We start from the raw sequence: 56,746 nt of genomic DNA on the forward strand, positions 1-56,746 counted from the left end.
GGTCAGCGGTCCGGGAGCCGCCGCAGCCAGACGCGCTGCCAGGGGGTCTCCACGGCCTTCGGGTGGTAGCGGTCGCGGACCCAGCCCACCGCCTGCCGGGCCGGCAGCCCGTCGAGGATCGCCAGGGCGGCGAGGGCGGTGCCGGTCCGGCCGATCCCGCCCCGGCAGGCCACCTCCACCCGACCACCGTCGTGCGCGCGGCGCAGTGCCTCGCGGAGCGCGTCCAGGGCGTCCGCGCGGTCGAGGGGCAGCCAGAAGTCGGGCCACCGGATCTGCCGGTAGGGCCAGGCCGGGGCCGGGCCGGGTGCCAGGATCAGGGCGAAGTCGGCGGGCGACACCACGTCGGCCACCCGTCGCCCGCGCACGGTCGCACCGCTGGGCAGGGTGACCACGCCGGTCGAACTGGACCAGTCCACACCCTGAATTCTGCCCCGTACGGACACAGCGCGCCGCCCCCGACCCTGGTGGGTCGGGGGCGGCGCGTGTCGATGTGCGGGTCGCCTCTCGGCGCGTGGCGCGACGCGGCTCCAGCCGAACGGAACTCCGCGACGGCATTTCAGGTGAGGCCCGGGGACACCGAACACACCGACACCCTGCACAACGCGGGGCCCCTCGCGCTCCTTCCCCGCCCTGCAGTGACCCCCGTCACTCTCCTCTGTCCGCCTGGCCCGCCGGCATCGGGTTGGCCGAGACAGCCGCCCGCGCCGGCTACGACCACGGGGCTGTGGATGAGGATCACCGAGGCGACGCGGGCCTGTGTGGAGAGTTGTGGTGCCGGGGGCAGGCCGGGGGCAGCAACAACTCTCCACGATCCCTTGCCGCTCCCGCCGGCCTGCCGGTCAGCCGGCGCGGCGACCTGCCGATCTGCCGGCGGTCGGTGCACATACCGTTGGCCGGCACCCCGGGCGGGGTGCCGGCCAACGGCGTCATGTGCGGGTGCGGGTGGGTCAGCTGTTCCAGTGCTGGCCGACGAGGTCGGCGGCCTGCTGCTCCCACTGGGCGTAGTGGTCGGGGTAGGCCGAGACCTGGACGGTCTGGGCGGCCTTGGTCAGCGGCATGTCCTGCCAGCCGTCGACCTGCTTGAGGCCCTTGAGGAACGCGGTGGTGGCGTACTCGGGGTCGGTGATCTGCTCGACCGTGCCCCAGCCGGACGACGGGCGCTGCTGGAACAGGCCCTGCGAGTCGTGGTCGTTGCGGTCGCCCAGGTGGCCCAGGTTCTCCAGCTTGGACTCCTGGAGGGCGGTGGCGATGGAGATGACCGCGGCCCGCTCGTCCAGGCCCGACTTCTTGGTCGCGGCGATGATCGCCCTGACGTTGGCGGTCTGCTCGTCGTCCAGGTCGATGCGGGACTGGTCGCCCTGCACACCGTGCGGGATCAGCCTGCCCTTGTCCACCGCCGGCTTGTCGGCCTGGACGGTCACGGCGACCGGGCGGGTGTCGGTGGTGGCGTGGGCGTGGGTGGCGGGGCCGGCGAGGATGCCGCCGGTGAAGGCGAGGCCGGCGATACCGAGAGCGGTCTTGCGCAGGATGGTGGTGTTCATGGGGGTAGCTCCTTCGGAGGGTTGACGCCCTGGCCGACCAGGGGGTCGGGTGCCCGTCGGGGGACGGCTCGCAGGGCGTGGGCACCACGTCGGGCGCTCATGCGGGGAAAGAAACTCAGGGGTCTCCGGCGGGGCTTGCCGCTGGCGGGACTCGCCGCTGGGCGGGGGTGCCACTCGGGCCGGGGTCAGGTGTAACGACCGGCGTCCCGGGGCCATTCCCCGGAGGTGCAGACCGCGTCCCGGGCGCGCGAGCGGGGGCTCGCGGCACCGGACGCCGGGGCACCGGACCAGGTGTAACGACTGACGGGGGCAGAACGGACGCGGCGGACGATCGACGCGCGCCCACCGACACCGCACCCACCCATCGGGTGCCGAAGGCGTCACGGGGTGATCCGGGACTCGACCTTCGCCGCGCAGGCGGTCACCACCGACCGGGCGTCCAGGCCCAGACTCTCGATGGCGACCAAGGCGGTGAAGACCACGTCGGCCAGCTCGGCCGCCACCTCTTCGTGACTGTGCGTCACGCCCTTGCGGGGGTTCTGGCCCAGCACACCGATCCACGCACCGGCCGCCTCGCCGGCCTCCTCGGTGAGCTTCAGGATTCGGCAGGTAAGCTCGCCCTGGTCGGTGCCGTTGGCGGCGTCCAGCCAGGCGCGGGCGGACCGGGCAGCGCTCCAGATCAACTCGTCCACTCCTCCAGTGAACCGGACAGGGGTGACGATCCGTATCCGGGGGCGGTCGGTGGCGCACACCGACGACGGTGTGGTGCCGAGGCCGCACCGCGACGGGAAGGGACGTGACCGCAATGGCGGAGGCCGCCGAGTCGGTGTTCACCCGCGTGGTCGGTCGGAACCCGGGTGAGCCGGAGTTCCACCAGGCGGTACGGGAGGTGCTGGAGAGCATCGGCCCGGCCCTCGCCCGCCACCCCGAGTACGGGCACGCCCACATCCTCGAACGGATCTGCGAGCCGGAACGGCAGATCATCTTCCGGGTGCCCTGGGAGGACGACCACGGGCGGGTCCGGGTCAACCGGGGTTTCCGGGTGGAGTTCAACAGCGCGCTCGGCCCGTTCAAGGGCGGCCTGCGCTTCCACCCGTCGGTCTATCTGGGGATCGTCAAGTTCCTCGGTTTCGAGCAGATCTTCAAGAACGCGCTGACCGGGCTGCCGATCGGCGGTGGCAAGGGTGGCGCGGACTTCGACCCGAAGGGCCGCTCGGACCGCGAGGTGATGCGGTTCTGCCAGAGTTTCATGACCGAGTTGTACCGGCACATCGGCGAACAGACCGACGTGCCGGCCGGCGACATCGGCGTCGGCAGCCGGGAGATCGGCTACCTGTTCGGCCAGTACAAACGAATCACCAACCGGTACGAGTCGGGCGTGCTGACCGGCAAGGGCCTGTCGTACGGGGGTGCACAGGCGCGCACCGAGGCGACCGGGTACGGGGCGGTGTTCTTCGCCGAGGAGATGCTGAAGCAGGCCGGGGCCACCCTGGACGGCAAGCGGGTGGTGGTCTCCGGTTCCGGCAACGTGGCGACGTACGCGATCGAGAAGGTGCACCAGCTCGGTGGCACGGTGGTGGCCTGCTCCGACTCCGCCGGGTACGTGCTCGACGAGAAGGGCATCAACCTGGAGCTGCTTCGGGAGCTGAAGGAGACCCGCCGGGCCCGCCTCGACGACTACGTGCGGCACGTGCCGCACGCGGTGGCGGTCAGCGACCGTACCGTCTGGGAGGTGCCCTGTGACCTGGCCCTGCCGTGTGCGACGCAGAACGAGATCGGCGGCGCGGAGGCCGCGGCGCTGGTCGCCGGCGGCTGTGTCGCGGTGGTCGAGGGGGCGAACATGCCGACCACCCCGGAGGCGGTCCGCATCCTCGGCAGGGCCGGGGTGAAGTTCGCGCCGGGCAAGGCGGCCAACGCCGGTGGGGTGGCGGTGAGCGCGTTGGAGATGCAGCAGAACGCCAGCCGGGACTCGTGGACGTTCGCCCATTCGGAGCAGCGGCTGCGGGAGACGATGCGGGACATCCACGCCCGCTGCTGGTCCACCGCCGAGGAGTACGGCCTACCGGGCGACTACGTGGCGGGGGCGAACATCAACGGCTTCCGCCGGGTGGCCGAGGCGATGCTGGCGCACGGGTTGGTGTGACCGACCGGACCACTGCGGCCCGCCGACGGCGGGCACCCACCGGCCTGGGCGCACGGCAGGTGCCCGCCGGACCGATGGTCCGACGGGCACCTGTGCGTACCGGTGTGATCCGGATCAGCGGGTCATGCCGAACCGGTGGCGACGCCGCCAGCCGAAGGCGGTGAGCATCAGCACCACACCGGCGCCGACCAGCCCGCCGCCGACCTTCAGCGGCGTGCCCAGGTTGTCACCGGTCACCGGCAGGTGCGGGTGCGGCTTCTTCTTCGGCAGCACTGTGATCGTCGTGCTGGCCGTACGGCCCGAGGTGCGCCCGGTCGCGGTGAAGGTGAGCCGCCCGATGTCGCTCGGCCGGTAGCTCACGGTGAAGTTACCGTTCGCGTCGGTCTGCGCCGTGAAGTGCCGCGGCGCGGGCTGCGGCTGCGAATAGTCGACCTTCACCATGGCGACGGTGGTGCCGTCGCTGCGCCGGGCCGGCGCCTGCCCCGGAACGGCCGCGGCGAGGGGCGCCACGGTGACGTCGATGTCGACGATCTCGTTCGGTCCGAAGCCGGTGCCGGTGAGGACCACCGTCTCGCCGATGACGATCGTCGTCGGGTTGGCCGTCAGCGACGGCGTGGTGGGTGGATAGTCCGGTGGCGGCTGCGGGGTGCTGGTGGTGGCGGGTGGCTGCGGCTGAGCAGCCCCCGCGGCGGTCGGCACGGCCACGATGGCCAGACCGACCGTCAGCGCCGTGAGAATGCGGGATAGCCGCATGATGGTCTCCTCCTACTGTTTGCAGCTAGGTGCGGGAACTACTTGGGTGGTCCATGGGGTGGCGGTCGGTGTGTGCCAGAGTTCGGGGGTGCCGGTGGTGTTCCTGCCGGTCAGCAGGTCCACGTCGAGGGTTCGGGTGGCACCGGGGGCGACGTCGACGGTGGCGATGACGACCTGCCGACGACGCTCGATCCCGCTGCCCAGCGGGGTCGGTTTCCCGTCCAGCCGGGCACCGAGCACCGTCCCGCCGGCCGGGCTGTAGATGGAGATCAGGGTCCGGGCGGTGTACGGATCGCCCGCCTTGCCGAGGCCGAGCACCGACTTGGTGAGACCCGAGTCGGGGGCCGAGGAGTGCAGGGTGAACCGCAGCCGGAGCTGCCGCCGCCCCTCGTCGGCGCAGTCGCCGACGGTGAGGGCCGCCGTCGGCCGCAGGTAGTAGCCGAGCTTGGCGCCGCTGCCGTCGTTGAGGAAGACCCCGACGGTCGGTGCGGACTCCTGTTCAGGGAGCGCACCGGCGAGCCGGGTGTCGGCGAACGTCCGCTGTTCCGTGGATCGGGCACTCCAGAACAGTATCCGCCTTTCCGTGATGGAGCGGTCTAAAGCCGACAAAAGCACTCTTGGGTTGACCTTCTTCGTGAGGAAGGCGTCGAAGACGGCGGACGCGGACGCGGCGAAGAAGGCGTCCTGCCCGTTGTCGTCCCGCCCCTGGTAGGCGTCGCTGAGCAGGGTGCGCACCACCTGGCTGCTGACCAGGGTGGCGTCGCCCGGCACCGGCACCGGCCCGGTGGCCTGGAGCAGATAGGACAGCATCACCGGGTCGACCGTCAGGACCCCGTCGACGGTCACGCCGCTGTGCCGTCGGTACATCTCCCGGTAGAGCTTCGCCGCGGTCGGGAAGTTCGGCGTGAGGTTGACGTCGGCCGGATAGATGCCCGGCAGGTCGGTGTAGATCCGGCGCACCTCGTCGTCCACCCGCAGCGCCGGGGTGAAGCGGCCGAACTGGGCGCTGGTGCCCTGCTCGCGCATCCGGATCCGCCCGTCGTCGGCGTGGATCACCGCGTACGCGCCGAACATGCCACCGGTGGCGCGCAGTTCGGCGAGGTTCTGCGACAGCAGCAGGTAACTGCGCGGCCCGTCCGCCCCGAGCAGGGCGGGCAGCACCCGGGCGCCCCGGTCGGCCGCCCCGGTCAGTCCGGCCAGCCGGTCGATCTCCGTACGCAGCTCCGCCAACGCCGTGCCGAGCTGACTGACCAGGTCGTCGGCGGGCACCGCGTCGAGGCCGGCCCGGGACCTGCGGACGGCGGCGTCCGCCGCGGTCAGGTCCGCCGAGGCGGCCCGCAACCGGGCCAGGTCCAGCCGCCCCTCGGTCGGCACCAGCGTGGTCAGGTCGGTGCGCAGCAACGCCGGGAACGCCTGTCGGGCCAGGTCGTCGATGGCCACCGCGATGGTGCGTACGGCCGCCACGTCGTCGCCGGCGTACGGGGCGTGGCGGGCGAGCCCCCAACCGGGATCACTGGTGGCGGTCCGGGCCGCACCGGCCTGTTCCTGCAACGCCGCCAGCGTGCGCTGGGCACGGTCGAGGTCACCGCCGAGCACCTGGGTGCTCAGCTCCCGGGCGAGCCCGGCCGCGTTGACCAGGTGGGCATGCGCCTGCCAACCGCGGAACCCCACCCAGCCGACCGCGCCGAACAGCACCGCACCGACGACCAACCCGATCAACAGGGCCCGCCGGATTCGCCGCCGGGTCCGCCGCCGCAGTCTTCGTCGGCCGCTGCGCGATCCACCGCTCTCCGCCACGCCGTACTCCGCTCTCGCCTCGGGCGATATGACCATTAGTGGGTTTTGTAGCATGATTGACGGCACTCTGATCTCATTATGGCCTTTTAAGGAGTCAGTGCGCGGGCACCCACTCGTCAGCGGCCAGCCGCGATCTCCCCCAGCAGCGCCTCGATCCGGTCCACCCCGGCCCGCAGCGACATCTCCCGCAGGTACGTCTCCCGTCCTCGCCGACCCATCTCGGCCCGTGCCGGCGGCGGGATCGTGGTGGCCAGCCAGAACCGGTCGGCCAGCGCGGCCCAGTCCTCGGGCGGACAGGAGAGCCCGGCCCGGGCCCGCTCCACCAGGGCCGCGGTGTCGCCGCCGGCGGAGGCCACCATCGGGGCGGCGCAGGCCAGCGCGGACTGCACCTTGCTCGGCACCGTCCCGTGCAGCTCGGGAAGGTCGCGCAGGGTCACCAGCTGGTAGTCGGCGGCGGCGTACAGCTCGGGCATGTCCAGCGGCGACCGCCGCGCGAGGAAGCGGACGTTGTCGGCACCCAGCTCGGTGGCGAGCCCCCGGACCCGCCGTTCCTGCGCCCCGGAGCCGACCAGCACCAGATCCATCCGGTCGTCGAGCGCCGCCGCCGCCCGTACCGCGGTCTCCAGGCCCTGGCGTACGCCGATCGTGCCGGCGTGCATGACCACGCAGCGGGCGTCCCGGCGCACCAGCGCCCAGGCTTCCCGGCCAGGGCGCACCGGTTGGAAGATCCGCTCGTCGGTCCAGTTGAGCACCGTGCGCACCCGCGCCTCGGCCACCCCGCCGGCGACCACCAGGTCCCGCATGGACGGGGCGGTCACCGCCACCGCGTCGGCCTCGCGCAGCACCCGTCGCATGGTGCTGGCGATCCGGCCGGGCCGGTCCGGCGCGGCCTCCCCCGGAGCGACCTCCCCGGTCCAGAGATCCTGCACGTGCAGGACGGTGGGCACCCGGCCGAGCAGCCGCAGCAACCCGGCGGTGGCGAAGGTGGTCGCGGGGAACTGGAAGACGTACAGCACGTCGACGTCGGCCAGGTAGCGCCGGCCCGCCAGCGCGGCACTGCCGGCGAAGGAGAGATAGCCGGCCATCCGGGCGGCGGGCGAGGCGTCCCCGCCGGCATAGCGGGGCACCCGGCGCACCGTCAACCGCTCGCTGTGGGTCAGGTGCCGCCAACGCTGCCGCCAGCCCGGATAGACCTGGCCACCGGGATAGTCCGGAAAGCCGGTCAGCACCCGCACCTCGTGTCCGCGCCGGGCCAGCTCCTCGGCGAGGCTGCCGGGGATGAACGCCGGTTCCGGCGGGAAGTGGTACGACAGGATCCCGACCTTCATCGTCGCGCTCCCCCGCCCGACGTCGTCCCCACCAATGCCGGGCGGGAACCGCGCCGCATCCTGCGCGTACCGCCGACGCCGGGTCGTCCGCCGGCCGGCCCGCGCACGCGATCGTCGGCCCGCGCCGGGGGGCGGCGGCGAACCGCCGCCCCCGACGCGGAGGATCCGCGTGCTGCCGTCGCCGGCCCGCCCGAGGGCGGCACGGCCGGACCCGGAGCTGCGCTCATAGTGGCAGCCGGGTGAGTTCCTGCGTACGGTCGCCGACGGGGGGCAGCCCCTGGTCGCCGCGCTGGGCGGCGGTGGCGCGGTCGGCCGGGACCGACGGCCCCGCAGTGGTGGCGATCCGGTACGCCTCGTACTGGTAGGCGTCCGCGCGGGCCACCTTGGCCATGTTGAGCACGCAACCGAGCAGCCGCACCGACACGGAGTGCAGCGAGCGGGCCGCCGCGGCGGCCTGGGCGCGTGAGGTGCGCCCCTGCTGGGTGACCAGCAACGCGCCGTCGGCCTGCACGGCGACCACCACGCCGTCGGTGACGGCCAGCAGTGGCGCGGTGTCGATCACCACGATGTCGGCGGACTCGCGGAGTGCGAGCAGCAGGTCCGCCATCGCCTTCGAGCCCAGCAGTTCGCTGGGGTTCGGCGGGGTCGACCCGCTGGGCAGCACCAGCAGCGACTTGTCGCCCCAGCGCTGCACCACGTCGCCGACCTGGACGTCGCCGACGAGCACGTCGGTGAGGCCCACGCCGCCGTCGACCCCGAGGTAGTCGGCGATCTTCGGGCGACGCAGGTCGGCGTCGACCAGCAACACCCGCCAACCCGCCTCGGCCAGCGCGATCGCCAGGTTGCAGGACAGGGTCGTCTTCCCCTCCCCCTGCAACGCGCTGGTCACCGCGATCACCCGGGCGGGCTCGTGCACGTCCACGAAACGCAGGTTGGTCCGCAACTTCCGGACCGCCTCCGCGCGGGCAGAGGTCGCCGCCTCTCCGACGATCAACGGCGCCGCCTTGGCACCCGGATCGAAGGGGATGTCGCCGAGCAGCGGGCTACCGGTGGCCCGTTGCAGGCCGGCGGCGTCGCGCAGCCGCACGTCGACCATGCCCCGCAGCACGGCGAGCGCCACGCCGAGCAGGAGTCCGACCAGGACCCCGAGGGCGAGATTGCGATTGGGCTGCGGGGAGACCGGGCTGGCACTGACCCGGGGGCCACCGACCACCTCGATCCGGGTGGGCCCGGCCTTGCCGTCCGAGGTGGTCTCGATCTTCTTGACCAGCTCGACGAACTTCGCCGACAGGGCCTCGGTGACCTTCATGGCCCGGGCCTGGTCGGTGTCGGTGACGGTGGCGCGGAGCAGCACGGTGCCCGGTTCGGTCGAGGTGGCGACCAGCCGCTGGACGTCGTCGGCGGTCAGGCCGAGGGAGGTCTCAGCGACCATGGCCTGCGCCAGGCGGTCACTGCGCAGCAGGTCGGCGTAGGACTTCACGCGCTGCTGGAGGAAGAGTTCGCCTTGGTAGGCGTTGCTGACGCCCTGGTTGGGGGCGGTGACGAAGAAGGTCACCGAGGCCACGTAGCGGGGTGCCGTACGGACCGTGACCAACGCCGCCGAGCCGACCGTGAGCATCAGCGTGACCAGGACGATCCACCAGTGTCGGCGGACCAGGCGCAGGCAGGTGCGGACGTCCATCACACCCTCCGTTCCGGCGGAACGACCAGCTGGTGAAAAAGCACGAAGTCTCCCTAGGTTCCTATAAGCGCATGAGAGTATCTAAACCCACCAAGTAGCCCGTTAGGCAGTAAAAACAACGTATACGATGCAAACCTCTCCACAGTGCCGAATCCTCGCAATAACGAAACAAAACGCAGAGGACGCCAATGAACCACGTAGACCCCCTGCCCGACGACGACCCCATCCAGCGGCGCGATTGGGTCACCCGACGCGCGAAGGCCCTCTCCTTGCTAACGCTCGACACCGCTTCCTGGTGCGCGGGCTTCCTGATCGCCTCCTGGGCCCGCTACGAGTTCGGCATCACGCCCCGGCAGTGCGCGCTCACCCTCGGGGCTGCCGGCGTGTGCGCGGTCATCCACGCGGCGTTCGAACAGGTACGGTTCACCGCCCGTGGCCGGCATCCGGTCGGCAGCGTCGGCGAGGCCCGCGACCTGGGTGGGACGGTGGTGCTGGCCGCCGCCGTGGCGCTGGCCGCGCTGCTACCGATGACCGAACGACCGATCCCGGCCAGCGTGCCGGTCCTCGGTGCCGCCGTCGCGCTGCTGATGATGGGGGCCGGCCGGGTCACCTACCGGTGGCGACGCGACCGGGACGCCCGACCGGCCCGCTCGGCCGACCGGACCCTCATCTACGGGGTCGACGCGGCCAGCGAACGCCTGGCCCGGGTGCTGCTCGGCGACCCGACCAGCGGGTACCTGCCGGTGGGACTGCTCGACGACGACCCCGACAAACAGGGGCTGCGGATGGCCGGGCTCCGCGTGCTCGGCGGCCGGAAACAGTTGGTCCAGGCGGTCCGGGACACCCGGGCCGGCACGGTGATCTTCTCGATCAACGGCTCGGACGCGGCGTTGATGCGCGACGTCCGCAGTCGCACCCTGCAGGCCGGCGCCGCGTTCAAGGTCCTACCGCCCGTACGGGAACTGCTGGACCGCCCGGTCACCGCCGACGCCGTACGCGACCTGCAACTCACCGACCTGCTCGGCCGGGCCCAACGGGTGGCCGAACTGACCGTGGAGCGCAACGGACTGGCCGGACGCCGGGTCCTGGTCACCGGGGCCGGTGGCTCGATCGGCTCGGAGCTGTGCCGGCAGATCGCCCGCTGTGACCCCGGTGAGCTGATGATGCTGGACCGGGACGAGTCCGCGCTGCACGCGCTGCAGATGTCCCTGCACGGCCGGGCGCTGCTGGACGGGCCGGAGCTGATCCTCGCCGACATCCGCGACGGTGACGGCATCGCCCGGGTGATCGCCGACCGACGGCCCGACATCGTCTTCCACGCCGCCGCCCTCAAGCACCTCACACTGCTGCAACGGCATCCGGGCGAGGCGGTCAAGACCAACGTCCAGGGCACCCTGAACGTGCTGGAGGCATGCCGCGACGTCGCCGAGTTCGTGAACATCTCCACCGACAAGGCGGCCAACCCGATCAGCGTGCTCGGCTACTCGAAGCGGATCACCGAGCGGCTGATGGCGCACTACGCCGACCGGTACGGCGCGGCGTTCCTCAGCGTCCGCTTCGGTAACGTGCTCAGCAGCCGCGGTTCGGTGCTCACCGCCTTCCAGGCCCAGGTCCGGGCCGGACTCCCGATCACCGTGACCCACCCGGACGTGACCCGGTACTTCATGACCGTGCAGGAGGCGGTGCACCTGGTGCTCCAGGCCGCCGTGCTGGGCCGGGGCGGCGAGGCGTTGGTGCTGGACATGGGCGAGCCGGTCCGCATCGCCGAGGTGGCCCAGCGGTTGGCCGCCGAGGCGTCCCCATCACCCGAGATCGTCTACACCGGTCTGCGCCCCGGGGAGAAGTTGCACGAGGACCTGTTCGGCGTCGACGAGATCGACAGCCGTCCGCTGCACCCGCTCATCTCCCACGTACGGGTGCCCGCGCTGGCCCCCGCGGAGCTGGCCGGACTCGACCCGTACGGCGACCCGGACGAGTTGATCAAGCGGTTGGCGGCGTGCTGCGACGACGACCTCGCCCGGCTCGGCGACTCCGCCCGGCTCTCGTCCCTGCCCTCACCCCGCTGAGCCCACCGTCCGCCTGAGCCCACCGTCCGCCTGAGCCCACCGTCCGCCTGAGCCCACCGTCCGCCCGGTGCCGTCCCGCAGGTGGGGCCACCGGGCGGACGGTGGTGGTCGGTCAGCGACGTCGGTGCGCCGGGCGGTCCCGCTCGTCCGGCTCGGTCTCCTCCAGCGCCTCGGCGACCGGCTCGGTCAGGTCGTCGCCCGGCACCGCGACCACCTCGGCCAGGTCCTGTTCGTCGGGGCGACCGCCCGCCGGGGGCTGCGGGGCGGTGGCCCCGCCCGCGAAGGCGTACTCGTTCGGCTCGTCGTGCCGGCTCATAGGGGAATCCTTCCCGTCACATCCGGTTCGTGCCCTGCTGACCCCCGGTCGGGGTGTGATCGGCTTACCCACCCCCGGGGGTCGGTAGTCAGCGACGGGTCGGTGGTCGGTGGTGGCGGGGATGACGGCGGGCCCAGGCCGGCCCAGAGCAGCCGGCGCAGCGCGATGATCGCCGCCGCCGTCGCCAGCGCCGGCCAGCTCCGCCCGCCCAGCAGCCGGAGCAGACCGGCGGCGACCAGCAGTTCGAGCAGCACCCGCAGGGCGGTCCGCCAGGACCGGACGGTCAGCAGCACCACACCACCGACACCGAGGGCGAGCGCGCTCACCACTGTGGCGAGGAGGACCGCGACGCCGCTCATCCGGGCGGCCCGCCGCGCCCGCCCCCGGTCGGCGGGCCCGGGGGTGCTCGACCACCGGCGTCCGCGTCGGCGCGCACCTGCCGCTGCTCCTGGGCGATCTCCCGGCGGAGGACGATGTTCAGCGCGGTCCGGATGGTGGCGATCGCGGCCAACTGACCGAGCTGGGCGAAGCTCGGCGACACCGCGGTACGCAGGATGTCCGCCGCCAACTGGAACTCCAGGCCGAGGGTGAGGAACCGGCCGAGGGAGAGTCGGATCGGGGTGAACACGGCGGCGCTGCGGTGTCGCAGCCCCTCGACCACGAACCGCAGCGCCGCCCAGAGCGCACCGACGACGATGACCGTCGCGCCGAGGGTCTCCACCACCCCCACCACGACCATGTCGCCGTGGCGCAGCAACTCGTCCGCCCTCACCGGGAGGCGTTACCCGCCCCCGGATCAGCTAGTCGGCCGTCAGGACAGCTCCCGCACCGCCTCCAGGATCAGCCACAGGCCGCAGATGGCGAAGAGCACCGCCGCGCCGTACCGGATGGTCCGCTCCGGCAGATGGCGGCCGAGCATCCGGCCGACCAGGATGGCCAGGGCGTCGGCGGCCACCATGCCGAGGGTCGAGCCGAGCCAGGTGCCGAACCAGCCGTACTTGGTGGCCAGGGTGATGGTGGCGAGCATCGTCTTGTCGCCCAGCTCGGCCAGGAAGAACGCGACACCGACGGCGAAGACGGCGGACTTGCCGGTCTTCTCCGCCTTGCGCTTCTCCTCCTCGGTGAGCTTGTCCCCGCGCAGCGTCCAGGCGCCGAAGCCGAGGAACGCCAGGCCGGCGACCAGGGAGATCCATTCGGTGGGCAACGCGGCGTTCAGGCCGACCCCGATGGCCACCGACGCCAGGTGCACGATCGCGGTGGCGACGGTGATGCCGATCAGCACCGGTACGGTCTTGAACCGGGTGGCGAACGTGAGCGCCATGAGCTGGGATTTGTCCCCCAGCTCGGCGACGAAGATGACGCCGAAGCTGACCACCAGCGCGACGAGGAAACCGTCCATGAGAACCTTCCCGATCAGGCCGGGAGGAGGTATGGGGCGCCCTCGACCCGGCTGTGACAGCCTGAGTCGAAGGTCTCGCCCGCCTCACCGTGAGGTGGGGCCGCGTGGCCGGGTGCGGTGCACACCAGTATGTCGACCACGACATTGGGGGCTACTCCCCTTCGCGTCCGCCAGCCTAGCCGACCGTCCCGCCCGCCGGGGTGTCCGGGTGCACCTCGTCACCCGGACCCTCCGTCGGCGGCGCGGGCCGGGCTGCTCCGGACGGGCGTCACCCGGAACAGCCGGCGCGGGTCAGGCCGCCTGGGCCAGCGTCACCCCGAACAGGCCGTCCGGGTCGGTCCAGAACTGCGCCGGACGGAAGCCGGCCGCCGTCAGCTCCGCCGCGATTCCCGCTGGCCGGAACTTCGCCGACACCTCCGTGCGCAGCTCCTCGTCGGCGGCGAAGTCGACAGTCAGGTCGAGCGCACCGACCCGTGCCCGCATGGGCCGGCGGGCCCGCAGCCGCATCTCGATCCACTCCTGTTCGGGGTCCCAGCGGGCCACATGGGCGAACGCGTCCGGATCGAAGTCGGCGTCCAACTCCCGGTTGATCACCCGGAGCACGTTGCGGTTGAACTCGGCGGTCACCCCGGCCGCGTCGTCGTAGGCCGGCACGATCACCGCCGGGTCCTTGACCAGGTCGGTGCCGATCAGCAGGTGATCGCCCGGCTCCAGGGCCGCCCGCATGGCGGCCAGGAAGCCGGCCCGCTCGGCCGGCAGCAGATTGCCGATGGTGCCGCCCAGGAAGACCACCAGCCGCCCGCCACCGGTCGGCAGCCGGTCCAGGTGACGGGTGAAGTCACCGACGATGCCGCGTACCCGCAGCGCCGGGTAGTCGGTGGCGATCTGCGCGGTGGACTGCCGCAGCGCGCTCACCGACACGTCCAGCGGCACGAAGGTGCCCAGCCCGCCGTGCCGGGTGAACGCGTCCAGCAGCAGCCGGGTCTTCTCCGACGAACCCGAGCCCAGCTCGATCAGCGTCTTCGCCCCGGTCGACCCGGCCACCTCGGCCGCCCGCTCGGCGAGCACCGCCCGTTCCGCCCGGGTCGGGTAGTACTCCGGCATCCGGGTGATCTCCTCGAACAACTCGCTGCCCCGGGCGTCGTAGAACCACTTCGGTGGCAGCCACTTCGGGTCGGCGGCCAGGCCGGTCCGCACATCGGACCGCAGGGCCCGGTCGAGGTCCCGCTCCTCCAGATAGATCTCCAGCGGTTCCGCGCTCATCAGATGTCCTCTCCTGCACCACAATCGTCCAGTTCCGCACGGTCACCCCAGCTCGCCGAGGTGCACCCCGCCCGGCCCCGCCCGCACCCACTGCCGGTCGGGCACCTGCTGCCAGTCGGGTGTGTCGTCCACCGGCTCGGAGGCCAACAGCACCGCGTCGCCGGTGACGCGCACCGACAACGCGTGGTCCCACACGCTCGCCACCACCGACACCCCGTCGGTGAGCAGCAGGTTCAACCGTGATCCCGGGGCCACGGCGGCGACCTCCCGCACCGTCGCGGTGACCGCCTCCGTCACTGACGCGCCGGCCCGCAACCGGTGCCGCACCAGTGCCCACAGCAATGCCGAGTCGGTCGGCGCGTCGAGGGTGACCAGGTCCCGCACCGGCAGCCCGCCGGCCAGCGCGAGGATCGAGTCCGGCCAGCCGCGCACCACCCCGTTGTGGCTGAACAGCCACCGCCCCTCGGCGAAGGGCGCGGCGGCGCTCTCCTGCACCGGCATGCCGACCGTCGCGGAGCGCACCGCCGCCAGCACCGCGCCGGAGAGGGTCACCCCGGCCAGCTCGGGCAGGGCCGGATCGGACCAGATCGGCCCGGCCCGCCGGTACCGCACCGGGCTCCCGGTGCCGGGATACCAGCCGACGCCGAAGCCGTCCGCGTTGACCGTCCCGCCGCCGCGCATGTCCCGCGGCGCCCAGGACTGCCGCACCAGCGAATGCGGCGGGTCGTACAGCAGCGTCCGCAGGGTCACCGGGGGGCCGAGGTACGCCAGGTGCCGGCACATCAGGCGACGCCGCCGATCACCCGTGGACCTCCTCGGGCCGGGCGTCACGGGCACAGCGGAAGCCGCTGAAGATCTGCCGCCGGATCGGGTGGTCCCAGTTGCGGAAGGTGCCCCGGCAGGCCGACCGGTCGGTGCCGAACGAGCCACCGCGCAGCACCCGGTAGTCGCCGCCGAAGAACACCTCCGAATACTCCCGATAGGGGAACACCGCGAATCCGGGATGGCCGTGGAAGGGGCTGGCCGTCCACTCCCAGACGTCGCCGATCAACTGGTGCACACCGAGCGGCGAGGCACCTGCCGGGTAGGCACCGACCGGCGCCGGCCACAGGTGCCGCTGCCCCAGGTTGGCGTGCTCGGCGGTCGGCTCCTCGTCGCCCCACGGCCAACGCCGGGAGCGGCCGGTCGCCGGATCCCAGCGGGCCGCCTTCTCCCACTCGGCCTCGGTGGGCAGCCGCTTGCCGGCCCACGTCGCGTACGCCTGCGCCTCGTGCCAGCAGACGTGCACCACCGGCTCGTCGTCGCGTACCGGTGACCACCGCCCGAACCGCTGACAGGCCCAGCTGTCGCCGTCTCGTCGCCAGTGCATCGGCGCGGTCAGCCCGGCCTCGGTGCGGTGTCGCCAGCCGGCCGCGCTCCACCAGCGCGGGTCGTCGTACCCGCCGTCGGCGAGGAACTCCCGGTACGCGCCGTTGGTCACCGGCGCGGCGTCGATGACGTACGCGGGCAGGTCGACGGTGTGCGCCGGCCGTTCGTTGTCCAGCGCCCACGGGTCGGTCGAGGTGCCCATGGTGAACGCTCCCGCCGGCACCAGCACCTCGCCGGCGACCCGCGCCCGGGGCTCCGGTGGCGGGGGCGCGTCGAGCACCGGTGGGCCGGACCGTAGCTGGTGGGTGGCGAGCATGGTCTCGTCGTGCTGCTGCTCGTGCTGCACGATCATGCCGAAGACGAACCCGTCGGCGACCAGCGCCCGGTCGGTGAACCGAATCCCGTCGAGCAGGTCGTGGACCTTGTCGCGGACGGTCGCCACGTACGCCCGCGCCTCGGCCGGTGGCAGCAGCGGCAACGCGGGCCGGTCCTTGCGGGGCTGCTTGAAGGCGTCGTACAGGTCGTCGATGTCCTGCCGGACGGGCGCCCGGCCGCCGACGTCACGGACCAGCCAGAGTTCCTCCTGGTTGCCCACGTGGGCGAGGTCCCAGACCAGGGGGGACATCAGCGTCGAGTGCTGCCGGACCAGGTCGTCGTCGTCGACGGCGGTGGTGAGCGCGTCGGTGCGGGCCCGGGTCCGGGCCAGTTCGGCGGCGATCCGGCTGCGCAGTGGTTCGGCCTCGGTGCCCGGTTCTTCGGTGGTGGTCACCGGTTCCCCCTCTCCGCGGTGGCGATCCGTCGCCGGATCCTGCGGTCGATCTCGTCGTGGGTCTCGGTCGGCAGGTCCAGGACCGGCAACGTCTGCCGGGCCAGGTCGAGCAGGGCAGCGGCGGCCGTGGCCAGTGACGGGTCGGCCAGGCCCTGCCGGGCGGCGGTGTGCCAGCGGTCGGCCACCGGCGTGGCGATGGTCCGGGCCGCCCGGACCGTCCGCTCGTCGTGCAGCAGCGCGGCCAGCACGGCCAGCGGGACGGTCCAGTCCCGGCCGGGCTGGGTGTCGAGGTAGCGGACCTCCAGGTAGCCGCGCGGGCGGACCGGCGGGAAGAGCGTGCTGACGTGGTATTCCAGGTCGTCGGTGGTGGGTGGGAACGGCAGCGCCCCGGCTATCCAGTCGGCGAAGGTGATCCCCGGCGGTGGCGTCCAGTCCGGGCCGTCGTGCCGTAGGCAGAGCAGCGGCGCGGCGAGGACGTACTCGGTCCAGGCGGCGACCGGGTCCCGGTCCGGGTGGTGTGCCGACCAGACCGGGCCGGTGCGGGTCGGGTCGATGTCCATCCAGGCGGCCATCCGGGCGGACGCCAAGCCGGTACGCCGGCCGGCGTGCCGGTCGGCCGTGGCGAAGGCCGCCACCAGCGGTGGCCCCATCGCGTGCACCGCCGCCCAGCGGTCGGGCAGCCCGGCCGGCTCACCGATGTCGAGGCAGACCTGGAGGCCTGCGGTGCTGTACATCATGGTCCGCCCGGCCGGGCCACGGCGGTCGAAGACGCAGCGCATGGCGCGGTAGCGCGGGGTGTCGACCACCGCTCGCGGGGCCCGCCACGGGTCGATGCCCGTCCGCCCGAGCACCAGGCCGGCGCGGGCGAGCAGGGCGTCGAGTTCGTCGATGTCGGCCTGGGTCGCCGAGACCAGCGCGGCGACCGAGGTTCGCGGCGCGGTGGACACCTCCACCTGGCCGCCCGGCTCGACGGTCACGGTGCTGCCGTGCCGCAGGGGGCGGGCCGGGCTGGTGTCGTCCAGGGTGGGTGGGCTGTGCGGCCCGAGTGCCGTCCGTAGCCGCGCCCGGTCCAGTGGCCGGGCGGGATCGGCGGCGTCGTGGACTGTCCATTCCAGTTCGACGCCGGTGAGGGTGGGTGGCCCGGTCTTGAAGCAGATCCGGGCGAGGTATCCGGCCGCGCCGGCCACCTCCCCGAGCACGGTCGACCGGTCCAGCTCCGGCGACGTCACCACGAGATGGTCTCCTCCCCACGCTGGGATCCGGCCGTACTGGCCGGGCGGGGCAGGGCCGTCGGCTGGCCGCCCCGTTCCTCCATCCTCCGTCCAACGGACCGATCGCGCAGACCCGATGGAAGAAACTCCGGTGTCGCCCCGTCGACCAGTCGGCTAGTTCTTCGCGCCGGGCCCCCGGCTGGCACCCGGGCCGGTACCCCCGCCGCCGGGGCCGCTGCCGGCACCGGGGCCGGGGCCCGCCGGGTCATCGTCCTTCGGGCCACCGTCCCCGTCGTCGTCGGGATCGTCGGGCCCGGTCGAGGGGTGGCCCGGGACCAGTTCCCGGCAGTACGCCTCCACCCGGTCGGCTCCACCGGCGGCGGCCACCAGGTCGGCGAAACCGGGCCGGGTCACCGCCTTCAGCCGCTGCTCGGACGACTTGGCCAGGTATGCCCGGCACTGCCCGACCAACTTGCCGCTGCCGGCCGGCTTGCCGTCGTGCGGAGTCGCGGGCGGGACGGCGGTGACCGAGGGGGTACCCCCCGGTGCGGCGGTGGACCGCCGGGACGGGCCCTGCCGGTGCGGGGTGGGCCGGGTAGACCCGGTCTCGGAGGCGGACGGGCCGGGCCCGGGCGTCCGCTCGGGGGGTCGGTCGTCGAGGGTGACGGCGGCGAAGGCCACCCCGGCGGTGGCGGTGGCGGCCACTCCGGCGATCCAGGCCACCACGCCGGTGGTCAGCCGCCGTCGCCGCCGGCCGGCCACTGCGGGCCCGGGGGTGGCGGCGGCCCGCGCGGCCCGGAAGGCCGCCACCGCCTCGTGCTCGCCAGCGAGTTCGTCCGGGCGGGCCGGTGCGGCGGCAGCGGCGAGCAGCCGGGCGAGCGGGTCGTCCGTGGACGGCGTGCCGGTGCCGGTCGGATCGAGCAACCGCTCGGCCTCGGCCCGGTCCACCGTCCGGCCGGACCGGGCCGGCCGGTGGAAGTTCATCCAGTTTCCCCTCACGTCAGCCGTCCGCCGGCTCGGCCCGGGACGCGTGTGGCGTCGGCCGGGGTCGGGGCGGGACGACCCGCTCGTCGTCGGACGGCTGCGACGCGTCGCCGCGATCCAACAGTGCCGCCAGCCGACGCAGCCCCCGGTGTGCGGCCGTACGGACCGCACCCGGTCGCCGGCCGAGCACCCGCCCGGCGGTCTCGGCGTCCAGCCCGATCACCGCCCGCAGCAGCACCGCCTCCGCCTCCCGGGGTGGCAGGGTGGCGATCAGCGCCAGCGCCGACTCCGTGCCGATCGTCTCGCCGGCCCGCTCGGCGGTGTCGGCGTCACCGGCGAGGTCGTTGAGCGCCTGCACCGGCACCGGCAGCGACGGGCGACGACGCTGCCGACGCAGGTGGTCCATGGCGCGGTTGCGGGCGATCGTCACCGCCCAGGCACGGAACTCACCGCCGGTGAACCGGGCCAGGTCGCGGGAGATCTGCAACCAGGTCTCGGAGGCGACGTCCTCGGCGTCGGGGCCGACGAGCGCGGTGAGGTAGCGCAACAGACCCGGCTGGAGGCTGCGGTAGAGAAGTCGGAACGACTCCTCGTCTCCGGCCTGCGCCGCTACGACCGCCCCGGTCAGGTCATCGGTCATGGTCGCACCGTTCCCGCCGCACGATCCGGACCGACGACGGGCGACGCGTCGCAGCCACGGCCCGACCGGCGGTTACTCTCGTGCACCCTCAGCCCCCCGCTGGCCCTTCCACACCCCGGCACCGGAGGCCGGGTGACCCGTCTGAACACCGCCGCGAGAGTACGGTGGCGGCGGCGCGGGCACCGGGGCGGGCCAACACTAGGAGCCGCCCGGCGGTGGAGGCAAGCGGTCACCGGTGCGGCCGGCGTGAGATGGATCAAGCGAGCCGGCGGCGCGTCGCCGTAACACGGATCACCTTCGGGACGCCCCTGCGACAACGGCCGACGTCGCACGGCAGGTCGACCGGGACCGGCGGTGACAGTCAGTCGCCCACCGGACACCACTCGTCAGGCGGGCGGTGCCCGGACCTGGACGGACCGCCCCACGGATGCCCGGAAGGGATATCGGCGTCTGCCGGACGGGAGGACCCTGGGTACGGTATGGGGGTGTTGTCATCCGAGGTCGTGCTCAGCGGTCGCTACCGCCTGGACGAACGTGTCGCCACCGGCGGCATGGGCGACGTGTGGCGTGCCACCGACCTGGTGCTGGGCCGCCAGGTCGCGGTGAAGGTGCTGCTGCCGGCACTCGTCTCGGACCCTGACTTCATCGCCCGGTTCCGCTCCGAGGCGCGGATCATGGCCGCACTGCGCAACCCCGGCATCGTGCAGGTGTTCGACTGCGGCGAGGACCGTCTCGCCGACGACAGCAGGGCCGACTACCTCGTCATGGAGTTCGTCGAGGGCGAGCCGCTGTCCCGGCGGATCGAGTCGGCCGGCCACCTGGACGTGACCGAGACGATGTCGATCGTGGCGCAGGCCGCCCAGGCCCTGCATGCCGCGCATGCGGGCGGCATCGTGCACCGCGACGTCAAGCCGAGCAACCTGCTGGTGCAGGAGGACGGCACGGTGGTGCTCGTCGACTTCGGGGTCGCCCGCTCCACGAATGTGACAAGCATCACCAGCACCAACGCGGTGCCGGGAACCGCCCTCTACATGGCGCCGGAGCAGGCGTCCGGTAGGCCGGTCTCGGCCGCCACCGACATCTACGCCCTCGGCGCGGTGGCGCACTGCTGCCTGACCGGACAACCACCGTTCACCGGTGACAACCCGCTCCAGGTGGCCGTGCGGCACCTCGACGACGAGCCCCCGGAGTTGCCGGCGGACATTCCGGCACCGGTCCGCGCCCTGGTGGCGCGGGCACTGGCGAAGGACCCGGCGGACCGGTTCGCCACCGGTGCCGAGATGGCCACCGCCGCCCGCGCCGCGACCGGTGACGGCACCGCCGCCATGACCGCCCTGGTCGCCTCGCCGCTGCGCGCCCCGTCCGGGGCGGACGGCCCACGCGTCGGCCCGCCCGGAACGCCGACGACGGTGGTCGGCCCCGAAACGCGGCGCACCCGCCGAGGGTCCCTGGTCGGCGCGTTGGCAGTGGTGCTGGTGGCGTTGACCGCGCTCGGGGCCGCGCTCGGCGCCACGAAGTCGCTCGACAACGGCGTGCCGAACATCCGCAACACCGGCCCGGCGGTCGCGCCCACGGACCAGACCGAGGTGCCGGCGGTCACCGAGGAGACCGAGTCCGAGGAACCGGAACGACCGAACCGGCCGGAGAACCAGAATCCGAAGCCGTCGCCGTCGGTGTCGGTCAGCCCGACGCCACCGCCGAACGGCTCCTCCGTGCCGGTACCGACCAAGTCGGTGCCGGCCACCCCGGTGAATCCGCCGCCGACCACGGCGTCCACTCCCGCCGACCCGCCGCCCACCACGGCGTCCACCCCTGCGCCCCCGCCGCCCACCACTGCCGACACGGGCGGCGGGGGCGGTAACAATCCGCCGCCGGCCGGCACCTGAGCCGGTCCGACGCCCGACACGCCATCAGCACCAAAACGGACTAATCTGCTATATCGCCAGCTAAGCTCCCTCGTGGGATACATCTGCCACAGGAGCCCTGTTGAACACAGAGAAGCTTGTCGTCATCGGCCAGGGATACGTCGGACTACCGCTGGCCATACGCGCCGTCGAGGCCGGGCTGGACGTGGTCGGGCTGGACGTCGATGCCGACCGGGTGAAACGGCTCGCCTCCGGTGAGTCCTTCGTCGAGGACATTCCGGCTACCCGGCTCGGCCGCGCCCTGGCCAGCGGTCGGTACCGGCCGAGCACCGAGTACCCGGATGCCGAGGGCTTCGACATCTGCGTGATCACGGTACCCACCCCGCTGCGCGATGGCGCCCCCGATCTGAGCTACGTCGAACAGGCCGGCACCGCCGTCGGCCCGTACGTCCGGCGCGGCTGCACTGTGGTGCTGGAGTCGACCACCTATCCGGGGACCACCGAGGACCTGCTCCGGCCGCTGCTCGAGGCGGCGAGCGGCCTGCGCACCCCCGGTGACTTCCACCTCGGCTACAGCCCGGAGCGGATCGACCCGGGCAACCCCACCTGGCGGTTGGAGAACACCCCGAAGGTGGTCTCCGGGGTGGACGAGGCGTCGCTGGCCCGGGTGGACGGCTTCTACCGCCAGCTGGTCGAGCGGACCGTGCCGGTCGACTCCACCCGGGTCGCGGAGCTGACCAAGCTGATCGAGAACACCTTCCGCCAGGTCAACATCGCGCTGATCAACGAGCTGGCGATGGCCTCCCACCACCTCGGTATCGACGCCTGGCAGGCCATCGAGGCCGCCTCGTCCAAGCCGTTCGGGTTCATGCCGTTCCGTCCCGGGCCGGGCGTCGGCGGGCACTGCCTGCCGATCGATCCGTGCTACCTGTCCTGGCAGGTCAAGCGCACCATGGGCCGACCGTTCCGGTTCATCGAGCTGGCCGACGACATAAACCACCAGATGCCCGAGCACGTGACCCAGCGGGTGATGGCCGGGTTGAACCGGATCGGCCGACCGGTGAACGGCGCCCGGCTGCTGCTGCTCGGCCTGGCGTACAAGAAGAACACCGGCGACATGCGCGACTCGCCGGCGGTGGACGTGGCCCGACGGTTGCAGGCGCTCGGCGCGGACGTGCACGCGGTGGAGCCGTACGCCGAACCGCAGCACATCCCGGGCGGGGTGGCGGTGGTCGACCTCACCGCGCGCGAGATCGCGGCGGCCGACGCGGTGGTGCTGGTGACCGACCACGACAGCTTCGACTACGACCTGGTCACCCGGCACGCCCGGTACGTCTTCGACACCCGGGACCGGTGCCGGGGCGAGATGGTGGAACGGCTCTGAGCGGGTGCCGGCCGGCCCGTGCCACCACCGGGCCGGCCGGCCCCGGGGCCGGACCGGGTCAGTCCGCGCCGAGCGCCTCCACCACCGGGCGGGCCAACGCCCGGCGGGCCGGCAGGACCGAGGCGGCCAACGCGGCGAGCACCGCCACGGCCAGGATCAGCCCGAGCCGTCCCCAGGGCAGCACCAGGGTGAAGTCCCCACCGACCCGGGCCACGAAGGCCACCGCCCCGGCGCTGACGCCGATGCCCAGCGCGGTGCCGAGCAGCGCGCCGACCAGGGCGGTCAGCACCGCCTCCACGGCCAGCAACGCGCGCATCCGCCCCCGGGACAGCCCGACGGCGCGTAGCACGGCGTTCTCCCGGGTCCGCTCCAGCACCGAAAGGCTGAGCGTGTTCGCGACACCGACCAGGGCGATCACCACCGCCAGGCCGAGCAGCGCGGTGACGAAGGCGAGCAGCATGTCCACCGTGCCGGTGAGCATCTTCTTGTAGGCCGCCTGGTCCATCAGGTTCACCGTCGGATACCGGTCGACCACCGCCCCGACGGCGGCGCGGGCCCGCTCGGCGGATACCCCGGCGGCCGGTTCGACCTCGGCCAGGGAGCCCCGTTCGGTCGGGAAGAGCCTGGTGAAGTCGGCGTCGGTCAGGTCGACGACGTGCCCGGCGGAGACCTGGGCCGGCAGCGGGCCGTCGGCGGTGACCACGGCGGCCACCCGGAACGGACGCCCGGCGACGGTGACCGTCGACCCCACCCGCCACCCCCGGGCGGCGGCCAGTTCCCGGTGCACCAGCACCGCCCCCGGCCCCAGGTCGGCGACGTCCCCGGTGTCGACCCCGGCGAGGGTACGACGAACCAGCGCCGGATGGGCCGACCGCAGCTGGACGCCGTCGACGACCCGGCTGCGGTGCTCGTGCACCGTGCCCACCTCGGGGCGGGCAGCCAGTTCACCGGCGAGTGTGGCAGGCAGGTCACTGCCGATGCCGGTGACCACGTAGTCGACGCCGATCTGGGCGTCGACCGCACGCTCGACGCCCACCTTGACACTGCCGGCGCCCACCACGAACGCCGAGACCAGCCCGATGCCGATCACCAGGGCGGTGGCGGTCGCGGAGACCCGGCGCGGGTTGCGGGCGGCGTTGGCGACGGCGAGCGCGGCGGTGGCCCTCAGCAGGGGGCGCAACGGCCGGCCGAGCACCCGCACCAGCAGCGGCACCAGCACCGGGCCGAACAGCACGATGCCGAAGAAGGCCAGCACTCCGCCGAGGGCGACCAGGACGATCTGGCCGACGGCGGCAGCCCCGGCCAGCGCGGCGATGCCGGCGGCCCCGACCAGCGCGCCGACGGTCAGCCGGACCCGTCCGGCACTCCGGGCCGGCTGTCCGGCAGCGTCGGTGAGGGCGGCCACCGGCGGTACCCGGGTGCCCTGCCAGGCGGGCACCAACGCGGATCCGACGGTGACCACCGTGCCGAGCAGCACGCTGAGCAGGACGGTGCGGGTGGTGAGCGTGAAGCCGCCGGAGACCGGCAGGTCGAAGCGCGGCACCAGGGCCGACGCTCCGGCGGCCAGGCCGACGCCGAGCACCACCCCGAGGGCCGAGCCGACCAGGCCGAGCACCACCGACTCCAGGAGAGCGGCCCGGAAGATCTGCCCCCGTCCCGCCCCCACCAGCCGCAGCAACGCGGTCCGCCGGGCCCGCTGGGCGAGCACGATGGCGAAGGTGTTGGCGATGACGAACCCGGCCACCACCACCGCCACCCCGGCGAAGGTGAGCAGCACCATCCGGAACTGGTCCAGGTCACGGACCGCGTCCTCGACTGCCTCGTCGAGGATGCGCTGCCGTGACTTCACCGTGGCGTCGCCGCCCACCACCGCGGCCACCCGTTCGGCCAGTGTCTGCGCCGACGTGCCCGGCGCGGCGGCCACCATGATCCGGCCGTAGCCCCGTTCCCCGCTGGCCGCCAGGGCGTCCGGGCCGACCAGGCCGATGAACGGGCCACCGACGTCCCGGGTGGTGTCGGCCACGTCCACCGTGCCGACCAGGGTGTACGGGCGGGCCGGGCCGGTGGACCCGCCGACGGAGACCGGGGCGCCGAGGACAAAACCCTCCTGTGCCACCGTGGGCGCGTCGAGGACCACCTCGCCGGGGCGGTCGGGCAGCCGGCCGGCGACCACGTCGTACGAGCGCAGCGCCGGTTCGGTGGGGATCGCGGCGAGCACCCCGAAGCCGAGCACCGGACGGCCGTCGGCACCGACCACCCCGGCGAGGGCGGTCAGCTCACCGGCGGCGGCGGCCACCCCGTCGACCGCGCGCACCCGGTCGACCAGGGACGGCGGCAGGGCGCTCCGGTCGGCGTAGACACCGAGGTCGGTGTGCCGGTCGAAGGCGGCGGCCCGCTCGTACGCCCCGGCCTGCATGCCGTCGGTGAGCATCAGCGTACCGGCGACGAAGGCGACACCGAGCACGATCGCCACCGAGGAGAGCAGCAGGCGCAGCGCGTCGGCGCGCAGCGTGCGCAGGGTCAGGCGCAGCATCCCGGTCACCGCCGGCGGTGGGCGACGGCCACGACCGTGGCGGGCCGGACGGGGTCGGAGCAGCCGGCTGCGAACCGGACGGGCCCCGGGCAACCGGTAGCGGGATGGACGGACGTGGGGACGGACATGGGGACTCCCGGTCGGCGTGTGCAGGTCTCCTCCGACGCTAGGCAGCACCGGACCGGCCGGCGTCCACCCGGCCGCTCGGACCGGCTCCGCCGCAGGTCGCCCCTGACCGGGGCGACCCGTACGACCCAGGTCGTACCCGGCTCAGCCGCCCGGGGTGACCAGGCCGCTCTCGTACGCCAGGACCACCACCTGGACCCGGTCGCGGAGCTGGAGCTTGGCCAGGATCCGGCCGACGTGGGTCTTCACGGTCGCCTCGGCGACGTGCACCCGGGCGGCGATCTCGGCATTGGCCAGCCCCTGGGCGACAAGCAGCAGGATCTCCCGTTCCCGGTCGGTGAGCTGGGCCAGCCGTGGGTCCTCGGCGGGGGCCGGGCCGAGCCGGTCGGCGAACCGGTCGAGCAGCCGGCGGGTGATCGACGGGGCGACCACCGAGTCACCCTCGGCGACCACCCGGATGGCCGCCAGCAGGTCCTCCGGCGGCACGTTCTTGAGCAGGAAACCGCTGGCCCCGGCGCGCAGCGCGGCGAACGCGTCCGCCTCGGTGTCGAAGGTGGTGAGCACCAGCACCCGGGGCCGGCCGTCGGCGGAACCGGCACAGATCCGGCGGGTCGCCTCCACCCCGTCCATGGTCGGCATCCGCAGGTCCATCACCACCACGTCGGCCTCGACCCGGGCCAGCACCCGTAGCGCGTCCGCCCCGTCGATCGCCTCACCGACGACCGCCAGGTCGGGTTGGGAGTCGAGCACCATCCGGAAGCCGGCCCGGACCAGCGCCTGGTCGTCCACGATCACCACTCGCACCGTCATACCGCGATCACCTCCGGGTCCGGGGTCGACGGTAGCGGCAGCCGTACCTCGACCTCCCACCCGCCACCGGTGCGGGGGCCGGCGCTGAGCCGACCGTCGTAGATACCGACCCGTTCCCGCATCCCGACCAGGCCATGACCGCCGGAGGGGGCCGGGCGGACCGGCGGACGGCCGCGCCCGTCGTCGGTCACCCGGACCACCAGGTCGTCGTCGACGCCGAGCACGACCTTCACGTCCGCACCGACCCCGGCATGCTTGAGGGCGTTGGTGAGCGCCTCCTGCACCACCCGGTAGACAGTCAGGTCGAGCCCGGGTGGCAGCGCCGCCGGCACGCCCTCGGCGCGGAGCCGGACCCGCAGGCCGGCGTCGCGGAACCGGCCGACCAGGGCAGGCACCTCCCCGACGGTGGCGCGGCGGCGTTCCGGGTCGGTGGTGGGGGTGGTGGCGTCAGGGCCGGTCGTCGCCTCCGGCGTGCCCGGTTCCCGCAACACGTCGACCAGCCGACGCATCTCCTCCAGGGCCTGCCGACCGGTGTCGGCCACCACCTTCACCGCGTGCCGGGCGGTCTCCGGATCCCGGTCGAACAGCAGGCGGGCCCCATCGGCCTGCACGATCATCACCGCCATGCTGTGCGCCACCACGTCGTGCAGTTCGCGGGCGATCCGGGCCCGCTCGCCGGCCACCGCCGCACGGGCCTCCGCCTCCCGCTCCCGCTCCAGGGTGACGGCCCGCTCCTCCAGGCTGAGCACGTAGAGCCGGCGGGTGCGCACGTTCAACGCGGCCAGCCACACTCCGCCGGTGACCAGGCCGAAGTAGATCGCGGTGGCCCACCAGACGAGGTTGGACTCGGACTGCGTGGCGGCCAGCAGCACCCCGATGGCGGCGACGACCCCGGCCAGCACGCCGTCGCGCAGCCGGTCGGCGTACTTGACCACGCTGTAGAGGGCGATCAGCACCGCGATGTCGTAGGCCAGCACACCCCAACCGGCGACCACCTGGGTCAGCGCCAGCGCGGCCACCACCGCGGCGACCAGCGCCGGGTGCACCCGGCGGAACAGCAGGGCCAGCGTCATCGCGAGGCCGACCAGGACGGCCGGCCAGCCCCCGGGCTGGGCTTCCGCCCCGGTCACGGCGAAGAGCGCCACCAGGCCGCAGACGCCGACGTCGAAGGCGACGCTGCGCAGCGGGCGACCGAAGAGGGTACGACTCACGGTGACCGAGCGTAGTGCCCCGACCTGGGTCGATGCCCCCCGCTCGGGCGGACCGGCCGGTCGGCGGGGTCAGACCAGCTCGCGCAGCCGGGCGATCTCCACTGTCTGTTCGGTCGCCACCGCGTTGGCGAACTCGTTGAGCTGCTGGTCGGCACCGGCGGAGAGCAGTTCGGTCGCCATCGTCACCGCGCCCTCGTGGTGGGCGGTCATGAGTTGGACGAAGAGCCGGTCGAAGGCGGCGCCCCGGGCGGCGGTGAGTTGCCGGATCGCCTCGGGCGACTGCATGCCGCGCATCCCGCCGTGGTCGTGGCCGGGTTCCTCGGCGGCCAGGCCCCGGGTGTCGAGCCAGCCGCGTAGCAGCCCGATCTCCGGCCCCTGCGCACCGCGAATCCGGGCGGCGATCGCCTTGACCTGTGCGCTGGCGGCCCGATCGGGGGCGAGCTCGGCCATCTGGAGGGCCTGCCGGTGGTGCGGGATCATCATCCGGACGAACCAGACGTCGGGGGTGTTGTACCGGGGTGAGCTGGTGTCCCGGACCTCCTGCGCGGGCCGGGTGGCGGCGGACTCCCCCGGCCGGCCGGGCACGATCACCCCGGGGGCGTCGACCGGGAGGGTAGGCGTCGGGGCGGCCATGGGGTCGGCTGCCGGCGTCGGTCGGCCGTCGGGGCGCAGAGCCAGCCCGATCGACAGCAGGACGGCGACGGCAACTGTGACGGCGAGCAGGATCCGTCCACGGCGGCCGGTCATGCGACTCCCCTCCGATCGAGGTCGTCGCGATAGTATCCATCCACCATCGCACTTAGATGTGACACAGGTCACATCGACTGCCTTCGTTGACCGGTAACGTATCTGGCACGCATCGTCCCTTTCGAAGGGTTCTGCCGATGACCAGATTCCTCCTGCCCCGACCGCGACAGCTGAAGGTCGTCAGCGTGGTCGCCGCCGGTCTGCTGGTGGCCAGCGTCGCCGCCAGCCCGGCGAGCAACGCCGCGCCGGTCACCGCGACCGAGGTCCCGCCCGCGTCGGCCCCGGGCCTCGCCGTCGACGAGATCTCCAGCAGCCCCAACCTGCGCCAGGTCGCCAACCTGCCCAAGCAGGCCCCCTTCGACACCACGAGCGCGCTCGGCACCGACATGGCCTTCCAGGGCCGCTACGCCTTCGTCGGCAACTACAACGGCTTCGTCGTCTACGACATCGGCCGCCCCAGCACCCCGAAGATCGTGTCGCAGGTGCTCTGCCCCGGCTCACAGAACGACATCTCGGTCTACGGCAACCTGCTCTTCCTCTCCACCGACTCGTCACGCACCGACGACTCCTGCGCCAGCACGACGCAACCGGCGACGGTCAAGGAGTCCTGGGAGGGCATCAAGGTCTTTGACATCAGCGACAAGGCCAACCCGCGTTACGTCAAGTCGGTGGAGACCGCCTGCGGTTCGCACACCCACACCCTCGTCCCGGGCAAGGACCCCAGGACGGTCTACCTGTACGTGTCGTCGTACAGCCCCCGGGCGGACTACCCCGACTGCCAGCCGCCGCACGACTCGATCTCGATCGTCAAGGTCCCGGTCAAGAGGCCCACCGAGGCGGCCGTGGTGGCCACCCCGAACCTCTTCCCGGACGGCGGCTACGAGGGCGTCCCGGGTCAGACCTCGGCCACCTCCGGCTGCCACGACATCACCGCCTACCCGGCCAAGGACCTTGCCGCCGGCGCCTGCATGGGCGACGGGGTCCTGCTGGACATCCGCGACCGCGAGGCACCACGGGTGATCAACCGGGTCCGGGACACGGTCAACTTCGCGTTCTGGCACTCGGCGACGTTCAACAACGCCGGCACCAAGGTCGTGTTCACCGACGAGCTCGGCGGCGGCGGCGCGGCCACCTGCAACGAGGTCGTCGGCCCGAACCGTGGCGCGGACGCCATCTACGACGTCACCGGCCGGGGTGACGCCCGGAAGATGGTCTTCCGCAGCTACTACAAGATCCCCCGGACCAATGCCGACACCGAGAACTGCGTGGCCCACAACGGCTCGCTGATCCCGGTGCTCGGCCGGGACGTCCTGGTGCAGGCGTGGTATCAGGGCGGGGTCTCGGTCTGGGACTTCACCGACTCGACCAGGCCGAAGGAGATCGGCTTCTGGGAGCGGGGGCCGTTGTCGGACACCCAGCTCACCACCGGTGGCGCCTGGTCGACGTACTACTACAACGGGCACATCTACTCCAGCGACATCCAGAAGGGCCTGGACGTGCTGAAGCTCAGCGACTGGCGGACCTGGACGGCGGATCTGGTCCGGGTCCCCGAGTTGAACGTGCAGACCCAGGCCGGCTACCTGAGCTGGTAGCTCCGCCGCCCGCCCCCGGCCCGGTCCGCCGGGTCGGGGGCGGGCGGACACCCCGGGGCCAGCGGCCGGACTCCCCGGCCCGGTCCGCCAGGTCGCGGGTCCGGGCGGTCCGGCGTCGGCCCCGGGCCGGCTGTGCGAGGATCAGGCGCCGTGGCACCTGCCGGCGGCGTACCGCCCGTACCTACCGACCGCTCCCGTCGTCCGCGGCTGCACCCGCTGGACCAGGTGGCGATCGGGCTGGCCGTGCTCGGCGTCGGCGCGGTGGTCACCGGCCTGCTCCCCCGGGCCGACGCCGAAGCGACGCTGCACCGCATCCTGCCGCTGCTGCTCTTCCTCGGCGCGGTGGTGGTGCTCGCCGAGCTGACCGCCGTCGCCGGGGTGTTCGACGTGCTGGCCACCCGGCTGGCGGTCGCCGCCCGGGGCAGCTTCGCCGCCCTGTTCCTGCTCTGCGTCGGCTTCGCCTCGGTCACCACCATCGCCCTCAACCTGGACACCACCGCGGTCCTGCTCACCCCGGTGATGATCGCGCTGGCCCGCAAGCTGGGCACCGCCCCGGGCCCGCTGGCGATGACCACGGTCTGGCTGGCGAACACCGCCAGCCTGCTGCTGCCGGTGTCGAACCTGACCAACCTGCTCGCCGCCGACCGGATCGACCTGGCCCCCCTCGCGTACGCGACCAGGATGGCGTTGCCGCAGGTCGCGGCGATCATGGTGACCATGGCGGGGTTGTGGTTCTGGTACTGGCGGCGGGGCCGACGCGACGCCGACCGGTTCACCCCACCCCCGCCGTACCGACCGGCGGACCGGTTGCTGTTCGGCACGGCGGTCGCCGGTTGCCTGCTGCTCGTCGGCGGCATCCTGGCCGGGGTGGAGATCGGCGTCGCCGCCGCCGTCGCCGCCGGGCTGGTGGTGCTCGGCTTCGCGGTCCGGTCCCGGCGGACCCTACGGCCGGCGCTGCTGCCCTGGCGGCTGCTGGTCTTCGTGACAGGCCTGTTCCTGGTGGTGCAGACCCTCGGCCGGCACGGGCTGGACGACCTGGTGTCGGTGCTGCTCGGGGACGCCGGAGGCGCGGTGGGGGCACTGCGGGCCGGCGGCACCGGCGCGTTCCTGGCCAACCTGGTCAACAACCTGCCCGCCTACCTGGCCGGCGAGGCGGTGCTCCCACCCGGTGACGAGACCCGGCTGCTGGCGCTGCTGATCGGCACCAACGTCGGCCCGCTGGCGGTGCCGTGGGCGTCGCTTGCCACCCTGCTGTGGTACGAGCGCTGCCGGGCCGCCGGGGTGACCGTGCCGCTGGGCCGGTTCGTGGCCACCAGCGCGGTGGTCGCGGTACTCGCCACGCTGGCCGCGGTGCTCGCCCTGCTGGTGGTCGGCTGACGGCACACCCGGCCTGCGGCGCCCGAGCGGCCAGCCATCCGGGTCGCCGGGACCGGACTCAGATCCCCATCTCGGCCTCGTACGCCGAGCGCAGCCGGGCCCGGGCGGCGGGGGCCAGGCAGACGTGCCAGACGGTCCCCTCGTCGACGACGTTCACCTCACCGGCGGCCTGCCGGGCCAGCAGGATCTCGGCCAGCACGTCGCGCGCGCCGAACCGGGCGTACCAGGCCAACTCCACGTCGGCCGCCCAGCCGAGGCAGTGCCCGCTGGGGAGCATGGCCGGATACCCGAGCCGCCGCAACCGGTACCGGTGTTCGGCGCTGTGGGCCAGGCCGGTCACCCACAGCGGCGGGGTGCCCGCCGGGGCGGACCGGGCGAACTCCCGGGCCAGGTCGTTGAGGAGCGCGACGATCTCCCGCCGGGTCCGCCGGAACGGCACCCCGACGGTGGGCGGGGCGGCCTCCGGCAACAGCCGGCGACGCACGGCGTGGGCACCACGGCCGAGGAGACCCGCCGGTTGTTCCCGGTAGCGGAAGCCGAGCAGGCCGCGTCGGCGCAACCACTCCAGGTCGATCAGGTCGGGGTGCGTGTCGACCTGTTCGTCGGTGCGCAGGAGCAGGGCGTCCCGCCACCACATGAGGTCGATGCGGGAGAGCAGGTAGCTGCGGACCAGCGCGGTCAGGTCGGCGGCCGAGGTGCGGCCGGCGGGCTGGTGGCGGGCCAGCTCCAGCAGCAGCGTCTCGCGGGCGCCGAGCACGCCCTGCTCGGTGGCGTCGAGCACGTCGGCGATGGCCGGTTCGCGCAACCGCTGGTCGAGCAGCACCTGACGGGCGGCGGTGGCGGCCGTGCCGGCCAGCGCGCCGACCTCGACCAGCAGCTCCGCCACCGCCTCCCGGTAGGCGTCGAGGTCGGGGGCGACCGGGAGGGCGGCGCGCGTAGAAACGGGCGTCCGCCGGGCCGGGGCGGGCGGGGTCACGCCGGCCTGTGGGCCGGGGCTTCGGCTGGGCACGCGCATGGTCGGTCCTCTCCCGGTACGACACGGTGCGGATGAACCTGAAAGCACCGTAAACGCTGTGAACCGGCAGAGAACCAGCATTCCGCCCATGCCCCTCGAAGGGCGACGTGCATCCCGGGAGGCGGGCTCCAGTAGCGACGGCCGGCACTGGACCTGGGGCGGGGTGTGGACCTTCCCGGCCGGCACCACGCCCCGGATCGGCCCGGTGGCCACCGTGGGCCGCCCGCCGGTTGCGACACGGCGGCCCACGGTGGGGGCGGTCAGCGCACCGTGCAGGCCGTCCCGTTCACGGCGAACCCGGTCGGGGTCGGGTTCGCGCCACTGTAGGAGGCGTTGAAGCCGAGGTTGACCGAACCGTTCGGGGCGACCGCGCCGTTGTAGCTCTCGTTGGTCACCGTCACCTCGCTGCCGGTCTGGCTGAACCGGCCCGACCAGCCCTGGCTGATCTGCTGGTTGCCGGTGAACCGGAAGGTCAACCGCCACGACGACCAGGCCGCGGTGCCGGTGTTGGTCATCGTGACGCTGCCGGTGAACCCGGTGCTCCAACTGTTCGCCGAGTAGGTCACCGCGCACCCGCCGCCCGCCGGGGGCGTGGTGGTCGGCGGCGGCAGGGTCGGCGTCGGCTGCCCGGTGGGCGTGCCGGTCGGCGTCGGGGTCGGCGTCACCGTCGGGGACACCGTCGGCGTCGGCGTCGGGTTCGGCGTGGTGCCGGTGCCGGCCTGCTCGGCCGCCCAGTGCACCAGCCAGGCAAACGCCGAGTTCCAGTTGATCGCCACCTCGTTGACCGAATACGCGCCGATGTCGTCGACGAAGCACTTCTGCGGCTTGCAGCCGCCGAGCTGGGCCTGGACGACCGGGTCCTGCAACTCGCTGTTCGGGCCGCCGGAGAGCGAACCGGGCGGTGCGATCGGCAGCGAGCCGTCGTTCTGGTTGGCCCAGAACCGGTGGTGCACGTTGCGCACCGGCTTGTCCCCGTAGCCGGCCACGTAGGACTGGTTCAGCGGGTTGCGACCGAGCAGGTAGTCGTAGGCGGCGTAGGCCCCGTTGCGGTACCGCGCCGTGCCGGTCAGGTCGAAGGCCACCGCGAGCACGTTGGCGTTGTTGGCTACCGCGCCGTTGGAACCCCAGTAGTACCGGCCGTCGCCGCTGCCCGGGGCCGGGTAGCCCTGGTTGGCGGTCTGGGCCAGCATCCGGTCGGCGAAGGAGACGATCGCCGAGCGGATCGCGCTCACGTCACCGGTGGGCAGGCCGGTCGGCACGAGTGCCAGGGTGGTGTCACCCAGCCCGGCGGTCCAACCCCAGTCGTACGCCCCACGGGTGAAACTGGCGCCGCGGGCGTGCGGGGAGCCGCTCAGGTCGGTGCGGTAGCCGGCCGTGCCGGTGGTCGCGTACAGCTCGGCCGCCGCCCAGTAGAACTCGTCGCTGACGGTGGCGTCCTCGTACGCGCCGCCGCCGGTGTTGTCCGTGGCGGGGGCCAGCCGGTTCGGGTTGGCCTTCGCCGCCGCGTACGCCTTCTCGGCGGCCACGAGGGCCCGGGCGGCGAAGGCGGAGTCGAACGGCTTCCACAGCCGGGACGCCTGGGCGGCCACCGCCGCCATGTTGAGGGTCGCGGCGGTGCTCACCGGGGAGAGCAGCCGGGGCTCGCTGTCCAGCTCGGGACGGGTGGGCAGCGCGGTCCAGTTCTGGTCGTGGATCTTGTGGTGCACCATGCCGGCGTTGCTCCGACCGTCCGGCACCTGCATCTTGAGCAGGAACTCCAGCTCCCAGCGGGCCTCGTCGAGCACGTCCGGCACACCGTTGGCGCGCTCCGGGATGGCCAGCGTGCCGTCGGCCACCGCCGACCGGTCCGCCCCGGTGACGTACAGCGTCCGCTCGTAGATGTTCTGTAGCTGCCAGGTGGCCACGCCGCCGTTGACCACGTACTTGCCCTGGTCACCGGCGTCGTACCAGCCACCGCGCACGTTCAGGGTGTAACCGCAGGAGGTGCGGCACGGCACGTTGTCGTCGCCCCGGTTCGGGGCGACGTTGACGTGCCCGGCCGGGCGGGCGTAGCGGGCACCGACGTACTGGGCGTCGATCGGGGTGCCGCTGCGCTGGTGGTAGAAGAAGGCGAGCGAGTCGCCACGCAGCCGGCGCACCGGGTCGGCGGAGATGTCGAACGGGTAGCTGCTGCTCCCGCCGACCGACAACACGTAGCCCGTGCCCGGGGTGTCGTAGGCGGAGAAGTCCGCGACGTGCACCGAGTCGCCGGAGAGCGTGTCGGCACCCCGTACCGTGGTCTGCCCGGAGGCGACCGTGGCGCCGGCGGCGTTGCGCAGCGTCCAGCCGAGCGGAGCGGTCGCGGTGTTCACGACGGTGGCCTGCTTGGGCAGCCCCGGGACATAGGCGACCTGGTTGACCTTGACCGGTGAGCCGGGGTCGGGGGCGGCGGAGGCGAGCTGCGGCACGGCCGCGAGCCCACCGAGGGCGAGCAGGGCGGCGGCCGCGAGCGCGACCGGACGCCGTCGGGGATGCTGGGGCATGGGGCCTCTTCCGGGTGGTGATGGCAGTGACCACCCGACCGGGCCGGCGCAGCGGCGATCTGTCGGGCGGTCGGACAGACCGTCGACGGGAGCGCTCCGACCACCATAGACCAGCATCAGTCCGGGTGGAAGTGGTCGCCGGTGCAGGCCGGCCCTGACGGGGACGGTTCAGGTGCCGTCACCCGGCAGCCGGGCCGTCCGGATGCCGCCGCCCAGCGGATGGACGGTGCGGGTGTCGCCGTCGTAGCTGCGCGCCGCCACGAACCGGCCCTCGGGCCGGTCGCCGTCGGTAAGCGCACGGGCCAACCGTCGGTCGTGATCGCGGAAGCGCAGCGCGAGACTCAGATGCGGAACCCACCGGCCCGGGGCGTGCCAGGGCCGGTGGCCGTCCGCCCCGTCGAGCGCCGCCCAGACCGCCTCGTGCAGGGCGGTCAACGCGGCGGTGGGCCGGACCAGCCAGACCAGCGGGGCGCTGCCGTCGAGCACCGTCACCCGCTCCAGCCGGACCGGCAGGGGCAGCGCGGCGTCGAGGAGCCCGGCGAGCCGGTCGACCGCGCCGGGCGGGAACGCCTCGACGGCCGCCAGCGTCAGGTGCGGCCGGTTGGTCGGGTGGCCGTGCCGGGCCAGGCTGGGCAGCCCCGCCCCGGCCAGCCGGCCCCAGGCGGCGCGCACCGTCTCCTCCAGCGTCGGGCAGCAGAGCAGTTCGACCGTACGCACGCCCGCCAGGCTAACCGGCGGACGGTGACCGGGACGGCCATCCCGGCGGGCGGGCCTGCTCCGGCGGTGGGCTGGCCGGTCGGGCCGACCCGGGCGGGGAGGCAGGGCGGGGGCACGGGTTGTGCCGACCGGCACGGTTGTGCCGGTCGGCGGAACGGCCCGACCGGGGTGATGGAAAACTTTGCCCCATGAGTTCCGCACCTACACCGACCGACCTCTCCGCCCCCGGCGACTCCGACACGGTGCCCGCCTTCGTGGATCTCGGGCTGCGCGCCGAACTGCTGGGCGCCCTCTCCGCGCTCGGCTACGAGGAGCCGACCCCGATCCAACGGGAGGCCATCCCGCTGCTGCTGGCCGGCCGGGACCTGCTCGGGCAGGCGGCGACCGGTACGGGCAAGACCGCCGCGTTCGCCCTGCCGCTGTTGCAGCGGATGCCGGACGACCGCAGCGGCGGCGACCCGGTGTCGCTGGTGCTGGTGCCCACCCGGGAGCTGGCGGTGCAGGTCTCCGAGGCGTTCCACCGATACGGCAAGGACCTCGGTGCCCGGGTGCTGCCCATCTACGGTGGCCAGCCGATCGGCCGCCAGCTCCGCGCCCTGGACCTGGGCGTGGACGTGGTGGTGGCGACCCCGGGCCGGGCACTGGACCACATCGCCCGGGGCACCCTGCGGCTGGGTTCGCTGGCCACGGTGGTGCTGGACGAGGCCGACGAGATGCTCGACATGGGCTTCGCCGAGGACATCGAGGCGATCCTGGAGCACGCGCCCGCCCAGCGCCAGACGGTGCTCTTCTCGGCCACCATGCCGGCCCGGATCGACGGACTGGCCCGTAAGCACCTGACCGACCCGGAACGGATCCAGATCGGGCGCGAGCAGCCGGTGGCCGGCGAGGCACCCCGGGTACGGCAGAGCGCGTACATCGTCACCCGGGCGCACAAGCCGGCGGTGTTGGGTCGGGTGCTGGACGTGGAGTCCCCGACGGCGGCGATCGTGTTCTGCCGCAGCCGGGAGGAGGTGGACCGGCTCACCGAGACGATGAACGGACGCGGCTACCGGGCCGAGGCGCTGCACGGCGGGATGAGCCAGGAGCAGCGGGACCGGGTGATGGGACGGCTGCGTGCCGGCACCGCCGACCTGCTGGTGGCCACCGACGTGGCGGCCCGCGGGCTGGACGTCGAGCAGCTCACCCACGTGGTCAACTACGACGTGCCGTCGGCTCCTGAGTCGTACGTGCACCGGATCGGCCGGGTGGGCCGGGCCGGTCGGGAGGGGGTGGCGATCACCCTCGCCGAGCCCCGGGAGCACCGGATGCTCAAGACCATCGAGCGGGTCACCGGCCAACGGATCGACATCGACAAGATCCCGACGGTGGCCGACCTGCGGACCCGACGGATGGCACTGACCCAGGCGGCGCTGCGGGAGAGCCTGCTGGAGGACGACCTGGACCCGTTCCGGGTGATCGTCGAGTCGCTGTCCGACGAGTTCGACCTGATGGAGGTGGCGCTGGCGGCCGTCAAGCTGGCCCACGAGGCGGCCCTGCCGGGCTCCGACGACGAGGAGGAGATCCCACAGGTGGCGGTCCGGGCGCCCCGGGAGTCCCGACCGGGGTTCGAGGGTCGGGGTGGGGAGCGGCGCGGTGGCGGCCGGTCCCGCACGGGCGGCACCGCGCAGGTCTTCATCGGCCTGGGCCGCCGCGCCGGGGTCCGCCCGCAGGACCTGGTCGGTGCGATCACCGGGGAGACCAACGTCAGCGGCCGGGACATCGGCTCGATCGAGATCGCCGACCGGTTCTCCCTGGTGGAGGTGCCGCAGGGCGTCGCCGACGAGGTGATCGCGGGCCTGCGCAACAGCACCATCAAGGGCCGCAAGGCGACCGTACGGCGCGACCGCGGCGGCGAGGGGCACTGAACCACCACGCGACACCGGCCCGCATCCCCACCGGGGGCGCGGGCCGGTCGCGCTTGCGCGGAGCGGACCGGTCCCTCAGACCGGGTGTCTGCTCAGCGCGGTGTGGTCCCTCACAGCGGGTACGGCCCGAAGCGACCCCAGGCGACGATCGCCGCCAGGACCAGCAGCACCGCGGTCAGCGCCGTGCCCGGGTGCTCCTTGGCCCGGGCGTGCACCACGACCGCGCCGGCCATCACGATCACCAGCCCGACGGCGGCCAGCGGGGTGAGCACCGTGGCGATGCCGGTGAGGCCGGGCAGGATCAGCCCGATCGCGGCCAGCACCTCGACCGCGCCGAGCGCCTTGACCTGGGTGGGCGGCACGTTCTCCACCCAGCTCATCCGGTCGCGCAGCTTCTCCTTGGGTTGGGTCAGCTTGGTCAGTCCCGCGCCGGCGAAGAGCGCGGCGAGCAGGATCTGCAGTATCCACAGGAACACGTTCACGGGCGGTCGCCTCCGGGGGTGCCACCGTACGGTGGCGGATGCGGGGAACGGGACGGGTTCAGGCTACGGGGCCGGGCGGCCCCCGACGCCCGGTGGACGTCGGGAGCCGGCGGGGATGACCGTCAGGCGGCGCCGACCGGCCGACCGCCGAGCGTCTCCGCGTCGATGTCGGCCGGGCGCAACGCCAGGGCGAGCACGTCGGCGACGTCGGCCAGGGTGTGCACGGTCAATGCCTGGCGTACCTCGGTGGGCAGGTCGTCGAGGTCCGGCTCGTTGCGGGCCGGGATGATCACCTCGGTGAGGCCGGCCCGGTGCGCGGCGAGCAGCTTCTGCTTCACCCCGCCGATCGGCAGCACCCGGCCGGAGAGCGTCACCTCACCGGTCATCCCGAACTCGGGCCGCACCGGTCGGCCGGTCACCAGCGAGGCCAGCGCGGTGACCATGGTGATGCCGGCGCTCGGGCCGTCCTTGGGCACCGCGCCCGCCGGGACGTGCAGGTGGATCCGGTGTCCGGCGAGGACGTTCGGGTCGAGGCCGTACCGCCTCCCGTGGGAGCGCAGGTACGACCACGCGATGTGGGCGGACTCCTTCATCACGTCGCCGAGCTGCCCGGTCAGGGTCAACCCGGGCTCGCCCTCCATGCTGGTGGCCTCGATGAAGAGCACGTCGCCACCCGCACCGGTGACGGCCAGGCCGGTGGCCACGCCGGGCACCGCCGTCCGCTCGGCCGACTCCGGGGTGAACTTCGGCCGGCCCAGGTAGCGGGCCAGGTTGCCGATGTCGACCCGGACCGGGGCCGGGTCGGTGGCCAGGCCGACGGCGACCTTGCGCAGGATCTTCGCCAGGGCCCGTTCGAGCTGCCGGACGCCGGCCTCCCGGGTGTGCTCCCCGGCGATCCGGGCGAGGGCCTCGTCGGCCACGGTGACCTCCTCGGCGGTCAGCCCGGCCCGCTGGAGCTGCCGGGGCAGCAGGTGGTCGCGGGCGATGGCCACCTTCTCGTCCTCGGTGTACCCGTCCAGGGTGACCAGTTCCATCCGGTCCAGCAGCGGGCCGGGGATGCTCTCCACCACGTTGGCGGTGGCCAGGAAAAGCACGTCGGACAGGTCGAGGTCGACCTCCAGGTAGTGGTCCCGGAAGGTGTGGTTCTGCGCCGGGTCGAGCACCTCCAGCAGGGCGGCGGCCGGATCACCGGCGTACCCGACTGCCAGCTTGTCGACCTCGTCGAGGAGCACCACCGGATTCATCGAGCCGGCCTCGCGCAGTGCGCGGACGATCCGACCGGGCAGTGCCCCGACGTAGGTGCGCCGGTGGCCGCGGATCTCGGCCTCGTCGCGGACGCCGCCGAGCGACACCCGGACGAAGTTGCGGCCCAGCGCGCGGGCCACCGACTCGCCGAGGCTGGTCTTGCCGACGCCGGGCGGGCCGGCGAGGGCGAGCACCGCGCCGGAACCGCGCCCGCCGACCACGCCGAGGTTGCGCTCGGCGCGGCGGTTGCGCACCGCGAGGTACTCCAGGATGCGGTCCTTCACGTCGGCCAGGCCGGCGTGGTCGGCGTCGAGCACCGCACGGGCCGCCGCCAGGTCGGTGTCGTCCTCGGTCCGGGTGCTCCACGGCATCTCCAGCACCGTGTCCAGCCAGGTCCGGATCCAGCCCGCCTCCGGAGAGGCGTCGCTGGCCCGTTCCAGCTTGCCGACCTCGCGCAGGGCCGCCTCGCGGACCTTCTCCGGCAGGTCGGCCGCCTCGACCCGGGCGCGGTAGTCGGCAGAGCCGTCCGGCTCGTCCTCGCCCAGTTCCTTGCGGATCGCGGCGAGCTGCTGGCGGAGCAGGAACTCCCGCTGGGACTTCTCCAGCCCGTCCCGGACGTCGCTGTTGATCTGCTCGGTGACCTCCTGCTCGGCCAGGTGCTCCCTGACCCAGCCGACCAGCAGTTCCAGCCGGGCGTTGACGTCCGGCGCGGCGAGCAGTTCGGTCTTCTGGCCCAGGCTGAGCCAGGGCGCGTAGCCGGCCGCGTCGGCCAGTTCGGACAGGTCGGTCATCCGCTCCATCGCATCGATGACCTGCCAGGCGCCCCGCTGTTGAAGGACGGAGGTCATCAGGGCCCGGTACTCCCGGGCCAGCTCACGGGCGCGACCGGCGGGTGCGGGTTCGTCGAGTCGGGTGGCCTCCACCCAGAGGGCGGCGCCGGGCCCGGGGACCCCGGAGCCGATCCGGGCGCGGGCCAGGCCGCGCACCACGGCGGCGGGTTCACCGTCGGGGAGCCGGCCCACCTTCTCGATGGTGGCGATCGTGCCGACGGGGCCGTACTCGCCGTCGATGCGCGGCACGGCGAGCAGGGTCTTGTCACCGCTGGCCCGGGCCGCGTCGACCGCGGCCTGGGTGGTCGGGTCGAGGGTCACCGGGATGACCATGCCGGGCAGCAGGACGACGTCGGTCAGGGGAAGTACCGGAAGGGTTGCCATCGGACACCTGCCATCGGTTGAGTTGAGCGTGTCTCACTCAAGTCACAAACCGTTCCCCATGTTCCGGGATGTGACCCAGGACACATCCCGGGGGCACCATCACCCTCGGCCAGCATTGCCCGGACCCGGATTTCCCAGGATTCACGCGCCCCGCCAAATGAAAGGGAGGCGTATTGTTGCGGATTTGGCGTCAGATAGGTCAAACTCTTAGCACACCCCGCTCAACACAGGGAGTAATGGCGATGGCAAGGAAAGTAATCACCGTTCTGACCGACGACCTCGACGGCGGAAAGGCCGATCGGACCGTCGAGTTCAGCCTGGACGGGGCGGCGTACACCATCGATCTCTCCGACGAGAACGCGGGGGTGCTGCGCAAGACGCTCGACGCATACATCACCGCTGGCCGCCGAATGGGTCGGGGCGTGGTCGACGCCGGTCGCCCGGCTCGCCGCCCCGCGCGGGCCGGGGTCTCGGGAATGGATCGCGAGCAGAACCGCGCCATCCGGGAATGGGCGACCAAGAACGGCCACGAGATTTCCGAGCGTGGTCGCATCCCGGTGTCGGTCGTGGAGGCGTGGAAGAACCGCTGACCGGCAGGTCGGGTCACGATCGGATGCGCCGGGGTCACGCTGAGATATCAGCGTGACCCCGGCGCTTTTCGTGCTGTCCACAATTTCCAACCGTCGGCCCGCCGCCGAAAACCGTTGCCGGCCCGGTCAGCCGCGACCAGTTACGGCCCGGAGTCGGCACAGGTGGCCCGCACCACGGCCCGGGGTCGGCAGGTGGCCGGCACCACAGGCGGGTCGGCACGGGCCGGCCCGCACCACAGGGCGGGCGGCTTCGGGCCGACCGGGTGGAGTCCCACGAAAACCACGGGCCGCCCCGGGATCACCCGGGGCGGCCCGTCGCCGTCGTCGTCCGTCCGGTCAGTTGACCTGGATACGCACCACGTCGAAGGCGGGGGTCTGGTTGGCCCGCTCCATCATCGGCACCCGGTGCGAGCCGTCGCCGGCCCAGACCGCGCACTGCGCCGTACCCGACTGCGGCAGGCCCGGGATCTGGATGGTCACGTCGTCGGCCTGGTTGCCGCCCTTGCCGTCCTCGGTGGCCACGAAGAACGCCGGAACGTCCTGCGGGTTGGACGGGGCCTGGTTGGTGCTCTGGAGCATCCGGCAGGCGGTGTGGAAGTGGCCGCGGGTGAGACCCTGGCCGTTGAGCACCGAGCTCTCCACGTAGTAGCCACCCTGGCCGGCCGCCAGGAACCGGTCCCGGACCAGGTTACGGGTGGAGACCTTCAGGCTGAACGCCTGGTTGCGTCGCACCTGGTTCGGGAACTGCGTGATCAGCAGCGACGGGTTGCTGGCCGCCGCGCCGACCTCACCGAAGGCGGTGCTGACGCAGCGGTTGCCGTTCTGGAAGCCGTCGTGCGGCTGCAGCTTGCTGTTGCCGCAGTCCTTCGCGAGCACGCCCAGGGCGTTGCCGTTGTTGCCGTTCTGACCGCCGTTGTTCTGGCCGCCGTTGTTGTTGCCGTTCTGGCCGCCGTTGTTGCCGTTCTGGCCGCCGTTGTTCTGGCCGCCGTTGTTGTTGCCACCGTTCTGGCCGCCGTTGTTGGCGGCCACCTGGCAGCCGGCGAGCTGATCCAGGCCCTGCGGGCGCTGGGCGAACCGGCCGATCGCGGTGGCGATCCGGTTCAGCGCGGACCGTCGCTTGTCGGCCAGTGGGCCGAGGATGGCGTTGTTGATGAACGCCTGCCCGTTGCGCCCCTCGGCGGCCAACCGCTTGTTGGCGTCGTCGATCTGGGTCTTGAGCAGGGCGAGTTCCTTGTCCACCTCGGCCTTGGCCTGGGCCGGAATCTGCGGCAGCCGGGGGGTGACCTCCGGGCAGGCCACCGTCGAGGCGAGCGTGGTCACCGGCGCGTTGCCGGCCTTGACGGCTTGGCACTCGGCGACGGACATCTGCCCGTCACCCCAGTGGTTACGGACCCAGCGGCCGTTCTGCCACGTCTGGGTGGTGCTGCCGCGCCCGCTCGGCGAGGTGGCACCGGGGCTCGGTGCGACGCAGGCCGACGAGACGTTACGGGTCTGCTGCCTCGGCTTGTCCCCGGCCGAGGAGATCTGGGTGACGGCGGCGATGCCGCCGAAGACGACGAGCGCACCGACCGCCGCCAGCAGCCGCTTGCTCCGCGCGTTACCGGATGACCGGCGTGCCCCTGTGGACCTGCGCATCGAATTGCTCTCCTTCTCGATCCGGTACCTGACTCGTGTCCCCGACGAGGAGACGCCCTTTCGGGTCCGTCGCCCCCGCCCGGGGCACTGCGACGTTCCGGTCGCACGTCGATGGCCGACGATGCCTTCCCGCACCGTCCGCCGCGTCGGGTGGCGCGGCTGGGGAAATCCTGCCCATTCCCGCTTAGGTACGGGCCGGCGCGGACGAAGGTTCAACGCGGATCGAAGGATCCGGGACTGTTTTCCGGTCGGGCCGGAATGTCACCAACCGTCGCCGGAAAATGACGGCCGGTCGTGTGCCGGATCAGTCCACGCAGAGGTGGTCGAAGGCGAACGGCGCGGTCAACTCGTCCCGCCGGTCCCGCAGTGTGCGGATCTGCCGCCGCAACTCTTCCCGGTCGAGCAGGGTGGATTCGTCGAACTCCGCCCCGGCCAGCCGGTCGCCGACCGCCACCGCCGCCAGATCCTCGGCCAGTCGACCGGGGTCGATCCCGCAGTGCAGCCGGGCCTCGTGCACGGTGACCCGCTCCACCAGACTCCGGCCGGGCCGCACCTCGACCCAGCTCCAGCCCTCGGCCACCCCACCCTGCCAATGCACGTGCAGCCCCCGCACGATCGGGTCGCTGAGCCGCCGGGACACGTACGCCTCGACGGCCGCCACCCGGGACAACGCGCCGAGGTCGTTTACCGGCCCGGTGCGCCCGTCCGGCAGCCGGCCGACGATGTCGCGGAAGCCGACCGGCGCGTCGTCCGGGTCGTCCGAGGCGGCACCGGCGGCGTAGGCGCGCGCATCCACGACGTACGTGACGATCCGTCGGCCGTGTCGCGCGGCCCGCAGGGTCGGCGACCCGATCCGCAGCACCGGCAGGCCCACGGCGGTGCACACCGCCGCACCCATCCGTTCGGCCCGCTGCCCGGCCGAACCCGCCGGCGCGGTGGGGCCGACGGTCAGGGCGAACAGCGGGACACCGGTGTCGGCCGCGCAGACGACGTGGTCGAACTCCTCCCGCAGGGCCGAGCTCCACTGGTGCCCGGTGACCCCGGCCGGTCGCCGCGACACCAGGTCGCCGAGCCGGCGGGCGGCGTACACCGCATGGCCGGCACGGACGAACAGCGGCGCCGCACCGGCCGGGACCGGCCGCAGCCGGGCGCCGTCGTCGGTGGCGGTACGCGTCATCGTCGGGTCGGTCCGTCCATGGCGGGGAAGGTGACCGGACGAGTCTAGGACGTCGAGCACGGTTCCCGCCTCGTCGGTGCGGCCGGTCGGTGCGGCCGGTCGGTGCGGCCGGTCGGTGCGTCGTCGGTCGGTGCGGCGTCGGTCGGTGCGTCGTCGGTCGGTGCGTCGTCGGTCGGTGCGTCGGTGCCGGCCGGTGCGGTGCCGGACGTTGGTGGCGGTCCCGGGCGGTTGGTGTGCCCCGACCGGTTTCTCTACGCTCACGGGGTGCTGCACGACGGACCGGCCCCGGAACTGTTGACCAAGCGGAGTCTCGTCACGGTCTCCCACGCCATCGAGCGGTCGGCGCTGGCCACCGCCGAGGACGGGCCGCTGGTGGTGATCGCCCTGTTCCAGCGGATGCCCTACTTCCTGCGGGAACAGGCCCGCTACGGCCGGATCGCGGCCAGCGCGGCGGTCACCGTGGTCGGGCTGGTCGGGGAGACACCACCGGAGCTGCCACCCGGGGCGTACGCGGTGGCGCTTGACGAATCCGAGGAGCTTGCGCGGGAGTGGAGCGTGGTGGCGCTGACCCCTCGGTTCGGGGCCAGCCTGGTGGCCCGGGACCAGCGTGAGGTGGCGGCGGCCGGCACGCTGGAGGAGGGTCGGCTCTTCTCCGGCCGCTGGGGCTTCCGCCGGGACGAGGCCCTGCACGAGGTGATCCGGCTGCGGGCGCAGCTCGGCGACCGGCTCCCCCCGGCCGCACTGACCGCGATCGACCAGGTGCTACGCCGGGTCCGGGACCTGCCGGCGACCCCCGGCGAGAGCCGGGCCGAGGCGGCGTTGCGGCTGATGGCCGAGCGGGTAGAGCGCGCCCACCGCAGCGGGTCGGATCGGGTCGGCGAGCCGGTGGAGGGCCCGCCGGGGCTGGTGGACGAGCCGACGCTGCACCGCTGGACCGGGATGGGCGGGGTGACCGCCGCAGGCACCCTGCCGGTGGCCCTGATCGGGGTACGGGTCAGTGAGCCCGCCGGCGCCCCCGAACGCTTCGGACGGCGCAGTGCCGCCCGGGAGGCGCAGGCCGTGATCGCCGCGCTGACCGCGCCACTGCGGCCGGTGGACCGGGCGGTCCGTCTCGCCTCCGACGAGTACCTGCTGGTCCTGCCGGCGTTGACCCGGGAGGAGGCGCTGGCGGTGGCCGGTCAGGTGCACGCCTCGGTGGCCGGGCTCGCCCGGTCGTACCCCTTCGTGTCCTTCGCGGTGCACGCGGCGGTCACCGTGACCGACCGGCGGCCGATGCCGGTGGCCGAGGTCCGGCACGCCGTCGGGTGGGCGGCCCGGGAGGGCGTTCCGGTGGCCACTGTCGCCCGGGAGGCCGTCGCGAGCGCCGCCCAGCACTGAGAACGGGGGGACACGGAATGCGGGTGGTCTCGTTGGTGCCGTCGCTGACCGAGGCGGTGGCGGCGACCGTACCGGAGATGCTGGTCGGCGCGACCGACTGGTGCGTCCACCCGGCGGGGCTGGACGTCGCCCGGGTCGGCGGCAGCAAGTACCCCGACCTGGACCGCATCCGGGAGCTGCGGCCGGACCTGGTGCTGCTCAACGTGGAGGAGAACCGGCGGGCCGACGCGGACGCGCTCACCGCGGCCGGGGTGCCGGTGCTGGTCACCTACCCGCGGACCGTACCGCAGGCGCTTGACGAGCTGGCCGGGATGCTCGCCGCGCTGGGGGTCACCGGGGAACCCCGCTGGCTGACCGACGCCCGCCGGGCCTGGGCCGATCCCACCGTCGGGGCCGGGGTCCGCCGGGCCGTGGTGCCGGTGTGGCGTCGTCCTTGGGTGGTCCTCGGCGGGGACACCTTCGCCGGGGACGTGCTGCGCCGACTCGGGGTGGTCAACCTGTACGACGACGACCCGGAGCGCTATCCGCGTCCCGGCCTCGACGCGCTGCGGGCCCGCCGGCCCGACCTGGTGGTGCTCCCCGACGAGCCGTACGCGTTCACCGCCGAGGACGGGCCGGACGCCTTCCCCGGCGTCCCCTGCGCGCTGGTCTCCGGCCGCCATCTCACCTGGTACGGCCCGTCCCTGGCCGAGGCACCCGCCCTGCTCACCGCCCAGCTCGCGGTCTGCGGGGAGTGAGCCCGGGGCGGTGACGCCCGACCGTCCCGCCCCGGTGACCGACCCACGGTGGTGCTCAGGCCACCGGGGTGACCCCGCCCGGCGTCCGCTGCGCCACGGTGGCGTCGTCCAGGTCGTACCCGATGGTGCTGGTCACCTGGACCACCCCGCTGACCTGGCCGGCGAGCTTCACCGCCAGCTCGGCGGCGGTCCGCCGGTCCAGCCGGCCGTCCAGCGTCACCGCGCCGTCGCGGACCTGCACGGTGACCAGACCGTCCCGGACGGCCAGCACCCGCCGCAACACCTCCTGCACCACGTCCTCGCGGATCTCGGCGTCGCTGCGCAGGTGCACCTTCAGCAGGTCGCTGCGGGTGACGATGCCCACCAGCCGGCCCAGGTCGTCGAGGACGGGCAGCCGCTTGACCGCCTCCCGGTCCATCAGCCGCGCCGCCGCCGGCAGCGACGCCCCCGGACGGGTGGTGACGGCCGGCGCTGTCATCAGCTCCCCCGCCAGCAGCGCCTCGGCCTTCTCCAGGGACTCCCGACGCCGCCGGCCCACGAAGACCCGCCGCTCCTCCTGCGCCCCGGAATGCTCCACCTTGTGCAGCAGGTCCGCCTCGGACACCACACCCAGCACCCGACGGAACCCGTCCACCACCGGCACCGCGCTGATGCCCCGCCGGATCAGCACGTCGACGATCGCCCGGTAGGGGGTCTCCTCCCCCACCGTGGCTACCTCCCGGGTCATCACGTCGTCCACCTGCCACGTCCTCATCACGACCTCCTCGGGGGCTCTCCCGACCGACGTTAGGGCCGGCCCGACCGGCCGGGGCAGAGGCGGACGGACCGGTGCCGCCGGGGTCGAAGGTCCCGTCCGGACGCCCCCGTCAGGGGACTTAGGTCCCGCCGCGGCACGGACCGGTCGGCCCTGCCGCGAGCAGCCCGACGGGCGTGGAATGGAACTGCCACCGGGAAGTGCGGTGCCAGGCAGAGAAGGGACGTGGAGACCATGACCGCGACGATCGAGCGGAACACCACCGCCGGGAGCATCGCACCGGTGGCGGGGACCGAGACCACCCGCCAGCGCGCCGCCCGGTACGTCTGGGCCGGTACCCGGCTCGCCCTCGGCTGGATCTTCCTCTGGGCGTTCCTGGACAAGCTCTTCGGCCTCGGTCACGAGACCGCGACGAAGAACGCCTGGATCCACGGCGGCAGCCCGACCAAGGGTTTCCTCGCCTTCGGCGCGAAGGGCCCGTTCCAGGGGCTCTACCAGGACATCGCCGGGGCGGCCTGGGCCGACTGGCTGTTCATGATCGGCCTCGCCGGGATCGGGGTGGCCCTGCTGCTCGGCATCGGGATGCGGCTCGCCGCGGTCACCGGTGGCCTGCTCATGGTGCTGATGTGGACCGCCGTCCTGCCTCCGGAGAACAACCTCTTCATGGACGACCACCTGATCTACGCCGCGGTGCTGGCCGGTCTCGCCCTGGTCGGCGCGGGGAACACCCTCGGCCTCGGCCGGGTCTGGGCCACCCTCCCACTGGTTCGCCGGTTCGGCTGGCTCAGGTAGCCGGTTCGGCTGGCCCGGCCAGCCGACCGAGTGGCAGGGCGTCACCTCGACGGTGACGCCCCTGCCGGGCGTCCACCCCCGGTCGGCGGTCCGCGCAGGGACGTGGGCATCGCGGCGGGTGGTGTCGGCACGGGTGGCGTCGGCACCTGCGGCGGACCCGGCTCCGGGACCGCCGCCGATCGGTGCGTCGCGATCGGGCAGGATCGACACCGACCGGACGATCGTGCGACGACGGAGGAGATCAGCAATGAACACGCCCCAGGCAGGCAAGCCGGAGATCGGCCCGATCGAGGGTGCCGCGCCGGCCGACCTCGTCATCGAGGACATCACCGTCGGCGACGGCCCCGAGGCCCAGCCGGGCCAGCTGGCCAACGTGCACTACGTCGGGGTGTCCCACTCCACCGGCCGCGAGTTCGACGCTTCCTGGAACCGCGGCGAGGCCTTCGAGTTCCCCCTGGGCGGCGGCCAGGTCATCGCCGGCTGGGACCAGGGTGTGGTGGGCATGAAGGTCGGCGGCCGTCGCCGGCTCACCATCCCGCCGCACCTGGGCTACGGCAGCCGGGGCGCGGGCGGCGTCATCAAGCCCAACGAGACCCTGGTCTTCGTCGTCGACCTGCTCGGCGTCCGCTGAACTCCGGTGGGCCGCCGGCACCGTCCGGCGGCCCACCGCCGGGTCTCGCGGCCGACCGACGAACCTGCCGACCCGATCCGGGCGACGGGCGGTGGACCCGACGGACGCGACCTGGACCGGGGCGCCCGGTGATCGGTCAGGCGCAGGCCGCCAGGCGTCGGGGAGTGACCTCGGCCGGGGCGTCGCCGTGCCGGACCGCGATGATCCGGTGCAGGCCGGTGGCCCGCAGCACCCGGGCGACCACCGGATCGGGGTCGACCACGACCAGCTCGCCGCCCCGGGCCCGGGCCCTCAGGTGGGCGGCGACCAGCGCCCGCACCCCGGCGGCGGAGAGCACCTGGACCCCGGAGAGGTCGAGCCGGAGCAGCGGGCGGGCCGGCGCGGCCCAGAGGGCGGCCCGGAACGCGCCGACGGTGGCGATGTCGATCTCGCCCACGGCGCGCACCTCGACCACGTCGTCGGCCACCCGGAGCCGCACGTGGAAGCGGTCCTCTCCCTGTGTCATGCCCCGAATCTAGCCCCCACCCCCGACGTTTCCGCCCTGCCCGAGGTGGGTTTCCGGGTAGTCCCAGGGTCGCCCCGGAGCCGACCCCGACTCCTCCTCAGGGTGGAGCACCGCCGGTCACGCGAGGCGGCACCCGCAGCGCCCGTAAGACGCGCGGAACCCCTGGCAGGACGCGGTACGACCGGCCGCCCGCAAGGGCGGACCGGTCGTACCCGGTCGTTCCTCCCCCGGCGGGTGGTCAGCCGCCGCTGGCCGACGGCGCGGGTGCGGGTGGCGAGCCCCCGGCGACCGCGCCCGGGTGCGCCGGGCTGGTGGTCGGCGCCGGCTTCAGGCCCGGCGGTACGGGCAGCGCGCTGCCCCTGGCGAACTCGGCCCAGCTGGTGTTCCAGGCCGTCCAGCCGTTGCCCGGTCGCAACGGCACCTCGGTGCCCTTGACGGTGACCAGGTCGCCGACCTGGGTGACGCCCATCAGCCAGTCGGCGGCGGTGGACGAGACGTTGGCGCAGCCGTGCGAGACGTTGGTGTAGCCCTGGTCGCCCTCCGACCAGGGGGCGGCATGGATGAACTCGCCGCCCCAGGTGAGGCGCTGGGCGTCCTCGACGTCGACCACGTAACCCCCGTCGGGCTCGCCCCGGGTGTCGAAGCGGGTCTGCTGGTGCTTCTCCATGATCACCATCTTGCCGCTGGAGCTCGGCGTGCTCGGCTTGCCGAGACTGACCGGGATCCTGCGGATCAGCCTGCCGTCCTGGAAGACCGACATCTGCTTGGTGGCGTTGTCGATGTCCAAGGCGACCTGCCGACCGATCTTCGAGGTGGACCGCCGGTCATCGTCACCGACGTACTCCTTGCCGATCGGCAGGCCCGCCAGCGCGGACCGGACGCTGATCGTCGTACCGGTACGCCAGAAGTCAGGTGCCCGGTAGTAGACCTGGCTGCCGTCCTCCAGCCACGACCAGGTGCCCGGCTGCGGCGGGTCGGTCTTCACGAACAATCGTCGTTGCACGGCCGCCCTGGCCTCTTTGGGAATTGCCGGCTCGAATGCCACAGTCACCGGCATGGCGGTGCCGTACGTCTGGTTACCGGCGAAATAGAGCACGCTGGTCAACGCTTGCCGGTGCGTATTCGTCACCGTGGTGAACGTGGTGCGCCCGACCGTCGTCCGGCCCGAGTCGCCGGTTGCGGTCACCTCTGCGGTGTACCTGCGGCCGCTGCCCAGCGGGACCGCAGGCACCCAGCTCGACCCGTCCTCCCTCGGCTCACCGGCAACTGCCTTCCCCTTGTCGTCGGTGAGTTTCACGCTGCTCACCCGACCGTTCTTCACGGTGGTGCCGACCTCCGCGCTGATCGGCACGTCCTTCGCCCGATCGGCGGGACTCACCGACACCGTGGGGCCGGCCGCCCCGCCGGGTGCCGCCCCGGCCGCCGGCTTCCGCTCGGCGGTGCACCCGCCGAGGGCCAACGGTGCGGCTGCGATGGTTACCGCCAAAAGCGTCAATCGCCGCCTCACGTCCATATTCCGTCCCCCATTCCCAGTCCCCTTGACCACATTCTGTACGGCGTTTCTCGGGCCGGGTCGTGCTTTTCGGGGAACCGGGCGGGGAACGCCTGGCTTATGGACCCGGGCGGTGCCGGACGGGGCCGGGAGGCACCGATGTCCGGGATCGTCCGCGCCGGCATGACACGGGTCGTCAGTCCCAGTCCTGGTCGCCGTGGTTGCGGTCCCAGCGCCCCCCGACCGGCGGGGTGTCCAACCGGATCGCCGCCACCGCGTTGCCGGCCAGGTCGTTGTCCTCCACCCGGCAGCCGACACAACTGCCTCCCGCCGTGATCCAGAGCCCATGGGTCTGGGTGCGTTCGTCGTGGTTGTCCCAGATCCGGTTGCCCCGCACGGTCGCCGAGTCGAACGCCGCGGCGATCGCGATGCCGGCCCGGACCGGTGGCGCGGCCGGCAGCTCGTACGGGGTGCCCGGCAGCGGGGTGTCCCCGCTCCAGCCGGAGTAGGCGTCCGGGCGTACCGGGGCGAGGTGCAGCTCGGTGGCGGTGTTGGCGGCCACCACAGCGACCCGCCGGCCGACCCGCAGCACCTTGCCCCGGTGGCTGTCCTGCGCCCAGGTCGCCGACCGGTCGACCAGGGACCGTTCGCTGTAGCGGACCGACTCGCCGCCACCGCAGGACGCCTCGGCGCACTGCCGGCCGTTGTTGCGGATCCGGTTGTCGAGCAGCATCGCGTCGGTCATCGGGCGGTCCACCCGGATGGCGTCCAGGCCGTTGCCCCAGAACTCGTTGCTCTCCACCACCACGTCCTGCGCCGGGCGCGGGTAGCCACGGCCCAGGTCGTGCTGGTGGTAGCCGTACCCGCCGTTGCTGCTGATCCGGTTGCCGCGCACCGTGTACGGCCCCGGGGTGTTACCCACGCTGATCCCGTCGCGCACGTTGCCGTCGATGACGCAGTCGGTGAGCAGACCGCCCCGGCCTGCGACTCCGGCGGTGCCGTTGCCGGACACGTCGTAGCCGGCCTCCAGGTTGCCCGTCATCGTGCAGCCGGTGACGATCAGCCCGTCGGCCCCCCAGTCGGAGATGCCGAACCGGTTGCCCTGGCTGTGGCAGCCGATGATCCGGTAGCCGCGCGGCGGCGTCCAGTAGTCCTTCTGGAGTTCGAGGAAGATGCCGTTGGTGCCGTTGGCCAGGGCTGTGCAGTTGGCGATGGTGAGCCGTTCCATGTCGCCCCAGCCGCCGATGCCGATGCCGATGCCCGCGCCGCCCATCTGCTCGCCGTTGTCCAGCCGGCCGCAGCCGACCACCACCACCCCGTCGACCAGGGTGTCCTGGAGGAAGTCGCAGCCCAGTCCGCTCGCTCCGGTGTGGTGGATGTAGAGGTTGCGGAACACCCCGCGCACCACGTACTGCAACCCGAGGCCCTTGGCCAGGTAGTTGTACTCGGCGAGGGCCACCCCGGAGCCGTCGATCTCGAAGTCGGCGAAGGTGCAGTCGGCGATGTGCCGGTCCCGGTCCGCGCCGTGCTGGAGCACCGTCCAGAACGCCAGTGGCGTCGGGTCGCTGCGATTGCCCTCGTTGCTGAGCAAAAACCGGGTGGCGGCCGGGCCGGCGCCGATCAGCGACACCCCGCTGCGCCACACCGTGCCGGCGTCCCGGATGGAGTAGATGCCCGGCGGGCACCAGATCACCCTGGCCCGCCCGTCGGCCGCGTAGCCGTCACCGAGCCGGTCCACCAGGGCGGCCAGCGCCGGCTGGTCGTTGGTCACCCCGTCACCGGTCAGGCCGTAGTCGTGGGCGTTGCACCACAGCGGCGCACCGGCCACGGGCGGACGGCGGTCCCGCAGGGCGACGGGCAGACCCTGGTACGGCACGGGAGACTCCTCTCGGCGGTGCGTCCACGACCGGTGCGGCGGGTTCTCGACCGCCGCCGGTTTCCCGGCCCGTCGACCGGAAAACCCCGCCCCGCTGCCGGCGGGCCCCGACGAAGCGGACGAACGCCCCGACATGCCGACGGAGCCGGTCACCCCGCCCAGGGTGACCGGCTCCGCGGCGTACCGCTCAGACGTTCGCGACCAGCAGCGCCGGCTGTTCGACGCAGTCGGCGACGTGCCGCAGGAAACCACCTGCGACCCCGCCGTCGCAGACCCGGTGGTCGAAGGTGAGGCTGAGCTGGGTCACCTTGCGGACCGCCAACTGCCCGTCGACCACCCACGGCTTGTCCACGATCCGCCCCACCCCGAGCAGCGCCGCCTCCGGGTGGTTGATGATCGGGGTGGAACCGTCCACCCCGAACACGCCGTAGTTGTTGAGGGTGAAGGTGCCACCGGTGAGCCGGGCCGGCGGCAGGGTGCCGGCGCGGGCGGCGGCGGTGGTCTCCGCCAGCGCGGCGGCCAGCTCCCGGGTGGTGAGCCGCTGGGCGTCGCGCAGCACCGGGACGAGTAGGCCCCGGTCGGTCTGCGCGGCGATGCCCAGGTGCACCCCGGCCGACTGGACGATCCGCTGCCCCTCGGTGTCGACGTGCGCGTTGAGCTGCGGGAACCGTCGCAGCCCGCTGAGGCAGATCCGGGCCAGCAGGGCCAGCACGCTGACCGGGGCGTCCGGGGTGGCCGCGTTGATCGCCGCCCGGGTCGCCAGCAGCGCGGTGGCGTCCGCGTCGACCCAGATGGTCACCTCGGGGATCTCCCGGCGACTGCGGGAGAGCTTGTCGGCGATCACCCGGCGGATGCCGGTCAGCGGGATGACGACGTCCTGCGCATCGGCCGGGGCCAGCCCGACGTGCCCGGCCGTTGCCGGCCGGTCCGCGCCGGCGGTCTGCCGGTCCGGGACGACACCGTGCTGCGCCGAGGCGACGACGGGCCGGCCCGGTGGGGTGTCCAGCGCTGCCTCCACGTCGGAGCGACGGATCACGCCGCCGGGGCCGGTGCCGCGCAGCGCGGCCAGGTCCACCCCGTGCTCCCGGGCGAGCCGACGCACGATCGGCGAGATGACCAGAGCGGCCGTCCCACCGGTCGGGGCGGTTGCTTCCTCCGGTCCGGCGACGGGCTCCGGGGCCGGGGTCGGCCGGGATCGGCGGCGACGGCGGGCGGTGCCGCCGTGCCCGGTGCCGTACCCGATCAGCACGTTGCCGGAACCGGCCCGCTCCTCCTCGCGGTAGGTGGCGTGCCCGGCGGGCTCGTCGCCGCCGTCGGGCGACGCGATGGTGATAAGCGGTTGGCCGACCGGGCGCGTCTCGCCGGCCGCGCCGTGCAGGGCGACCACCCGGCCGGCGTACGGGCAGGGCACGTCGACCACCGCCTTGGCGGTCTCCACCTCCACCACGCTCTGGTCCACGGTGACCACGTCGCCGACGGCGACCCGCCACTCGACGATCTCCGCCTCGCTCAGCCCCTCGCCCAGATCGGGCAGGAGGAAGACCCGGGTTCCTGCGGGGGCCTGCGGAACGGTGACGGCCTGCGCTGCGGTGCGGGCGCTCACGCCGCGCTCCCCTGGAGCAGCCAACGCGGGTCGGGCCGGTCGTCCCACTGGAGGCGGGCCACCGTGTCGAGCACCCGGTCCACCCCGGGCAGGTGGGTGTGCTCCAGCATCGGCGCCGGGTAGGGGATGTCCAGCCCGGCGACCCGCAGCACCGGTGCGTGCAGGGCGTGGAAACAGCGCTCCTGCACCCGGGCGGCGATCTCCGCCCCGACCCCGGCGAAGCCCTGCGCCTCGGTGATCACCACGCACCGGCCGGTGCGGCGTACCGAGGCGGTGACCGTGGCGTCGTCGAAGGGCACGATGGTCCGGACGTCGACCACCTCCAGGTCCCAGCCCTCCTCCCGGGCGGCCTCGGCGGCCTCCAGCGCCACCGGCACCGCCGGGCCGTACGCGACCAGGGTGGCGTCGGTGCCGGGTCGACGCACCACGGCCCGGCCGAACGGCGCGGTACGGGCCGGCAGCTCCGCGTCGGCGCTGGCGAAATAGAGCTTCTTCGGCTCCATGAACACCACCGGATCGGGGTCGGCGATCGCCTCCCGCAGCAGCGAGTACGCGTCCTCGACGGTCGCCGGGGTGACCACCTTCAGCCCGGGGGTGTGTGCGTAGTACCCCTCGGACGAGTCGCAGTGGTGCTCCACCCCGCCGATGCCACCGGCGTAGGGCACCCGGATGACCATCGGCACGCTCAACGCGCCCCGGGTGCGGTTGCGCAGCTTCGCCACGTGCGAGGCGATCTGTTCGAACGCCGGGTAGGCGAACGCGTCGAACTGCATCTCGACCACCGGCCGCAGCCCGGTCATGGCCAGGCCGACGGCGAAGCCGACGATGCCGGCCTCGGCGAGCGGGGTGTCGAAGCAACGCTTGTCGCCGAACCGGGCCTGCAACCCGTCGGTGATCCGGAAGACCCCGCCGAGCTGCCCGACGTCCTCGCCGAAGACGAGCACCCGCTCGTCGTCGAGCATCGCGTCGGCGAGCGCGGCGTTGAGCGCCTTCGCCATCGTCATGGTGGCCATCAGGCGTCCCCCTCCGCGTCGGCGGCCAGCTCGGCGCGCACCTGTTCGCGCTGCTCGACAAGTTGCGGGGTCGGCTCGGCGAAGACGTGGTCGAACAGGCTCAGCGGGTCGACCGTCGGCTGGGCGTGCATCCGCTCCCGCAGGTCGGCGGCGTACCCCTCGGCCTCGGCGGCGACCTGCGCCACCGTCGCGTCGTCCAGCTCACCCCGGTTGCGCAGGTACGCCTCCAGCCGGGCCACCGGGTCGCGGCCCCGCCACGCCTCGACCTCGTCGGGATCCCGGTAGCGGCTGGCGTCGTCGGCGTTGGTGTGCGCCTCCATCCGGTAGGTGTGCGCCTCGACCAGGTACGGCCCGTGCCCGGCGCGGGCGTGCGCCACCGCCCGGGTGAGCACCGCGAGCACCGCGAGCGGGTCGTTGCCGTCGACCTGCTCGCTGGGCACCCCGTAGCCGACGCCCTTGTAGGCCAGGCTCGGCGCGGCGGTCTGCCGGGACAGCGGCACGCTGATCGCGTACTTGTTGTTCTGCACGAAGTAGACGACCGGGGCCTTGAACACGGCGGCGAAGTTGAGCCCCTCGTGGAAGTCACCCTCGCTGGTGGCGCCGTCGCCGATGAAGGCCAGCGCCACGGTGTCCCGCCCCTGGTAGGACTCGCCGTAGGCCAGTCCGGCGGCGTGCACGCACTGGGTGGCCAACGGGGTGCACTGCGGCGCGGTGTGCACCACCGTCGGGTCGTACCCGCAGTGCCAGTCGCCGCGCAGCAGGGTCAGCACCTCGACCGGGTCGATGCCCCGGGCGGTCAGCGCCATCGACTCCCGGTAGGTCGGGAAGACCCAGTCGCCGTCGCGCAGCGCGAGCACCGCACCGACCTGGCAGGCCTCCTGGCCGCGCGAGGACGGGTAGACGGCGAGCCGGCCCTGCTTGGTCAGTGCGGTGGCCTGCGCGTCGAACCGGCGGCCGACGACCATCCGGCGGTACATCTCGCGCAACACCTCGACCGGCGGCTCGGGCAGGTCGGCGCGGGACGGCAGCGGGGTGCCGTCGGGGTCGAGCAACCGCACCGGCTCGGTCTGCGGGAGCAGGCCGGCGGTGGGTTCGGGGGCGACCGGGGTGGCCGGTCGACGGGTACGCGGGGATGCCCTGCGGACCGCCTGGGGTGTGGTCGTCACGGCGGGGACCTCCTGGACGTGTGGTGGCCCTATGCTCCAGCCGTTGGATGATTGACTCAACGTTCCCGGTGAACGCGGGACGATTGGCCTACCGAGGAGTATCTGATGAGCCAGCAGACCACCCCGTCGGCGGCCCTACCGGGCGGAACGGGACGTTCGGTCGCCCCGCTGGACGAGGTGGACCGACGGGTCCTCGACGAGCTGACCCGTGACGGCCGGCTGTCCATGCGTACCCTCGCCGAGCGGGTGCACGTCTCGCGCACCAACGCGTACGCCCGGGTGGAGCGGCTGCTGCGCGACGGGGTGATCACCGGGTTCCGGGCCCGGGTGGCCCCGGAGCCGGCCGGGCTGGGCACCTCGGCGTACATCTCGCTGACCATCCAGCAGAACACCTGGCGGGAGGTGTCGGCGGAGCTGGCCCGGGTGCGCTACATCGAGCACGTGGCGCTGCTCAGCGGGGAGCACGACGTGCTGGCCCTGGTCCGCGCGCCGGACAACGCCACCCTGCGGGACGTGGTGCTCAGCCGGGTGCAGGGCATCGCCGGGGTGCTCTCCACCCGGACCTGGCTGGTCTTCGACGAGTTCGACGGGGCCGGCAGCCCCTGGGGGTGAGCGGCCCGGCGCGGTCGCTCAGGCCCCGACTGGCCGGTCCGGGGACGGCCGGGCGGCGGGTCAGCGTTCCGGTGGGGCGGCCAGGCCGGCGCGGTCGGCCAGCGCCAACAGCGGCTCCAGGGAGTAGCGGTCGCCGTCCAGGCCGGCGTGCGGGTCGCCGCGCTCGGCGAACCGGGCCGGCATGCTCAGCACGTCGAAGTCCTCCGGGCGGGCGTCGTCCAGCTCGGCCCACGCCAGCGGGGCCGACACCAGCGCCGCCGGGGTGGGCCGGATCGAGTACGCCGAGGTGACCGTGTGGTCGCGGGCCATCTGGTTGTAGTCGATGAAGACCGGCTTGTCCCGCTGGTCGCGCCACCAGGTGGTGGTGACCAGGTCGGGCAGCCGCCGCGCCAACTCGTGGCCCAGGGCCAGCACCGCGCGCCGGCAGTCGCCGAAGCTCCACCGGGGCTCGATGGAGAGGTAGACGTGCAGGCCCCGCCCGCCGGTCGTCTTGGGGTAGCCGACCATGCCCAGCTCGGTGAGGAAGGCCCGGACCTCGTGCGCCACCGGCACCACCTGGTCGAACCCGACACCCGGCATCGGGTCCAGGTCGATCCGGAGCTGGTCGGGGCGCTCCACGTCGGCCGTCGTCGCCGGCCAGGGATGGAACCGCAGGGTGCCGAGGTTGGCCGCCCAGATCACCACCGCCAGCTCGCTCGGCGCGACCTCGTCGGCGGTACGGCCGCTGGGGAAGGTGAGGTGTGCGGTGCGGACCCAGTCGGGAGCACCGGCCGGGAGCCG

The 56,746-nt window shown here is 73.3% G+C and carries 49 protein-coding genes (1 of these 49 running past the window's edge); 13 read left to right on the plus strand and 36 right to left on the minus strand.

The window, feature by feature from the left end; all coding sequences use genetic code 11:
- Positions 1–2 precede the first annotated feature (2 nt).
- The 3 genes from AC0AIB_RS09015 to AC0AIB_RS09025 all read right to left on the minus strand — a co-directional run bounded on the left by AC0AIB_RS09015 (position 3) and on the right by AC0AIB_RS09025 (position 2,233).
- On the minus strand, positions 3–416 hold the full coding sequence (locus AC0AIB_RS09015) for a protein-tyrosine phosphatase family protein (RefSeq protein ID WP_328347367.1): 414 nt from the start codon (positions 414–416) through the stop codon (positions 3–5).
- Positions 417–947: 531 nt separating this feature from the next.
- On the minus strand, positions 948–1,541 hold the full coding sequence (locus AC0AIB_RS09020; protein WP_465096405.1) for a hypothetical protein: 594 nt from the start codon (positions 1,539–1,541) through the stop codon (positions 948–950).
- A 380-nt stretch (positions 1,542–1,921) separates the two neighbouring features.
- Positions 1,922–2,233: a MazG-like family protein gene (locus AC0AIB_RS09025; protein WP_328347371.1), complete on the minus strand. Its 312-nt coding sequence runs from the start codon at positions 2,231–2,233 to the stop codon at positions 1,922–1,924.
- Positions 2,234–2,346: 113 nt separating this feature from the next.
- Between AC0AIB_RS09025 and gdhA the strand changes: the two genes are divergently transcribed.
- Positions 2,347–3,684, plus strand: coding sequence for an NADP-specific glutamate dehydrogenase (gdhA, locus tag AC0AIB_RS09030; RefSeq protein WP_328348800.1), 1,338 nt, complete (start codon positions 2,347–2,349; stop codon positions 3,682–3,684).
- A 114-nt stretch (positions 3,685–3,798) separates the two neighbouring features.
- Here the strand turns inward: gdhA and AC0AIB_RS09035 are convergent, their stop codons facing one another.
- The 4 genes from AC0AIB_RS09035 to AC0AIB_RS09050 form a co-directional block, all read right to left on the minus strand.
- The gene (locus AC0AIB_RS09035) at positions 3,799–4,437 is read right to left on the minus strand and encodes a hypothetical protein (protein ID WP_328347373.1); all 639 of its coding nucleotides are present in this window, start codon (positions 4,435–4,437) and stop codon (positions 3,799–3,801) included.
- Positions 4,438–4,449: 12 nt separating this feature from the next.
- Entirely contained in the window at positions 4,450–6,234 is a 1,785-nt protein-coding gene (locus AC0AIB_RS09040) for a DUF4012 domain-containing protein (RefSeq protein WP_465096406.1), read from the minus strand.
- A gap of 116 nt (positions 6,235–6,350) precedes the next feature.
- Positions 6,351–7,562, minus strand: coding sequence for a glycosyltransferase family 4 protein (locus AC0AIB_RS09045; protein ID WP_328347377.1), 1,212 nt, complete (start codon positions 7,560–7,562; stop codon positions 6,351–6,353).
- A 223-nt stretch (positions 7,563–7,785) separates the two neighbouring features.
- Positions 7,786–9,243 carry a tyrosine-protein kinase domain-containing protein gene (locus AC0AIB_RS09050; RefSeq protein WP_328347379.1) on the minus strand — a complete coding sequence of 486 codons (1,458 nt, stop codon included), beginning with the start codon at positions 9,241–9,243 and terminating at the stop codon, positions 7,786–7,788.
- A gap of 269 nt (positions 9,244–9,512) precedes the next feature.
- Here AC0AIB_RS09050 and AC0AIB_RS09055 point away from each other — a divergent pair, with 269 nt between their 5' ends.
- Positions 9,513–11,309, plus strand: a complete 1,797-nt coding sequence (locus AC0AIB_RS09055; protein ID WP_328347380.1) for a polysaccharide biosynthesis protein — start codon at positions 9,513–9,515, stop codon at positions 11,307–11,309.
- A 112-nt stretch (positions 11,310–11,421) separates the two neighbouring features.
- Here AC0AIB_RS09055 and AC0AIB_RS09060 read toward each other — a convergent pair whose 3' ends face one another.
- From AC0AIB_RS09060 to AC0AIB_RS09105, 10 genes are all read right to left on the minus strand, one after another.
- Positions 11,422–11,625 carry a hypothetical protein gene (locus AC0AIB_RS09060; protein WP_328347381.1) on the minus strand — a complete coding sequence of 68 codons (204 nt, stop codon included), beginning with the start codon at positions 11,623–11,625 and terminating at the stop codon, positions 11,422–11,424.
- Positions 11,622–11,984 (minus strand): hypothetical protein, encoded by a 363-nt coding sequence (locus tag AC0AIB_RS09065; protein WP_465096407.1) that lies wholly within the window; start codon positions 11,982–11,984, stop codon positions 11,622–11,624. Before AC0AIB_RS09065 ends, AC0AIB_RS09060 begins: the two co-directional genes overlap by 4 nt.
- Entirely contained in the window at positions 11,981–12,364 is a 384-nt protein-coding gene (locus AC0AIB_RS09070) for a DUF1622 domain-containing protein (protein ID WP_465096429.1), read from the minus strand. The genes AC0AIB_RS09065 and AC0AIB_RS09070 overlap by 4 nt, the downstream gene beginning before the upstream one ends.
- A 72-nt stretch (positions 12,365–12,436) precedes the next feature.
- Complete coding sequence (locus tag AC0AIB_RS09075; RefSeq protein WP_328347386.1) at positions 12,437–13,024, minus strand: TMEM165/GDT1 family protein; 588 nt, start codon at positions 13,022–13,024, stop codon at positions 12,437–12,439.
- A 291-nt stretch (positions 13,025–13,315) separates the two neighbouring features.
- On the minus strand, positions 13,316–14,287 hold the full coding sequence (gene egtD / locus AC0AIB_RS09080) for an L-histidine N(alpha)-methyltransferase (RefSeq protein ID WP_328347388.1): 972 nt from the start codon (positions 14,285–14,287) through the stop codon (positions 13,316–13,318).
- A gap of 42 nt (positions 14,288–14,329) precedes the next feature.
- Entirely contained in the window at positions 14,330–15,070 is a 741-nt protein-coding gene (egtC, locus tag AC0AIB_RS09085) for an ergothioneine biosynthesis protein EgtC (protein ID WP_465096408.1), read from the minus strand.
- 16 nt (positions 15,071–15,086) lie between these two features.
- Entirely contained in the window at positions 15,087–16,424 is a 1,338-nt protein-coding gene (gene egtB, locus AC0AIB_RS09090; RefSeq protein ID WP_328347392.1) for an ergothioneine biosynthesis protein EgtB, read from the minus strand.
- On the minus strand, positions 16,421–17,656 hold the full coding sequence (egtA, locus tag AC0AIB_RS09095; RefSeq protein ID WP_328347394.1) for an ergothioneine biosynthesis glutamate--cysteine ligase EgtA: 1,236 nt from the start codon (positions 17,654–17,656) through the stop codon (positions 16,421–16,423). The genes egtB and egtA overlap by 4 nt, the downstream gene beginning before the upstream one ends.
- Positions 17,657–17,809: 153 nt before the next feature.
- Positions 17,810–18,619 (minus strand): hypothetical protein, encoded by an 810-nt coding sequence (locus AC0AIB_RS09100; RefSeq protein ID WP_465096409.1) that lies wholly within the window; start codon positions 18,617–18,619, stop codon positions 17,810–17,812.
- Positions 18,620–18,635: 16 nt separating this feature from the next.
- The gene (locus AC0AIB_RS09105; RefSeq protein WP_328347397.1) at positions 18,636–19,259 is read right to left on the minus strand and encodes an RNA polymerase sigma factor; all 624 of its coding nucleotides are present in this window, start codon (positions 19,257–19,259) and stop codon (positions 18,636–18,638) included.
- 479 nt (positions 19,260–19,738) lie between these two features.
- Between AC0AIB_RS09105 and AC0AIB_RS09110 the strand changes: the two genes are divergently transcribed.
- On the plus strand, positions 19,739–21,145 hold the full coding sequence (locus AC0AIB_RS09110) for a serine/threonine-protein kinase (protein ID WP_465096410.1): 1,407 nt from the start codon (positions 19,739–19,741) through the stop codon (positions 21,143–21,145).
- 100 nt (positions 21,146–21,245) lie between these two features.
- A complete protein-coding gene (locus AC0AIB_RS09115) occupies positions 21,246–22,508 on the plus strand; it encodes a nucleotide sugar dehydrogenase (RefSeq protein WP_328347400.1) in 1,263 nt (420 codons plus the stop codon).
- Between the two features lie 58 nt (positions 22,509–22,566).
- Here AC0AIB_RS09115 and AC0AIB_RS09120 read toward each other — a convergent pair whose 3' ends face one another.
- The 4 genes from AC0AIB_RS09120 to AC0AIB_RS09135 all read right to left on the minus strand — a co-directional run bounded on the left by AC0AIB_RS09120 (position 22,567) and on the right by AC0AIB_RS09135 (position 27,935).
- Positions 22,567–25,041, minus strand: a complete 2,475-nt coding sequence (locus AC0AIB_RS09120; RefSeq protein WP_465096411.1) for an ABC transporter permease — start codon at positions 25,039–25,041, stop codon at positions 22,567–22,569.
- 270 nt (positions 25,042–25,311) lie between these two features.
- The gene (locus tag AC0AIB_RS09125; RefSeq protein ID WP_328347403.1) at positions 25,312–25,977 is read right to left on the minus strand and encodes a response regulator transcription factor; all 666 of its coding nucleotides are present in this window, start codon (positions 25,975–25,977) and stop codon (positions 25,312–25,314) included.
- Entirely contained in the window at positions 25,974–27,188 is a 1,215-nt protein-coding gene (locus AC0AIB_RS09130; RefSeq protein WP_328347405.1) for a sensor histidine kinase, read from the minus strand. The genes AC0AIB_RS09125 and AC0AIB_RS09130 overlap by 4 nt, the downstream gene beginning before the upstream one ends.
- 69 nt (positions 27,189–27,257) lie before the next feature.
- Positions 27,258–27,935, minus strand: a complete 678-nt coding sequence (locus tag AC0AIB_RS09135; protein WP_465096412.1) for a DUF305 domain-containing protein — start codon at positions 27,933–27,935, stop codon at positions 27,258–27,260.
- A gap of 137 nt (positions 27,936–28,072) precedes the next feature.
- Between AC0AIB_RS09135 and AC0AIB_RS09140 the strand changes: the two genes are divergently transcribed.
- Both AC0AIB_RS09140 and AC0AIB_RS09145 read left to right on the plus strand, forming a co-directional pair.
- Positions 28,073–29,527 (plus strand): LVIVD repeat-containing protein, encoded by a 1,455-nt coding sequence (locus tag AC0AIB_RS09140; RefSeq protein WP_328347409.1) that lies wholly within the window; start codon positions 28,073–28,075, stop codon positions 29,525–29,527.
- 150 nt (positions 29,528–29,677) lie between these two features.
- Complete coding sequence (locus AC0AIB_RS09145) at positions 29,678–30,904, plus strand: SLC13 family permease (RefSeq protein WP_328347411.1); 1,227 nt, start codon at positions 29,678–29,680, stop codon at positions 30,902–30,904.
- A 58-nt stretch (positions 30,905–30,962) separates the two neighbouring features.
- Here AC0AIB_RS09145 and AC0AIB_RS09150 read toward each other — a convergent pair whose 3' ends face one another.
- The 3 genes from AC0AIB_RS09150 to AC0AIB_RS09160 form a co-directional block, all read right to left on the minus strand.
- The gene (locus AC0AIB_RS09150; RefSeq protein WP_328347413.1) at positions 30,963–31,919 is read right to left on the minus strand and encodes a hypothetical protein; all 957 of its coding nucleotides are present in this window, start codon (positions 31,917–31,919) and stop codon (positions 30,963–30,965) included.
- A 260-nt stretch (positions 31,920–32,179) separates the two neighbouring features.
- Positions 32,180–34,441, minus strand: a complete 2,262-nt coding sequence (locus tag AC0AIB_RS09155; RefSeq protein WP_328347415.1) for a glycoside hydrolase family 9 protein — start codon at positions 34,439–34,441, stop codon at positions 32,180–32,182.
- A 168-nt stretch (positions 34,442–34,609) separates the two neighbouring features.
- Positions 34,610–35,158, minus strand: a complete 549-nt coding sequence (locus AC0AIB_RS09160; protein WP_465096413.1) for a 2'-5' RNA ligase family protein — start codon at positions 35,156–35,158, stop codon at positions 34,610–34,612.
- A 188-nt stretch (positions 35,159–35,346) separates the two neighbouring features.
- On the opposite strand from AC0AIB_RS09160, the gene AC0AIB_RS09165 reads away from it, so the two are divergent.
- Positions 35,347–37,065 (plus strand): DEAD/DEAH box helicase, encoded by a 1,719-nt coding sequence (locus AC0AIB_RS09165; RefSeq protein WP_328347419.1) that lies wholly within the window; start codon positions 35,347–35,349, stop codon positions 37,063–37,065.
- A gap of 110 nt (positions 37,066–37,175) precedes the next feature.
- Here the strand turns inward: AC0AIB_RS09165 and AC0AIB_RS09170 are convergent, their stop codons facing one another.
- Together AC0AIB_RS09170 and lon are read right to left on the minus strand one after the other, a co-directional pair.
- Complete coding sequence (locus AC0AIB_RS09170; RefSeq protein ID WP_328347421.1) at positions 37,176–37,547, minus strand: DoxX family protein; 372 nt, start codon at positions 37,545–37,547, stop codon at positions 37,176–37,178.
- A gap of 122 nt (positions 37,548–37,669) precedes the next feature.
- On the minus strand, positions 37,670–40,006 hold the full coding sequence (lon, locus tag AC0AIB_RS09175; RefSeq protein WP_328347423.1) for an endopeptidase La: 2,337 nt from the start codon (positions 40,004–40,006) through the stop codon (positions 37,670–37,672).
- Between the two features lie 242 nt (positions 40,007–40,248).
- On the opposite strand from lon, the gene AC0AIB_RS09180 reads away from it, so the two are divergent.
- A complete protein-coding gene (locus AC0AIB_RS09180; protein WP_328348801.1) occupies positions 40,249–40,596 on the plus strand; it encodes a histone-like nucleoid-structuring protein Lsr2 in 348 nt (115 codons plus the stop codon).
- 336 nt (positions 40,597–40,932) lie between these two features.
- Here the strand turns inward: AC0AIB_RS09180 and AC0AIB_RS09185 are convergent, their stop codons facing one another.
- Both AC0AIB_RS09185 and AC0AIB_RS09190 read right to left on the minus strand, forming a co-directional pair.
- Positions 40,933–42,231: a hypothetical protein gene (locus AC0AIB_RS09185; RefSeq protein WP_328347425.1), complete on the minus strand. Its 1,299-nt coding sequence runs from the start codon at positions 42,229–42,231 to the stop codon at positions 40,933–40,935.
- 304 nt (positions 42,232–42,535) lie between these two features.
- Entirely contained in the window at positions 42,536–43,408 is an 873-nt protein-coding gene (locus tag AC0AIB_RS09190; protein WP_328347426.1) for a hypothetical protein, read from the minus strand.
- A 264-nt stretch (positions 43,409–43,672) separates the two neighbouring features.
- Between AC0AIB_RS09190 and AC0AIB_RS09195 the strand changes: the two genes are divergently transcribed.
- Together AC0AIB_RS09195 and AC0AIB_RS09200 are read left to right on the plus strand one after the other, a co-directional pair.
- Positions 43,673–44,785, plus strand: a complete 1,113-nt coding sequence (locus AC0AIB_RS09195) for a DICT sensory domain-containing protein (protein WP_465096414.1) — start codon at positions 43,673–43,675, stop codon at positions 44,783–44,785.
- A gap of 17 nt (positions 44,786–44,802) precedes the next feature.
- Positions 44,803–45,522 (plus strand): helical backbone metal receptor, encoded by a 720-nt coding sequence (locus AC0AIB_RS09200; protein WP_328347431.1) that lies wholly within the window; start codon positions 44,803–44,805, stop codon positions 45,520–45,522.
- Positions 45,523–45,577: 55 nt separating this feature from the next.
- On the opposite strand, the gene AC0AIB_RS09205 is transcribed toward AC0AIB_RS09200, so the two are convergent.
- Complete coding sequence (locus AC0AIB_RS09205; RefSeq protein ID WP_328347433.1) at positions 45,578–46,276, minus strand: CBS domain-containing protein; 699 nt, start codon at positions 46,274–46,276, stop codon at positions 45,578–45,580.
- A gap of 225 nt (positions 46,277–46,501) precedes the next feature.
- Here AC0AIB_RS09205 and AC0AIB_RS09210 point away from each other — a divergent pair, with 225 nt between their 5' ends.
- Positions 46,502–47,068: a hypothetical protein gene (locus AC0AIB_RS09210; protein WP_465096415.1), complete on the plus strand. Its 567-nt coding sequence runs from the start codon at positions 46,502–46,504 to the stop codon at positions 47,066–47,068.
- 247 nt (positions 47,069–47,315) lie between these two features.
- Complete coding sequence (locus tag AC0AIB_RS09215) at positions 47,316–47,699, plus strand: FKBP-type peptidyl-prolyl cis-trans isomerase (RefSeq protein ID WP_328347437.1); 384 nt, start codon at positions 47,316–47,318, stop codon at positions 47,697–47,699.
- 136 nt (positions 47,700–47,835) lie between these two features.
- Here AC0AIB_RS09215 and AC0AIB_RS09220 read toward each other — a convergent pair whose 3' ends face one another.
- The 6 genes from AC0AIB_RS09220 to pdhA all read right to left on the minus strand — a co-directional run bounded on the left by AC0AIB_RS09220 (position 47,836) and on the right by pdhA (position 55,387).
- Positions 47,836–48,204 carry an STAS domain-containing protein gene (locus tag AC0AIB_RS09220; RefSeq protein WP_328347439.1) on the minus strand — a complete coding sequence of 123 codons (369 nt, stop codon included), beginning with the start codon at positions 48,202–48,204 and terminating at the stop codon, positions 47,836–47,838.
- Positions 48,205–48,442: 238 nt separating this feature from the next.
- Positions 48,443–49,717 carry a L,D-transpeptidase gene (locus AC0AIB_RS09225; protein ID WP_465096416.1) on the minus strand — a complete coding sequence of 425 codons (1,275 nt, stop codon included), beginning with the start codon at positions 49,715–49,717 and terminating at the stop codon, positions 48,443–48,445.
- A 175-nt stretch (positions 49,718–49,892) separates the two neighbouring features.
- A complete protein-coding gene (locus AC0AIB_RS09230) occupies positions 49,893–51,572 on the minus strand; it encodes a right-handed parallel beta-helix repeat-containing protein (RefSeq protein WP_328347443.1) in 1,680 nt (559 codons plus the stop codon).
- A gap of 187 nt (positions 51,573–51,759) precedes the next feature.
- Positions 51,760–53,175: a dihydrolipoamide acetyltransferase family protein gene (locus AC0AIB_RS09235; protein WP_328347445.1), complete on the minus strand. Its 1,416-nt coding sequence runs from the start codon at positions 53,173–53,175 to the stop codon at positions 51,760–51,762.
- Complete coding sequence (locus AC0AIB_RS09240; protein ID WP_328347447.1) at positions 53,172–54,188, minus strand: alpha-ketoacid dehydrogenase subunit beta; 1,017 nt, start codon at positions 54,186–54,188, stop codon at positions 53,172–53,174. The genes AC0AIB_RS09235 and AC0AIB_RS09240 overlap by 4 nt, the downstream gene beginning before the upstream one ends.
- On the minus strand, positions 54,188–55,387 hold the full coding sequence (gene pdhA / locus AC0AIB_RS09245) for a pyruvate dehydrogenase (acetyl-transferring) E1 component subunit alpha (protein ID WP_465096430.1): 1,200 nt from the start codon (positions 55,385–55,387) through the stop codon (positions 54,188–54,190). Before pdhA ends, AC0AIB_RS09240 begins: the two co-directional genes overlap by 1 nt.
- Before the next feature lie 72 nt (positions 55,388–55,459).
- Here pdhA and AC0AIB_RS09250 point away from each other — a divergent pair, with 72 nt between their 5' ends.
- Positions 55,460–55,966: an Lrp/AsnC family transcriptional regulator gene (locus AC0AIB_RS09250; RefSeq protein WP_328347449.1), complete on the plus strand. Its 507-nt coding sequence runs from the start codon at positions 55,460–55,462 to the stop codon at positions 55,964–55,966.
- A 60-nt stretch (positions 55,967–56,026) separates the two neighbouring features.
- Here AC0AIB_RS09250 and AC0AIB_RS09255 read toward each other — a convergent pair whose 3' ends face one another.
- Positions 56,027–56,746, minus strand: partial view of a DNA polymerase domain-containing protein gene (locus tag AC0AIB_RS09255; RefSeq protein ID WP_465096417.1) — the 3' portion only. The gene runs 252 nt beyond the window's last position; only the last 720 of its 972 coding nucleotides appear in the window; its start codon lies off the right edge, out of view; it ends in the stop codon at positions 56,027–56,029.

The sequence above is a fragment of the Micromonospora sp. DSM 43699 genome (assembly GCF_055517075.1).

What these genes read in the sequence shown, in the direction of transcription:
- AC0AIB_RS09165 (WP_328347419.1), top strand. Translation starts at nt 35,347, where the DNA reads ATGAGTTCCGCACCTACACCGACCGACCTCTCCGCCCCCGGCGACTCC.
- AC0AIB_RS09205 (WP_328347433.1), bottom strand. Translation starts at nt 46,276, where the DNA reads ATGAGGACGTGGCAGGTGGACGACGTGATGACCCGGGAGGTAGCCACG.
- egtC (WP_465096408.1), bottom strand. Translation starts at nt 15,070, where the DNA reads ATGTGCCGGCACCTGGCGTACCTCGGCCCCCCGGTGACCCTGCGGACG.
- AC0AIB_RS09070 (WP_465096429.1), bottom strand. Translation starts at nt 12,364, where the DNA reads ATGGTCGTGGTGGGGGTGGTGGAGACCCTCGGCGCGACGGTCATCGTC.
- AC0AIB_RS09060 (WP_328347381.1), bottom strand. Translation starts at nt 11,625, where the DNA reads ATGAGCCGGCACGACGAGCCGAACGAGTACGCCTTCGCGGGCGGGGCC.
- AC0AIB_RS09185 (WP_328347425.1), bottom strand. Translation starts at nt 42,231, where the DNA reads ATGCGCAGGTCCACAGGGGCACGCCGGTCATCCGGTAACGCGCGGAGC.
- AC0AIB_RS09105 (WP_328347397.1), bottom strand. Translation starts at nt 19,259, where the DNA reads ATGACCGATGACCTGACCGGGGCGGTCGTAGCGGCGCAGGCCGGAGAC.
- AC0AIB_RS09240 (WP_328347447.1), bottom strand. Translation starts at nt 54,188, where the DNA reads ATGGCCACCATGACGATGGCGAAGGCGCTCAACGCCGCGCTCGCCGAC.
- egtD (WP_328347388.1), bottom strand. Translation starts at nt 14,287, where the DNA reads ATGAGCGCGGAACCGCTGGAGATCTATCTGGAGGAGCGGGACCTCGAC.
- lon (WP_328347423.1), bottom strand. Translation starts at nt 40,006, where the DNA reads ATGGCAACCCTTCCGGTACTTCCCCTGACCGACGTCGTCCTGCTGCCC.
- AC0AIB_RS09075 (WP_328347386.1), bottom strand. Translation starts at nt 13,024, where the DNA reads ATGGACGGTTTCCTCGTCGCGCTGGTGGTCAGCTTCGGCGTCATCTTC.
- AC0AIB_RS09045 (WP_328347377.1), bottom strand. Translation starts at nt 7,562, where the DNA reads ATGAAGGTCGGGATCCTGTCGTACCACTTCCCGCCGGAACCGGCGTTC.
- AC0AIB_RS09140 (WP_328347409.1), top strand. Translation starts at nt 28,073, where the DNA reads ATGACCAGATTCCTCCTGCCCCGACCGCGACAGCTGAAGGTCGTCAGC.
- AC0AIB_RS09110 (WP_465096410.1), top strand. Translation starts at nt 19,739, where the DNA reads ATGGGGGTGTTGTCATCCGAGGTCGTGCTCAGCGGTCGCTACCGCCTG.
- AC0AIB_RS09100 (WP_465096409.1), bottom strand. Translation starts at nt 18,619, where the DNA reads ATGAACTTCCACCGGCCGGCCCGGTCCGGCCGGACGGTGGACCGGGCC.
- AC0AIB_RS09120 (WP_465096411.1), bottom strand. Translation starts at nt 25,041, where the DNA reads ATGCTGCGCCTGACCCTGCGCACGCTGCGCGCCGACGCGCTGCGCCTG.
- AC0AIB_RS09050 (WP_328347379.1), bottom strand. Translation starts at nt 9,243, where the DNA reads ATGGACGTCCGCACCTGCCTGCGCCTGGTCCGCCGACACTGGTGGATC.
- AC0AIB_RS09200 (WP_328347431.1), top strand. Translation starts at nt 44,803, where the DNA reads ATGCGGGTGGTCTCGTTGGTGCCGTCGCTGACCGAGGCGGTGGCGGCG.
- AC0AIB_RS09135 (WP_465096412.1), bottom strand. Translation starts at nt 27,935, where the DNA reads ATGACCGGCCGCCGTGGACGGATCCTGCTCGCCGTCACAGTTGCCGTC.
- AC0AIB_RS09155 (WP_328347415.1), bottom strand. Translation starts at nt 34,441, where the DNA reads ATGCCCCAGCATCCCCGACGGCGTCCGGTCGCGCTCGCGGCCGCCGCC.
- AC0AIB_RS09215 (WP_328347437.1), top strand. Translation starts at nt 47,316, where the DNA reads ATGAACACGCCCCAGGCAGGCAAGCCGGAGATCGGCCCGATCGAGGGT.
- AC0AIB_RS09190 (WP_328347426.1), bottom strand. Translation starts at nt 43,408, where the DNA reads ATGACGCGTACCGCCACCGACGACGGCGCCCGGCTGCGGCCGGTCCCG.
- AC0AIB_RS09020 (WP_465096405.1), bottom strand. Translation starts at nt 1,541, where the DNA reads ATGAACACCACCATCCTGCGCAAGACCGCTCTCGGTATCGCCGGCCTC.
- gdhA (WP_328348800.1), top strand. Translation starts at nt 2,347, where the DNA reads ATGGCGGAGGCCGCCGAGTCGGTGTTCACCCGCGTGGTCGGTCGGAAC.
- AC0AIB_RS09180 (WP_328348801.1), top strand. Translation starts at nt 40,249, where the DNA reads ATGGCAAGGAAAGTAATCACCGTTCTGACCGACGACCTCGACGGCGGA.
- AC0AIB_RS09220 (WP_328347439.1), bottom strand. Translation starts at nt 48,204, where the DNA reads ATGACACAGGGAGAGGACCGCTTCCACGTGCGGCTCCGGGTGGCCGAC.
- AC0AIB_RS09225 (WP_465096416.1), bottom strand. Translation starts at nt 49,717, where the DNA reads ATGGACGTGAGGCGGCGATTGACGCTTTTGGCGGTAACCATCGCAGCC.
- AC0AIB_RS09150 (WP_328347413.1), bottom strand. Translation starts at nt 31,919, where the DNA reads ATGCGCGTGCCCAGCCGAAGCCCCGGCCCACAGGCCGGCGTGACCCCG.
- AC0AIB_RS09065 (WP_465096407.1), bottom strand. Translation starts at nt 11,984, where the DNA reads ATGAGCGGCGTCGCGGTCCTCCTCGCCACAGTGGTGAGCGCGCTCGCC.
- AC0AIB_RS09035 (WP_328347373.1), bottom strand. Translation starts at nt 4,437, where the DNA reads ATGCGGCTATCCCGCATTCTCACGGCGCTGACGGTCGGTCTGGCCATC.
- AC0AIB_RS09125 (WP_328347403.1), bottom strand. Translation starts at nt 25,977, where the DNA reads ATGACGGTGCGAGTGGTGATCGTGGACGACCAGGCGCTGGTCCGGGCC.
- AC0AIB_RS09250 (WP_328347449.1), top strand. Translation starts at nt 55,460, where the DNA reads ATGAGCCAGCAGACCACCCCGTCGGCGGCCCTACCGGGCGGAACGGGA.